This is a genomic window from Ruegeria alba (assembly GCF_022321465.1).
Lineage (GTDB): Bacteria > Pseudomonadota > Alphaproteobacteria > Rhodobacterales > Rhodobacteraceae > Ruegeria_B > Ruegeria_B alba.
Genome location: NZ_JAKOEM010000023.1, coordinates 1 through 54,821, shown reverse-complemented (window position 1 = coordinate 54,821; position 54,821 = coordinate 1). Strand labels below are relative to the sequence as shown.

53 protein-coding genes are annotated in these 54,821 nt (G+C 64.6%); 28 read left to right on the top strand and 25 right to left on the bottom strand.

From position 1 onward, the window contains the following. Positions 1 to 87: 87 nt before the first annotated feature. Complete coding sequence (gene rpoH, locus MB818_RS18910) at positions 88 to 984, top strand: RNA polymerase sigma factor RpoH (protein WP_234137885.1); 897 nt, start codon at positions 88 to 90, stop codon at positions 982 to 984. Positions 985 to 1,116: 132 nt separating this feature from the next. Here the strand turns inward: rpoH and MB818_RS18905 are convergent, their stop codons facing one another. After that, positions 1,117 to 2,295 carry a dipeptidase gene (locus MB818_RS18905; RefSeq protein WP_238906047.1) on the bottom strand — a complete coding sequence of 393 codons (1,179 nt, stop codon included), beginning with the start codon at positions 2,293 to 2,295 and terminating at the stop codon, positions 1,117 to 1,119. 139 nt (positions 2,296 to 2,434) lie between these two features. Here MB818_RS18905 and MB818_RS18900 point away from each other — a divergent pair, with 139 nt between their 5' ends. Beyond that, positions 2,435 to 2,704, top strand: a complete 270-nt coding sequence (locus MB818_RS18900; protein ID WP_234137887.1) for a DksA/TraR family C4-type zinc finger protein — start codon at positions 2,435 to 2,437, stop codon at positions 2,702 to 2,704. A gap of 183 nt (positions 2,705 to 2,887) precedes the next feature. On the opposite strand, the gene MB818_RS18895 is transcribed toward MB818_RS18900, so the two are convergent. The 3 genes from MB818_RS18895 to MB818_RS18885 all read right to left on the bottom strand — a co-directional run bounded on the left by MB818_RS18895 (position 2,888) and on the right by MB818_RS18885 (position 6,096). After that, the gene (locus MB818_RS18895; protein ID WP_238906046.1) at positions 2,888 to 4,708 is read right to left on the bottom strand and encodes a M3 family oligoendopeptidase; all 1,821 of its coding nucleotides are present in this window, start codon (positions 4,706 to 4,708) and stop codon (positions 2,888 to 2,890) included. Between the two features lie 135 nt (positions 4,709 to 4,843). Further along, positions 4,844 to 5,806 (bottom strand): alpha/beta hydrolase, encoded by a 963-nt coding sequence (locus MB818_RS18890; protein ID WP_238906045.1) that lies wholly within the window; start codon positions 5,804 to 5,806, stop codon positions 4,844 to 4,846. After that, on the bottom strand, positions 5,806 to 6,096 hold the full coding sequence (locus tag MB818_RS18885) for an SCP2 sterol-binding domain-containing protein (RefSeq protein WP_234137890.1): 291 nt from the start codon (positions 6,094 to 6,096) through the stop codon (positions 5,806 to 5,808). The genes MB818_RS18890 and MB818_RS18885 overlap by 1 nt, the downstream gene beginning before the upstream one ends. Positions 6,097 to 6,175: 79 nt before the next feature. Here MB818_RS18885 and MB818_RS18880 point away from each other — a divergent pair, with 79 nt between their 5' ends. The 6 genes from MB818_RS18880 to MB818_RS18855 all read left to right on the top strand — a co-directional run bounded on the left by MB818_RS18880 (position 6,176) and on the right by MB818_RS18855 (position 12,094). Next, positions 6,176 to 6,745, top strand: coding sequence for a tetratricopeptide repeat protein (locus tag MB818_RS18880; protein ID WP_234137891.1), 570 nt, complete (start codon positions 6,176 to 6,178; stop codon positions 6,743 to 6,745). 33 nt (positions 6,746 to 6,778) lie between these two features. Next, positions 6,779 to 9,625: a helicase-related protein gene (locus MB818_RS18875; RefSeq protein ID WP_238906043.1), complete on the top strand. Its 2,847-nt coding sequence runs from the start codon at positions 6,779 to 6,781 to the stop codon at positions 9,623 to 9,625. 6 nt (positions 9,626 to 9,631) lie between these two features. Beyond that, complete coding sequence (locus MB818_RS18870) at positions 9,632 to 9,934, top strand: RNA-binding S4 domain-containing protein (RefSeq protein ID WP_439653301.1); 303 nt, start codon at positions 9,632 to 9,634, stop codon at positions 9,932 to 9,934. A 135-nt stretch (positions 9,935 to 10,069) separates the two neighbouring features. After that, complete coding sequence (gene fdxA / locus MB818_RS18865) at positions 10,070 to 10,408, top strand: ferredoxin FdxA (protein ID WP_234137893.1); 339 nt, start codon at positions 10,070 to 10,072, stop codon at positions 10,406 to 10,408. Between the two features lie 288 nt (positions 10,409 to 10,696). Beyond that, positions 10,697 to 11,206 (top strand): CarD family transcriptional regulator, encoded by a 510-nt coding sequence (locus MB818_RS18860; protein ID WP_234137894.1) that lies wholly within the window; start codon positions 10,697 to 10,699, stop codon positions 11,204 to 11,206. 114 nt (positions 11,207 to 11,320) lie between these two features. Next, on the top strand, positions 11,321 to 12,094 hold the full coding sequence (locus tag MB818_RS18855; protein WP_234137895.1) for an ion channel: 774 nt from the start codon (positions 11,321 to 11,323) through the stop codon (positions 12,092 to 12,094). Positions 12,095 to 12,105: 11 nt separating this feature from the next. Here the strand turns inward: MB818_RS18855 and cobS are convergent, their stop codons facing one another. Further along, the gene (cobS, locus tag MB818_RS18850; protein WP_238906042.1) at positions 12,106 to 12,870 is read right to left on the bottom strand and encodes an adenosylcobinamide-GDP ribazoletransferase; all 765 of its coding nucleotides are present in this window, start codon (positions 12,868 to 12,870) and stop codon (positions 12,106 to 12,108) included. A 78-nt stretch (positions 12,871 to 12,948) separates the two neighbouring features. On the opposite strand from cobS, the gene cobT reads away from it, so the two are divergent. Then, positions 12,949 to 13,959 carry a nicotinate-nucleotide--dimethylbenzimidazole phosphoribosyltransferase gene (gene cobT / locus MB818_RS18845; protein WP_234177670.1) on the top strand — a complete coding sequence of 337 codons (1,011 nt, stop codon included), beginning with the start codon at positions 12,949 to 12,951 and terminating at the stop codon, positions 13,957 to 13,959. 27 nt (positions 13,960 to 13,986) lie between these two features. On the opposite strand, the gene MB818_RS18840 is transcribed toward cobT, so the two are convergent. Both MB818_RS18840 and MB818_RS18835 read right to left on the bottom strand, forming a co-directional pair. Beyond that, entirely contained in the window at positions 13,987 to 15,867 is a 1,881-nt protein-coding gene (locus MB818_RS18840; RefSeq protein ID WP_234144910.1) for a monovalent cation:proton antiporter-2 (CPA2) family protein, read from the bottom strand. Positions 15,868 to 15,886: 19 nt separating this feature from the next. Continuing rightward, a complete protein-coding gene (locus MB818_RS18835) occupies positions 15,887 to 16,342 on the bottom strand; it encodes an Lrp/AsnC family transcriptional regulator (protein WP_164129369.1) in 456 nt (151 codons plus the stop codon). A 144-nt stretch (positions 16,343 to 16,486) separates the two neighbouring features. Between MB818_RS18835 and hppD the strand changes: the two genes are divergently transcribed. Continuing rightward, complete coding sequence (hppD, locus tag MB818_RS18830; RefSeq protein WP_234177672.1) at positions 16,487 to 17,587, top strand: 4-hydroxyphenylpyruvate dioxygenase; 1,101 nt, start codon at positions 16,487 to 16,489, stop codon at positions 17,585 to 17,587. 119 nt (positions 17,588 to 17,706) lie between these two features. Here the strand turns inward: hppD and MB818_RS18825 are convergent, their stop codons facing one another. Then, positions 17,707 to 19,953 carry a hypothetical protein gene (locus tag MB818_RS18825; protein ID WP_234216206.1) on the bottom strand — a complete coding sequence of 749 codons (2,247 nt, stop codon included), beginning with the start codon at positions 19,951 to 19,953 and terminating at the stop codon, positions 17,707 to 17,709. A gap of 167 nt (positions 19,954 to 20,120) precedes the next feature. On the opposite strand from MB818_RS18825, the gene MB818_RS18820 reads away from it, so the two are divergent. Together MB818_RS18820 and MB818_RS18815 are read left to right on the top strand one after the other, a co-directional pair. After that, complete coding sequence (locus MB818_RS18820) at positions 20,121 to 20,819, top strand: SIMPL domain-containing protein (RefSeq protein ID WP_234137901.1); 699 nt, start codon at positions 20,121 to 20,123, stop codon at positions 20,817 to 20,819. A gap of 95 nt (positions 20,820 to 20,914) precedes the next feature. Beyond that, positions 20,915 to 22,132, top strand: a complete 1,218-nt coding sequence (locus tag MB818_RS18815; protein ID WP_234216204.1) for an MFS transporter — start codon at positions 20,915 to 20,917, stop codon at positions 22,130 to 22,132. A gap of 34 nt (positions 22,133 to 22,166) precedes the next feature. Here the strand turns inward: MB818_RS18815 and MB818_RS18810 are convergent, their stop codons facing one another. Both MB818_RS18810 and MB818_RS18805 read right to left on the bottom strand, forming a co-directional pair. Further along, the gene (locus MB818_RS18810) at positions 22,167 to 23,459 is read right to left on the bottom strand and encodes an O-acetylhomoserine aminocarboxypropyltransferase/cysteine synthase family protein (protein ID WP_234137903.1); all 1,293 of its coding nucleotides are present in this window, start codon (positions 23,457 to 23,459) and stop codon (positions 22,167 to 22,169) included. A 131-nt stretch (positions 23,460 to 23,590) separates the two neighbouring features. Continuing rightward, complete coding sequence (locus MB818_RS18805) at positions 23,591 to 23,989, bottom strand: rhodanese-like domain-containing protein (protein WP_234137904.1); 399 nt, start codon at positions 23,987 to 23,989, stop codon at positions 23,591 to 23,593. A 114-nt stretch (positions 23,990 to 24,103) separates the two neighbouring features. Here MB818_RS18805 and MB818_RS18800 point away from each other — a divergent pair, with 114 nt between their 5' ends. Next, positions 24,104 to 25,150 (top strand): aldo/keto reductase, encoded by a 1,047-nt coding sequence (locus MB818_RS18800; RefSeq protein WP_238906041.1) that lies wholly within the window; start codon positions 24,104 to 24,106, stop codon positions 25,148 to 25,150. An 82-nt stretch (positions 25,151 to 25,232) separates the two neighbouring features. Here MB818_RS18800 and MB818_RS18795 read toward each other — a convergent pair whose 3' ends face one another. Continuing rightward, entirely contained in the window at positions 25,233 to 26,219 is a 987-nt protein-coding gene (locus MB818_RS18795) for a GlxA family transcriptional regulator (RefSeq protein ID WP_238906040.1), read from the bottom strand. Positions 26,220 to 26,352: 133 nt separating this feature from the next. Here MB818_RS18795 and bcoG point away from each other — a divergent pair, with 133 nt between their 5' ends. The 3 genes from bcoG (at position 26,353) to MB818_RS18780 (ending at position 29,583) form a co-directional block, all read left to right on the top strand. Beyond that, positions 26,353 to 27,270: a 3-dehydrocarnitine:acetyl-CoA trimethylamine transferase BcoG gene (bcoG, locus tag MB818_RS18790; RefSeq protein WP_238906039.1), complete on the top strand. Its 918-nt coding sequence runs from the start codon at positions 26,353 to 26,355 to the stop codon at positions 27,268 to 27,270. Positions 27,271 to 27,361: 91 nt separating this feature from the next. Beyond that, complete coding sequence (locus MB818_RS18785) at positions 27,362 to 28,825, top strand: carnitine 3-dehydrogenase (RefSeq protein ID WP_238906038.1); 1,464 nt, start codon at positions 27,362 to 27,364, stop codon at positions 28,823 to 28,825. Further along, complete coding sequence (locus tag MB818_RS18780; RefSeq protein WP_238906037.1) at positions 28,822 to 29,583, top strand: SDR family oxidoreductase; 762 nt, start codon at positions 28,822 to 28,824, stop codon at positions 29,581 to 29,583. The genes MB818_RS18785 and MB818_RS18780 overlap by 4 nt, the downstream gene beginning before the upstream one ends. A gap of 134 nt (positions 29,584 to 29,717) precedes the next feature. Here MB818_RS18780 and MB818_RS18775 read toward each other — a convergent pair whose 3' ends face one another. From MB818_RS18775 to MB818_RS18765, 3 genes are all read right to left on the bottom strand, one after another. Further along, complete coding sequence (locus MB818_RS18775; protein ID WP_238906036.1) at positions 29,718 to 30,284, bottom strand: hemerythrin domain-containing protein; 567 nt, start codon at positions 30,282 to 30,284, stop codon at positions 29,718 to 29,720. A 72-nt stretch (positions 30,285 to 30,356) separates the two neighbouring features. Beyond that, complete coding sequence (locus tag MB818_RS18770; RefSeq protein ID WP_234144922.1) at positions 30,357 to 30,539, bottom strand: hypothetical protein; 183 nt, start codon at positions 30,537 to 30,539, stop codon at positions 30,357 to 30,359. 85 nt (positions 30,540 to 30,624) lie between these two features. Further along, positions 30,625 to 31,488 (bottom strand): helix-turn-helix domain-containing protein, encoded by an 864-nt coding sequence (locus tag MB818_RS18765; protein WP_238906035.1) that lies wholly within the window; start codon positions 31,486 to 31,488, stop codon positions 30,625 to 30,627. A 104-nt stretch (positions 31,489 to 31,592) separates the two neighbouring features. Here MB818_RS18765 and MB818_RS18760 point away from each other — a divergent pair, with 104 nt between their 5' ends. The 3 genes from MB818_RS18760 to MB818_RS18750 are packed head-to-tail and all read left to right on the top strand — an operon-like array spanning position 31,593 to position 33,614. Next, entirely contained in the window at positions 31,593 to 31,796 is a 204-nt protein-coding gene (locus MB818_RS18760) for a DUF2061 domain-containing protein (RefSeq protein ID WP_234137913.1), read from the top strand. Beyond that, positions 31,789 to 32,691, top strand: a complete 903-nt coding sequence (locus MB818_RS18755) for a fatty acid desaturase (protein WP_238906034.1) — start codon at positions 31,789 to 31,791, stop codon at positions 32,689 to 32,691. Before MB818_RS18760 ends, MB818_RS18755 begins: the two co-directional genes overlap by 8 nt. A gap of 20 nt (positions 32,692 to 32,711) precedes the next feature. Continuing rightward, entirely contained in the window at positions 32,712 to 33,614 is a 903-nt protein-coding gene (locus MB818_RS18750) for an EamA family transporter (RefSeq protein ID WP_234137915.1), read from the top strand. Positions 33,615 to 33,839: 225 nt separating this feature from the next. On the opposite strand, the gene MB818_RS18745 is transcribed toward MB818_RS18750, so the two are convergent. The 10 genes from MB818_RS18745 to MB818_RS18700 form a co-directional block, all read right to left on the bottom strand. Beyond that, entirely contained in the window at positions 33,840 to 35,219 is a 1,380-nt protein-coding gene (locus MB818_RS18745) for a DEAD/DEAH box helicase (RefSeq protein WP_234169784.1), read from the bottom strand. A gap of 190 nt (positions 35,220 to 35,409) precedes the next feature. Beyond that, on the bottom strand, positions 35,410 to 36,342 hold the full coding sequence (locus MB818_RS18740) for a glycosyltransferase family 2 protein (protein WP_234162942.1): 933 nt from the start codon (positions 36,340 to 36,342) through the stop codon (positions 35,410 to 35,412). Between the two features lie 57 nt (positions 36,343 to 36,399). After that, positions 36,400 to 37,122 carry an SDR family NAD(P)-dependent oxidoreductase gene (locus MB818_RS18735; RefSeq protein WP_234183997.1) on the bottom strand — a complete coding sequence of 241 codons (723 nt, stop codon included), beginning with the start codon at positions 37,120 to 37,122 and terminating at the stop codon, positions 36,400 to 36,402. Beyond that, a complete protein-coding gene (locus MB818_RS18730; RefSeq protein WP_238906032.1) occupies positions 37,119 to 37,895 on the bottom strand; it encodes a cyclase family protein in 777 nt (258 codons plus the stop codon). The genes MB818_RS18735 and MB818_RS18730 overlap by 4 nt, the downstream gene beginning before the upstream one ends. After that, the gene (locus MB818_RS18725; protein WP_238906031.1) at positions 37,892 to 39,148 is read right to left on the bottom strand and encodes an SDR family oxidoreductase; all 1,257 of its coding nucleotides are present in this window, start codon (positions 39,146 to 39,148) and stop codon (positions 37,892 to 37,894) included. The genes MB818_RS18730 and MB818_RS18725 overlap by 4 nt, the downstream gene beginning before the upstream one ends. Further along, positions 39,145 to 40,320, bottom strand: coding sequence for a thiolase family protein (locus tag MB818_RS18720; RefSeq protein ID WP_238906030.1), 1,176 nt, complete (start codon positions 40,318 to 40,320; stop codon positions 39,145 to 39,147). The genes MB818_RS18725 and MB818_RS18720 overlap by 4 nt, the downstream gene beginning before the upstream one ends. Further along, positions 40,320 to 41,933: an AMP-binding protein gene (locus MB818_RS18715; RefSeq protein ID WP_238906029.1), complete on the bottom strand. Its 1,614-nt coding sequence runs from the start codon at positions 41,931 to 41,933 to the stop codon at positions 40,320 to 40,322. The genes MB818_RS18720 and MB818_RS18715 overlap by 1 nt, the downstream gene beginning before the upstream one ends. After that, complete coding sequence (locus tag MB818_RS18710) at positions 41,930 to 42,406, bottom strand: aromatic-ring-hydroxylating dioxygenase subunit beta (protein WP_238906028.1); 477 nt, start codon at positions 42,404 to 42,406, stop codon at positions 41,930 to 41,932. The genes MB818_RS18715 and MB818_RS18710 overlap by 4 nt, the downstream gene beginning before the upstream one ends. A 17-nt stretch (positions 42,407 to 42,423) precedes the next feature. Continuing rightward, on the bottom strand, positions 42,424 to 43,749 hold the full coding sequence (locus MB818_RS18705; protein WP_238906027.1) for an aromatic ring-hydroxylating dioxygenase subunit alpha: 1,326 nt from the start codon (positions 43,747 to 43,749) through the stop codon (positions 42,424 to 42,426). An 11-nt stretch (positions 43,750 to 43,760) separates the two neighbouring features. After that, the gene (locus tag MB818_RS18700; protein WP_238906026.1) at positions 43,761 to 44,687 is read right to left on the bottom strand and encodes a PDR/VanB family oxidoreductase; all 927 of its coding nucleotides are present in this window, start codon (positions 44,685 to 44,687) and stop codon (positions 43,761 to 43,763) included. A gap of 67 nt (positions 44,688 to 44,754) precedes the next feature. On the opposite strand from MB818_RS18700, the gene MB818_RS18695 reads away from it, so the two are divergent. The 4 genes from MB818_RS18695 (at position 44,755) to MB818_RS18680 (ending at position 48,204) form a co-directional block, all read left to right on the top strand. Next, complete coding sequence (locus MB818_RS18695; RefSeq protein ID WP_234144934.1) at positions 44,755 to 45,213, top strand: MarR family winged helix-turn-helix transcriptional regulator; 459 nt, start codon at positions 44,755 to 44,757, stop codon at positions 45,211 to 45,213. Between the two features lie 113 nt (positions 45,214 to 45,326). Continuing rightward, complete coding sequence (locus tag MB818_RS18690) at positions 45,327 to 46,343, top strand: TRAP transporter substrate-binding protein (RefSeq protein WP_234137927.1); 1,017 nt, start codon at positions 45,327 to 45,329, stop codon at positions 46,341 to 46,343. 56 nt (positions 46,344 to 46,399) lie between these two features. Beyond that, the gene (locus tag MB818_RS18685; RefSeq protein ID WP_345790443.1) at positions 46,400 to 46,894 is read left to right on the top strand and encodes a TRAP transporter small permease; all 495 of its coding nucleotides are present in this window, start codon (positions 46,400 to 46,402) and stop codon (positions 46,892 to 46,894) included. Continuing rightward, on the top strand, positions 46,891 to 48,204 hold the full coding sequence (locus MB818_RS18680) for a TRAP transporter large permease (protein ID WP_234137929.1): 1,314 nt from the start codon (positions 46,891 to 46,893) through the stop codon (positions 48,202 to 48,204). The genes MB818_RS18685 and MB818_RS18680 overlap by 4 nt, the downstream gene beginning before the upstream one ends. A 2-nt stretch (positions 48,205 to 48,206) precedes the next feature. Here MB818_RS18680 and MB818_RS18675 read toward each other — a convergent pair whose 3' ends face one another. Further along, positions 48,207 to 48,638 carry an acyl-CoA thioesterase gene (locus MB818_RS18675; protein ID WP_238906025.1) on the bottom strand — a complete coding sequence of 144 codons (432 nt, stop codon included), beginning with the start codon at positions 48,636 to 48,638 and terminating at the stop codon, positions 48,207 to 48,209. Between the two features lie 177 nt (positions 48,639 to 48,815). Between MB818_RS18675 and MB818_RS18670 the strand changes: the two genes are divergently transcribed. The 5 genes from MB818_RS18670 to MB818_RS18650 all read left to right on the top strand — a co-directional run bounded on the left by MB818_RS18670 (position 48,816) and on the right by MB818_RS18650 (position 54,667). Further along, positions 48,816 to 49,295, top strand: a complete 480-nt coding sequence (locus MB818_RS18670) for a MarR family winged helix-turn-helix transcriptional regulator (RefSeq protein WP_234137931.1) — start codon at positions 48,816 to 48,818, stop codon at positions 49,293 to 49,295. A 6-nt stretch (positions 49,296 to 49,301) separates the two neighbouring features. Next, positions 49,302 to 51,449 carry a thiamine pyrophosphate-dependent enzyme gene (locus tag MB818_RS18665; RefSeq protein WP_234137932.1) on the top strand — a complete coding sequence of 716 codons (2,148 nt, stop codon included), beginning with the start codon at positions 49,302 to 49,304 and terminating at the stop codon, positions 51,447 to 51,449. After that, positions 51,446 to 52,999, top strand: coding sequence for an indolepyruvate oxidoreductase subunit beta family protein (locus MB818_RS18660; protein WP_238906024.1), 1,554 nt, complete (start codon positions 51,446 to 51,448; stop codon positions 52,997 to 52,999). Before MB818_RS18665 ends, MB818_RS18660 begins: the two co-directional genes overlap by 4 nt. 100 nt (positions 53,000 to 53,099) lie before the next feature. Next, the gene (locus tag MB818_RS18655; protein WP_238906023.1) at positions 53,100 to 53,873 is read left to right on the top strand and encodes an aspartate/glutamate racemase family protein; all 774 of its coding nucleotides are present in this window, start codon (positions 53,100 to 53,102) and stop codon (positions 53,871 to 53,873) included. A gap of 257 nt (positions 53,874 to 54,130) precedes the next feature. Further along, positions 54,131 to 54,667, top strand: coding sequence for a hypothetical protein (locus MB818_RS18650; RefSeq protein WP_234216189.1), 537 nt, complete (start codon positions 54,131 to 54,133; stop codon positions 54,665 to 54,667). Positions 54,668 to 54,821: the final 154 nt, after the last annotated feature.

Sequence of the window (54,821 nt, the reverse complement as noted above, 5' to 3'; positions counted from 1 at the left end):
GTATCGTAGCCCTTGACCCTTGAATGGGCAAAATAGGCGACCCATATCCTATGTTAAGTCCTTAAACATTTGGGAGGGACATTGATCATGGCGAATTACACCACCCTGCCGGCCCCCACGCCCGAAGGCGGCCTGAACCGCTATATGCAGGAAATCCGCAAGTTCCCGCTGCTGGAACCGGAAGAGGAATACATGCTGGCCAAGCGCTGGGTCGAGGAACAGGATGCCGAGTCCGCGCACAAGATGGTCACCAGCCATCTGCGTCTGGCCGCCAAGATCGCCATGGGCTATCGCGGCTATGGCCTGCCCCAGGCCGAGGTGATCTCCGAGGCGAACGTAGGCCTGATGCAGGCGGTGAAACGGTTCGACCCCGAAAAGGGGTTCCGTCTGGCGACCTATGCTATGTGGTGGATCCGTGCCGCGATCCAGGAATACATCCTGCGCTCGTGGTCGCTGGTGAAACTGGGCACCACCAGCGCCCAGAAAAAGCTGTTCTTCAACCTGCGCAAGGCCAAGGCCCGTATCGGCGCGCTGGAAGAGGGCGATCTGCGCCCCGAGAACGTCGCCCGCATCGCCCATGACCTGGGTGTGAGCGAGGATGACGTGATCAGCATGAACCGGCGCATGTCCGGTGGCGATGCCTCGCTGAATGCCACCGTCGGATCCGAAGGCGAGGGCACGATGCAATGGCAGGACTGGCTGGAGGACGAAGACGCCGACCAGGCCGCCGATTACGAGGCGCGCGACGAGCTGGAGGCGCGGCGCGAATTGCTGGCCTCGGCGCTGGATGTGCTGAACGAGCGTGAAAAGGACGTGCTGACCCAGCGTCGGCTGATGGACCAGACCGTGACGCTGGAGGATCTGAGCGCGCAATACAATGTCAGCCGCGAACGTATCCGTCAGATCGAGGTGCGCGCCTTTGAAAAGCTGCAAAAGCGCATGCGCGAGCTGGCCCGCGAAAAAGGCATGCTGATCCCGGCCTGACCGGCCCGCAGGTGAGTATTTATGGCGGAATGAAGAGAGGGGCCCGGCGGGGCCCTTCTTGTTGCGCGCATTTCAAAGAAGGCGCGAGATCGCCAAGCGCTGCGGCGACCGGGCCCGCGCGCCCGTCAGGAATTACCGCAGCCGGGCGCGCAGGACGCGGACCATGTTGTCCCCCATGACCTTGCGGATCTGTTCTTCGCTCACGCCCGCATCCAGCAGCGCCGAGGTAAGTGCGGCCAGTTCGGAGGTGTCAAAGGCGGTTTCCACCGAACCGTCATAATCGGAGCCCAGCGAGACGTGATCGGCGCCCACCGTTTCGATCGCCTTGACGATCATCTTGGCGATACCGGTGGGGGTGATGTCGTCACAGGCGACCTCGGCCCAGTAGCCCATGCCGATCACCCCGCCGGTGGCGGCAATCTCGCGCATCAGCTCGTCGGGATAGTTGCGTTTGACCGGGCAATGGCCGTGCAGCCCGCCATGGCTGACCACCAGCGGCATGTCGGTCATCGCCAGCACGTCGCGCGCCACCTGCTGGCTGGAATGGGCCAGGTCGATCACCACCGGACGGCGGGCCAGTTCGGCCACCACCGCGCGGCCGAATTCGGTCAGGCCGGTATCGGCCTCGCCATGCAGCGAGCCGCCCAGCTCGTTGTCGAAGAAATGTTGCAGCCCATAGACCCGGTGCCCGGCGTCAAAGATCGGGTCGAGATTGGCCAGATCACCCTCGAGCGGATGCGCGCCTTCGATCCCCAGGATGCCGCCCACAACCGCCTCGCCGCGCGCCTTGGCGGCGAGCACTTCTTCCAGATCGGCGGCGGTCTTGATGATCTTGAGGCGGCCACCGGCCTTGGCCTCGACCTTGTGCAGTTTTTCCGCCTGCCAGATCGCCCGTTCGCGCAGGCTGGTCCAGGTGCGCAGCGGCCAGAGCTGGCCCACCGCCAGCAGGGTGATGTTGTCAAACGCCTCGGCCGAGTTGCTGTCATAGTTCTGCCCGGCGGGCGATTTGGTAACTGCGGTAAACACTTGTAGCGCCACGTTGCCCTCGATCAGGCGAGGAACATCGACCTGGCCCCGGCTGCCGCGCTGGCTCAGATCGCGGCTCCAGAGCAGCGGGTCGGCATGCCAGTCGCCCACGATCAGGTCGCTGTGCAGGGCGGCGGCGCGGTCGCTCACCGGATAGGGGGCATGGTCGATCACGTTGTTGGACGTGTCCTCGACATATGCAGGCAGAAAGCCGAAGAACACGACCGCCCCGGCAATCGCCGCCAGCGCCAGCAGTCGCACCGCCCATTTCAGAACCTTCCGCATGATCAACTCTCCCTGATGCGATCTGGCGCCAGCCTAAGCGTCTAATATGTCAGGGCAAAGACTGACCCTGCGTCTAGCCGGGCAGAGTTGCATCGTCACGTGGCCGCGCTAGGATGATGGTCCCAAGGGAGGAGCGATCATGGCCGGAGGCTGGGCCCGCGACGGCGCGGTGAGCGAACAGATCGAGGCGTCGATTTCCGACGAGCTGGCGCGGCTGAAGGCGCGCAAGACGCCGGTGGGCGAAAGCCTGACCCATTGCGCCGAATGCGAGGAGGAAATCCCCGAACCGCGCCGACAGGCGATACCGGGGGTGAAACTGTGCCTGGATTGCCAGCAGGAACGCGACGGCGCCTTCAAGGCGCGCGGGGGCATCAACCGGCGCGGGTCAAAGGACAGCCAGTTGAAGTGAGGACTGGGGGGCGAAAACGGTCGTTTTTGTCACAAGATGACAAGCCACCCAAAATCAAGCTGTTGATAGGAGCAAAAAACCTCGGCAAAACCTTTCGCGGTTTTGGCGGGGTTTTGTCTTGCGGGGCTCAGTCTGTTCTGAGCCGCGCCACAGGCATCTTCTCCCTGTGGCGCGGGCTGGGCATCAGCCCTCCATCGCTTCCAGCTCGTCGATCATGTCCGAGATCATGCTCAGGCCCTTGTCCCAGAATTTTGGGTCGCTGGCATCCAGGCCAAAGGGCGCCAGAAGCTCTTTGTGGTGCTTGGAACCGCCCGCCTTCAGCATGTCGAAATACTTTTCTTCGAACCCTTCGGCGCCCTCGGCGTAGACCGAGTAGAGCGCGTTCACCAGCCCGTCGCCGAATGCATAGGCATAGACGTAAAAAGGCGAGTGCACGAAATGCGGGATATAGGCCCAGAAGCTCTCATAGCCTTCCATGAAGTCGAATGCAGGCCCAAGGCTTTCGCCCTGCACACTCATCCACAACTCGCCGATATCCTCGGGCGTGAGTTCCCCCTGACGGCGGGCGGCGTGCAGCTTGCATTCAAAGTCATAAAACGCGATCTGGCGCACCACCGTGTTGATCATGTCCTCGACCTTGCCGGCCAGCAGTACCTTGCGCTGTTCCTGGGTCTCGGCCTTTTCCAGCATCTTGCGGAAGGTCAGCATCTCGCCGAACACGCTTGCGGTCTCGGCGAGCGTCAGCGGGGTCGAGGACAGCATTTCGCCCTGACCGGCGGCCAGCACCTGATGCACGCCATGACCCAGCTCATGCGCCAGCGTCATCACATCGCGCGGCTTGCCCAGATAGTTGAGCATCACATAGGGGTGCACTTCGGTCACGGTGGGATGGGCAAAGGCGCCCGGCGCCTTGCCGGGTTTCACGCCCGCGTCGATCCAGCCCTTGGAGAAGAAGGGCGCGGCGATCGCGCCCATGCGCGGGTCAAAGGCGTCATAGGCCTCCATCACCATGCGCTCGGCCTGGGCCCAGGGGATGGTGCGGGTGTCTTCCATCGGCAGCGGCGCGTTGCGGTCCCAGACCTGCATCCGGTCCAGCCCCAACCATTTGCGCTTCAACTCGTAATAGCGGTGGCTGAGCTTGGGATAGGCGGCAACTACCGCCTCGCGCAGGGCCTCGACCACTTCGGGTTCCACGTCGTTGCTGAGGTGACGGCCGGTCTGGGCGCTGGGCATCTTGCGCCAGCGGTCGATCACTTCCTTTTCCTTGGCGGCGGTGTTGTGCACGCGGGCGAAGGTCTTGATGTTCTCGCCAAAGACGCGGGCCAGTTCGTGGGCGGCGGCCTCACGCTTGCTCCGGTCCTGCTCGGTCAGCAGGTTCAGCGTGCCCTCGATGTTCAGCTCTTCGCCGTCGATGTCAAAGGTCAGTCCGGCGATGGTCTCGTCGAACAGCCGCTCCCAGGCGTCGCCCACCACGCCCAGATCGTGCAGGAAGCGTTCCAGTTCATCGCTCAGCTGATAGGGTTTCATTGCACGGATGCGGCGGAACACGGGCGCATAGCGGGCCAATTCTTCGTTTTCTGCAAAGCGGGCGGCCAGAGCGTCATCCTCGATCCGGTTCAGTTCCAGGGTAAAGAACACCAGCGGCGTGGTGAAATTGGTGATCTTTTCCTGGCAGTCGGACATGAACTTGGCCCGGCCCGCGTCGATGGTCAGCTGGTAATAGCGCAAACCGGCAAAGGACATGATGCGGCCCGCGATGGCGCTGATCTTCTCGTTGCGCTGCACGCAGGTCAGCAGGGCGCCCGCATCCAGATCGGCCAGCTTGCCCTCGTAATCGGCGGCGAATGCCGCGCATTCGGTTTCCAGCCAGTCGAGGTCACGCTTCAGCTCCGGCGCGTCCTCGCCGGTATAAAGATCGCTCAGGTCCCATTCGGGCAGATTGCCGAGATCCTTGGAACCGGAACCGGCATTGGCGTCGCGAAGGGGAAAGGGCAGGTGAAACATGTGGGCCTCGTCTTTGCTGGTTGCCCCACACTTAAGGAGCGCAGCCGCCCACCGCAACCGGCAAGACCGCGAGTGTGCGCTTGCGGCAGGCGGCGAGAAAATTCGACGAATTTTCTCGGGCGTGCCAGCGCGCGGTCAGGTGCTGCGTTGCAACCGGTCCGGTGCCGAGAACAGGGCGGCCATCCGGTCATAGACCGGGTCGCGCACTTCTGGCGCCTCCATCAGCACCTCGTGTTCACCGTCCGGGATCTCGACCAGTTCGCCACGCGGCCAGCGTGCCATGCGGGCGCGCACCGCCTTGCGGTCGACGATCTGCTCGTGGGTGCCCAGGAAGGTCAGGCAGGGCAGGTCGGGCGAGGGGCGGTTCTCCAGTGCGCGGCATTCCGCCAGCGCCTCGCGCAGCCAGATATTGGTGGGAGCGCCAAGCGCCAGTTCCGGGTGCGCGGCCAGCTGATCGCGCATCATCTCGTACATCGCCGGGTCGCGGGTCAGCGCATTGCCCTCGAAGTCCTGCGCCTGCACATAGGGCTCCAACGTGGTGGTGGCGGGATGCTTGTGCCCCATGCCGATGGCCGGGGCCAGATTGGCGGTTATCCAGCTCAGCGGCTTCATCATCGGGGTGAAGAAAATGCCCCACATCGGCCCAGTAAAGGCGCAGGCTGCGACCGGCAGCCCCTCCATCACCGCGCGCAGCCCGATGGCGCCGCCCATGGAATGGCCGACCATGAACCAGGGCTTCGGCAGTTCGAGTGTGGTGGCCAGTTCCACCGCCGCCGCGACGTCGCGCTGGAAGTCGGTGAAATTCACCACATGCCCCAGGCGGCGGTCCTCCAGCAGCCTGTCGGCCAGACCCTGACCGCGCCAGTCCACCGCCAGCATGGCAAAGCCGCGCGCCACAAAGGCCCGCGCCGCATCGCCGTATTTCTCGATATATTCGGTGCGCCCGGGAAACATCAGCACGGTGCCACGCGCTTCGCCCTCGGGGCGCCAGTGACCGGCGCGGATGCGCAGACCGTCCGAGGTCTGCATCCAATGGGCCGCGCCACCGGCGGGGCCGCCGGCCACATCTTCGAACAAGGGGGCCGGCGTCAGGGTCATCAGGCCAGCACCGAGGCCAGTTTCATCGCGACGCCCATGTCGCCGTCGATGGTCAGCTTGCCGGACATGAACGCGCCGGTGGGATTCAGTTCACCCGACAGGATCTGCTGAAAGGTATCGGCATCCGCCGACAGGGTCACATCGGCCTCTTCGTCGCTGACCCGGGCGCCCGACCCATCCAGCACGATCGCGCCCATATCGGCGATGGCGAATTTGGCGGTGGAATCGAAACCGGCGCCAGACAGCTTTTCGTTCAGCTCGGCGGCGGCCTGTTCAAGAGTGTCGCTCATTGTGTTCCTCGGTCTTTGTTTGGGGCGTGACGCAGCCCTCGTGGACAACGCCGTTTAGCGCGCTAAAGTAAGGACTGTTATGATCGCATTGCCTGTAAAGCTCAAAGATATCGTTGCGGCACTCTGGCTGATATCCGCCATTTCCGGGGGGGTGTCGGCGCAGGAGGTCGAGCCGAATGACGAAGCCGTCCTGCTGGAGGAACTGGTCGGGGCCGATCCCGTGCGCGCGCGCCAGATCGACCGCGAATTGCAGGCGCTTTGGGCACAATCGGGCTCTGCCTCGGCCGATTTCCTGCTCAAGCGTGGACGCGACGCGCTCGAGGCGCAGGATATCCCCGCCGCCATCGAACATCTGACGGCTTTGACCGATCATGCGCCCGATTTCGCCGAGGGGTGGCATGCCCGCGCTTCGGCCTATTTCGCCGCCGACCTCTATGGCGCCGCCGTGGCCGATCTGGAGCGCGCGCTTGCGCTCAACCCGAACCAGTATGATGCGATCTTTGGGCTTGGGTTGATCTTCGAGGCGCTTGAGCGGCCTGAAACGGCCTATGCCGTCTATACCCGGGCGCTGGCTATACATCCGCATCACGAGGAAGTAACCAGTGCCGTGACTCGACTGAAATCCCGGATCGAGGGCCAGGCGCTCTGACGCGCCGCACCGGGCCGGGCAGGGGGCAGACAGGTGAGCGGATCAACGCGGATCGTGGCCGTCCTCGGCCCGACCAACACAGGCAAGACGCATTACGCGATCGAACGGATGCTGGGCCATCGCACGGGGGTGATCGGCCTGCCGCTGCGCCTGCTTGCGCGCGAGGTCTATGACAAGATCGTGGCGCTGCGCGGCCCCTCGGTGGTGGCGCTGGTCACCGGCGAAGAGCGAATCGTGCCGCCGCGCACCCAGTATTGGGTCTGCACGGTCGAGGCGATGCCCGAGGGGCTGGGCGCCGATTGCGTTGCCGTGGATGAAATCCAGCTCTGCGCCGATCCCGAACGCGGCCATGTCTTTACTGACCGCTTGCTCAGGGCGCGCGGGCTGCACGAAACGCTGTTTCTGGGCTCCGACACCATGCGCGGACCCATCGCGGCGCTGGTGCCCGAGGCGCAGTTCGTCCGCCGCGAGCGGATGAGCCAGCTGGTCTTTACCGGCTCGAAAAAGATCACCCGGATGCCACCGCGCAGCGCCATCGTCGGGTTTTCTGTCGAAAATGTCTATGCCATCGCCGAGTTGATCCGCCGCCAAAAAGGGGGTGCTGCGGTGGTGATGGGGGCGCTGTCCCCGCGCACCCGCAACGCGCAGGTGGATCTCTATCAGAATGGTGAGGTCGACTACCTGGTCGCCACCGATGCCATCGGCATGGGGTTGAACCTGGATATCGACCACGTGGCCTTTTCCGCGCTCAGCAAGTTCGACGGCCGCCGCATGCGCCCGCTGGCGCCCAACGAGTTGGGCCAGATCGCGGGCCGGGCCGGGCGTGGCATGGCCAGCGGTACCTTTGGTGTGACCGGCGAGGCGCGGCCGCTTGACGAGGGCATGGCGCAGGCGATCATGGAGCACCGCTTCACCCCGCTCAAGAAACTGAACTGGCGCAACAGCGCGTTGCGCTTCAACTCGGTGGATGCGCTGATTTCCGCACTGGAAGAGGCACCAAGCGGCGAACACCTGCTCAAGGCGCGCGAGGCCGACGACCTGATGGCGCTGAAATCGCTGGCGGGCGAGGCCGAGGTCATTGCCCGCGCCAGCGATGGCGCTTCGGTCCGGCTGCTCTGGGATGTCTGCCGTATTCCGGATTTCCGCGGTATCAGCCATGCGGAACATGCCGGGTTGTTGCAGGTCATCTTTGGTCACCTGCACGAGGGCGGGCATATTCCCGACGATTTCATGGCCCGGCAAATCCGTCGCATCGACCGCACCCATGGGGACATAGATACTCTGTCCAAACGGCTAGCATATATCCGCACGTGGACATATGTCGCGCAGCGGAACGGCTGGGTTCGTGACGAAAGCCATTGGCGCGGCGAAACCCGCGCTGTAGAAGACAGGGTGTCGGACGCCCTCCATGAACGTCTGACACAGAGATTTGTGGACCGGCGCACCAGCGTGCTGCTGCGCCGGCTCAAGCAGAAGGAGGCCCTTTTGGCCGAAGTGAACGACAAGGGTGAAGTGACGGTCGAAGGTGAATTCGTCGGCCGTCTCGAGGGATTCCGCTTCATGCCGGACAAGTCCGCGCAGGGGGCCGAGGCAAAGGCGCTGAAATCGGCGTCGTTGCAGGCGCTGGCGCCGCAGTTCCATCTGCGCGCCGACCGGTTCTATAACGCACCCGATACCGAGATCGACTTTACCGAACAGGGTGGTCTGATGTGGGGCGAATATGCGGTGGGCAAGCTCACCGTCGGCGCCGATCCGCTGAAGCCGCAGGTCGAAGTCTTTGTTGACGAGGCCGCAGGCCCCGATGTCGAACAGAAGGTGCAGCGCCGCCTGCAGCATTTCATCGACCGCAAGGTCGCGGCCCTGTTCGAGCCGCTGCTCGCGCTGTCACGCGACGAGGCGCTGAGCGGGCTGGCGCGTGGCTTTGCCTTCCGCATGGTCGAGAATTTCGGCATCCTGCCGCGCGCCGATGTGGCGCAAGAGGTCAAGGATCTGGATCAGGAAGCGCGTGGCGCCCTGCGCAAGCATGGCATCCGCTTTGGCCAGTTCACCATCTTCATGCCGCTCTTGCTGAAACCGGCGCCGACCCGTTTGCGGCTGGTGCTGTGGTCGCTGGCCCGGGGCCTGTCGGAATTCCCCGAGGCGCCGCCGCCGGGGCTGGTGACGGTGCCTTCGGTCAAGGATGCCGAGCCGGGCGTCGATACGATGTGCGGCTATCGCATCTCGGGCGAGCGGGCGATCCGCATCGACATGCTGGAACGTCTGGCCGACATGCTGCGCGCCAAGGACAGCCGCGCCGGGTTCGAGGCGACGGCGGACATGCTGTCGATCACCGGCATGACGCTGGAGCAGTTTGCCGACCTGATGCAGGGGCTGGGCTACAAGGCCGAGCGCGGCGAACGTGCCAAGGTGAAACCGGCGCCTGTCGAGGCCGCTGCCGAAGGAGCGGCCGCCCCGGCAGAGGGGACCGTAGCCGAGGCCGCCCCGGCACCCGAGGTCGCCGAGGCAGAGGCAGTGCCAGTGGAGCCGGTCGAAGCCCCGGCAGAGACCCCCGCAGAGGCCGCCGACGCGGAGCCCGAGCTTGAGGTCTTTTTCACCTTCACCTGGGCCCGTGCCGCCCGTCAGCAGCAGGGCCGTGGCCCGCGCCGCGAGGGCCGGGGCCAGCCGGGGCAGGGCGAAGGCCGCGCCAAGGACCGCCCGCGCGGTGGCAAGCCGCAAGAGGGCGGACGCCGCCGCGATGGCAAGCCCCAGGGCGGCAAGGGTGGCAAACCCGGCCAGCAAGGCGCCAAGACCTATTCCTCGCGCCCGCCGAAGAAGGAAAAGGCGATCGACCCCGACAACCCCTTTGCCGCCGCGCTGATGGGGCTGAAAGAGGGCAACTGAGCGGTCATGACAGAGGCGCCGACCCGGCTGCGCATCGACAAATGGCTCTGGCACGCGCGTTTCTTCAAGACGCGCGGGCTGGCAGCCGAGGCGGCCGGATCAGGGCGTATCCGTGTCAATGGCAATCGCGTCTCGAAACCGGCGCATGCGGTGGGGCCGGGGGATGTGCTGAGCTTTGGCCAGGGCCGCCAGGTTCGGGTGATCCGGGTCGAGGCGCTCGGGACACGGCGTGGCCCGGCGCCCGAGGCGCAAACGCTGTATACCGATCTGGACGCGGAGCGGAACGATGCTCCTCCCGCCGAAGCCTGACCGGAACGCTGTCGCGCCTCACCCGCCTGCGGCGGGATGCCCGGCCTTTCCGGACACCGCCGAGGGCGATCCTCCCTTGAAGAACACGCCACTCTGATTTAGCTAGTCGGGCAACGAACTAGTGGAATTCAGCTCATGACCTATGTCGTCACCGAAAACTGCATCGCCTGTAAATACACCGACTGTGTCGAGGTATGTCCGGTGGACTGTTTCTACGAGGGCGAGAACACGCTGGTCATCCATCCCGACGAATGCATCGACTGTGGCGTGTGCGAACCCGAATGCCCCGCTGATGCGATCCGCCCCGATACCGAGCCGGGGATGGAGCAATGGGTCGAGTTCAACCGCAAGTATTCCGAAATGTGGCCGGTCATCGTGACCAAGAAGGACCCGCTGCCCGACGCTGAAGAGCGTGACGGCGAGTCCGGCAAGATGGAGAAGTATTTCTCCGAGGCGCCCGGCGAGGGCGGCTGAAACGATATAACGATTCGCGCGCGGACCCGGGTCCTTGGCGGGGCGGATCGGTTCAAGACCCTGATCAGAAAGGGTGAATGGGTCGTTGTGACGTCTCGCCCTTTAAGGGGGCGTAATTTTATGGTATATTCTCTCTACATGATGCCAATGATCGGGATGAGCACCAAAAGCTGGCTCGCTTTTGGGCAACAGCATTTGTGATGAAATTCAACGACTCGCGGGAGCCATCGTTCCCGAGCGTCTAATTTTGTTGCGGCGACCCCGGTCAGCAACCAAGGAAAGACCTGAATGACCAAGTCGAAAAAGCTCGAGTTCCGCCCAAACGATTACGTGGTCTATCCGGCGCATGGCGTCGGACAGATCCTCTCGATCGAAGAGCAGGAAGTCGCCGGGTTCAAGCTCGAGCTGTTCGTGATCTCCTTTGAAAAGGACAAGATGACCCTGCGGGTGCCGACCAACAAGGCCACCGAATCCGGTCTGCGTTCGCTCAGCTCTCCGGATGTGATCAACCAGGCGATGAAGACGCTCAAGGGCAAGGCCAAGGTCAAGCGCGCCATGTGGTCGCGCCGGGCGCAGGAATACGAGCAAAAGATCAACTCGGGCGACCTGATCTCGATCGCCGAGGTGGTCCGTGACCTGCATCGAACCGATGATCAGCGCGAGCAGTCCTATTCCGAACGTCAGCTCTACGAGGCGGCGCTTGAGCGTCTGACGCGTGAAGTTGCTGCCGTGTCGGGCGCCGATGAGATGGCCGCCGCCAAGCAGGTCGACGATGTGCTGACCTCGCGCGCGGCCTGACGCCGGATGCGACATTTTGCGGGCCGTCCCCTTGGGGCGGCCCGTTTTTTTGCGCGGCATTCCCGGGCGTAGGGTACTAGTCTGACAACAGATCGGTCAGGACAGAGAGGGCAGATGCATACTGTCAAGGCAGCAGTCCGCAAACTCTATGTCGGGCGGGAACCGGGGTCGGTTCGGTTTCGCTATGGGCTGATCCTGTTCGACCTGTCGACCATCCTCTTTTTTATCGCGACCGCGCATCTGCCGCATGGCCGGCTGTTGACCGCGCTGAGCGTGGTGATCGGGCTCGTCATCCTGTGCGACTTCAGCGCGCGATTGTGGATTGCCAGGCAACGGCGCGAGTTTCTAACCCGCATCTATACCATTGCCGATATCATCGTGATCCTGTCGCTGCTGCTGGATCCGTTCCTGACCCAGAGCCTCGCCTTTCTGCGCATCCTGCGCGGGCTGCGGCTGATCCACTCCTATCATCTGCTGCACGACCTCAGGCGTGACAGTCAATTCTTCCGCACCCATGAGGATGCCATTGTGGCGGCGGTCAATCTCTTGGTCTTCATCTTTCTGACCACGATGGCGGTGCTGGTTTTCTTCATCCCGCCGGGCAGCCGCGAGACCCCCTATATCGACGCGCTCTATTTCACCATGGCGACGCTGACCACCACCGGGTTCGGCGACATCACCCTGCCGACCCCGGCGGGCAAGCTGTTTTCGGTCTTTGTCATGGTGGTGGGCGTGGCGCTGTTCGTGCGTCTGGCGCAGGCGATCTTTTCCCCGCAGAAGGTGCGCTATCGCTGTCCGGATTGCGGCCTGTTCCGGCATGATCCGGATGCGGTGCATTGCAAGCATTGCGGCGGGTTGCTGAATATCGAGACGGGTGGGGCCGGGTAGGGCGGCGATGTCTAAAGCGCGGCCGACAGCGCCAGCAGGCAGGTGATCTCGGCCAGTTGCTGCGCGGCGCCCAGAATATCGCCGGTCTGGCCGCCGATCTTGGCCCGGGCAAGTACGGCAAGACCCGTCACCGCCAGCGCCGCCAGCAGTGCCGGGATCAGCACCGTCCAGCCGGCCAGCAAGAGCGCCAGCCCCATCGCCAGCCCAAGGCCAAGCACCACCGCCTGCGGGGTCGGGCGCCCCACCGACTGGCTGAGGCCCGCGCCGCGCGCATTGGGCAGGACCCGCATCAGCACCGGCATCAGCGCCCGCGACCAGACTGCCGCCGCCACGGCCGCACCAAACGCACCGCCCGCGACCAGTGCCGCCAGCGCCGCCAGTCGCAACCCCTGTGAAAGGATCAGCGCCAGCACGCCATAAGTGCCGATATGGCTGTCCTTCATGATCTCCAGCCGCCGCTCTGGCGTGAAACCGCCCCAGAGCCCGTCGGCGGTATCGGCCAACCCGTCCTCGTGCATGGCGCCGGTGGTCATCACCAGCACCACCAGCATCAGCCCGGCCACAGCGACCGGCGCCAGCCCGGCGGCAAGTGCCAGCGCGCCGGTGACCCAGGCCAGCCCTCCAACCACCAGCCCCGCCAGCGGAAAGGCCCAGACGGCCGCGGCCTGCCGGGCAAAGGCGGGTTCGGGCAGGGCGGGCAGCGGCAGGCGGGTCAGCAACACCAGCGCCAGCAAAGGATCCCGGGGTGAAATGGCCGCAATGTCGTTTTTGCGCATCTCTCCGCCTTTCAAGGTCTTGTCGTGTCGGGTGCATTGGTTAAACACGGGCGGACCCAAGATGCAAAGAGGCTTTCCATGCTGCCAGCGCTTACCGATCTCGCCCAGTTCCGCGACCTGCTGACCTCGGCGCCCGGTCCCGATACCGCCGCCCGCGCTGGCGCCGAAGAGCGCAACGGTCAATTGACCAAACCGCCCGGTGCGCTGGGGCGGCTCGAGGATCTGGCGATCTGGTATGCGGGCTGGCGCGGCGATGCCCGGCCCCGGATCGAGGCGCCGCAGGTGATCGTCTTTGCCGGCAATCACGGGGTGACGGCACAGGGCGTTTCGGCCTTTCCGGCCGAGGTGACGGTGCAGATGGTGATGAATTTCGAACATGGCGGCGCCGCCATCAACCAGTTGGCGCGTGCCGCCGGGGCGCGCATGGATGTGCACGCGCTGGAACTGGACCGTCCGACACAGGATTTCACCCAAGGCCCGGCAATGACCGGGGACGAATTGCTGACCGCGCTGCAAACCGGCTGGGCCGCCGTCGATCCGGCGGCGGATCTGCTGGTGGTGGGCGAGATGGGCATCGGCAACACCACCCCGGCGGCGGCCATCGCGCACGCGCTGTTCGGGGGCGCGGCGGGCGACTGGACCGGGCGCGGTACCGGGGTCGACGACGCCGGGCTGGCCAACAAGACGCGCGTCGTGGCCGAGGGCGTCGCCCTGCACACCAGCCGCGACGGGCTGGAGGTATTGCGTTGCCTGGGCGGGCGCGAGATCGCCGCCATGGCGGGCGCAATTGCCGCCGCGCGTCAGCTGCGCATCCCGGTGATCCTGGACGGGTTCATCTGCACGGCGGCGGCAGCGACGCTTGCGGCGGTTGCGGCAGACGCGCTGGATCATACCGTTGCCGGTCACCAGAGCGCCGAGGGCGCGCATAAGGCGCTTTTGGAGAAGCTCGGCAAAGAGGCGCTGCTTTCGCTGGGGCTGCGTCTGGGCGAGGGCTCGGGCGGGGCGTTGGCGATCAATATCCTGAAAAGCGCGGTGGCCTGCCATTCCGGCATGGCCACCTTTGCCGAGGCCGGCGTTTCCGACGGCTGAACGCCGCTCTTCCGGCCCTTGCGTGGATCAGGCAGAGCGTCGCTCTGCCAGTTCCTCGCTCAACTCCATCAGCGCTGTCTCAAGGTCCTTTTGCAGCGCCTGCGAGCGCTCCACATAGGCTGTGTTCTCGGCGGTGGGTATGTTCGGGTCCCAGACCTCTGCCAGATCACGCACCGCCTTGCGGTCATGCTGATAAAAGGTCTGCGCTGCCTGTGCCGCCTCGTATTCGCTGAGGCCGACATTCTCCAGCACATAGCGTCCGGCGCGGACCGAGCTGTCGAACATCTCGCGCACGATGTCGTCGGCCCCGGCGCGGTAAAGCTCATAGACATGGTTGCGGTCGCGCGCGCGGGCGATGATATGCAGGTCGGGGCGCTGGCGCCGGGCATAGGCCACCAGTTTCGTCACCTGATTGTCATCATCCAGCGCCGCCACCAGCACTTGCGCCTTGGCCAGTCCCGCCGCCTTGAGCAACTCGGGCCGGGTCGGGTCGCCCAGAAACCCCTTGACGCCAAAGCGCCGCATCAGCTGGATCGTCTCCATGTCGTGGTCCAGCACGATGGTCTTGAACCCGCTGGCGGTGACCAGCCGGTTGACGATCTGGCCGAACCGACCGATGCCCGCGATGATCACCGGCCCCTGTTCGTCGATCGTGTCGGGCGCATGGGTCGGGGCATGCTCGCGCATGTTGCGCGACAACAGGTCGTAAAGGATGAACAGAAGCGGCGTGATCATCATGGTCAGTGCGATGATCATCAGCAGTTTCTGTGACAGATGCGCCGGGATCACGTTCTGCTGGGTGGAAAAGGCCAGCAGAACAAAGCCGAATTCGCCCGCCTGCGCCAGCCCCAGCGTGAACAGCCAGCGGTCGCGGCCCTTGAGCTTGAACGCGCGCCCGACGATATAGAGGATGACCCCCTTGAACAGGATCACCAGCAGCGCCAGCCCGATCAGATCGAGCGGATCGGCAAGGAAGAAGCCGACATCGATCCCGGCGCCCACGGTGATGAAGAACAGGCCCAGCAGCAGGCCCTTGAACGGCTCCAGATCGCTTTCCATCTCGTGCCGGAATTCCGAGTTGGCCAGCACCACGCCGGCCAGAAAGGCACCAAGCGCGGGTGACAGGCCCACCAGCGTCATCAGGAACGAAATACCCACCACGATCATCAGCGCCAGCGCGGTATACATCTCGCGCAGGCGGCTGGCGTGGATGAAGCGGAACAGGGGCCGGGTCAAGTAGATGCCCGCCAGCACCACGAAGGCGACGGCGCCGATGGTGACCAGTGTCACCGCCCAGCCGGGCAGCCCCTCGACCAGCGACAGGCTGGCCTCGTGCCCCGCGCCCGATTGATGCGCGCGGTTGATCGACCCGTCGCCTGCGAAATGCGCCACCGGCGCGCTGGCCAGCAGCGGCAGAAAGGCCAGGATCGGGATCACCGCGATATCCTGCGTCAACAGGACCGAGAAGGTCGCCCGCCCGCCATTGGTCTGCATCAGCCCCTTTTCCGACAGCGTCTGCAACACGATCGCGGTCGAACTGAGCGACAGCGTCAGGCCGACGGCCAGTGCCACGCTCCAGGGTTGGCCCGCCACCATCGCGATCACCATGATCGCCAGCGTCGAGACCCCCACCTGAAGCCCGCCGAGCCCCAGCAGCTTGTCGCGCATGTCCCAGAGCGCGCGCGGCTCCAGCTCCAGCCCGATCAGGAACAGCATCATGACAACGCCGAATTCGGCCACATGTTGCAGATCGGCGGTTTCGGCGCCGACCAGCCCCAGAACCGGCCCGATGATCAGCCCCGCCGCCAGATAGCCCAGAACCGAGCCAAGGCCCAGACGGGCCGCCAACGGCACGGCGATGACGGCCGCCGCCAGGTAGATCGTCGCCTGATACAGAAAGCTTTCCATCTCTCTCCCTTGTGCCGCCTCAGGTCGGCAGCGGTGCGTCGCGCTTCAACTGGTCCATCACGATCTGGCTCTGCACCCGGGCCACCGCCGGATGCGGCAGGATCACCTCGTGCAGCAGCCGATTCAGAGCAGGCAAATCGGCGCAATAGACATGCAGCAGATAATCCGCTTCGCCGGTCATCGTCCATGCGCTTGTGATCTCCGGGCGGGAATTCACCATCCGGGCGAATTTGGCCGATTGTTCCGGTCCATGGGTGCCCAGATGCACCTGGATGAAGCCCTGGACATGCAGACCCAGTTTCAGCGGGTCGAGCTTTGCGGCATAGCCGGTGATGTAGCCCTCGGCCTCCAGCCGCTGGCGCCGGCGGCCCGCCTGGCTGCTGGACAGGTGCAGCATCTCGCCCAGCTGCTGGGCTGTCAGATGCGCGTCCTTTTGCAGGGCATCGAGCAGGCGCAGATCCATCGAATCCAACATGTGCGCGTTTTCCTCGTTTTCTTTGAGTTTAGTGCGAATTTCGCGCGCGTAAACGGTGGAAGGCCAAAAACAATGCGCAGAATCAGCGTGGCTGAAGTCGTATTCTCGACTCAGCAAATGTTTCGCCGCATCAGGAGACGCACCATGGGTCCTTTCCCGCATAACGCCCCGAAATCCGAGATCACCCCCGAAAACCCCGCCGGTACCGACGGGTTCGAATTTGTCGAATTCGCCCATCCCGAGCCGCAGGTGCTGCGCGACCTGTTCGCGCAGATGGGGTTCGACATGGTCGCCCGCCACAAGGACAAGCCCGGCATCGAGCTGTGGCAGCAGGGGGATGTCACCTATATCCTGAATGCCGAAAAGGGCACGTTTGCTGAAAAATTCATCGAATTGCATGGTCCTTGCGCCCCCTCGATGGGCTGGCGAGTGGTGGATGCGCAGGCGGCCTTCGATCATGCGGTCAAGATGGGCGCCGAACCCTATGAGGGCGACGACAAGACCATGAACGTCCCCGCGATCAAGGGCATCGGCGGCTCGCTGCTCTATTTCGTCGACCAGTATTACGACACCTCGCCCTATAATACCGAGTTCGAATGGCTGAAGCAGTCGAAGCCGCGCGGCGACGGGTTCTTCTATCTCGATCACCTGACCCACAATGTCTTCAAGGGCAACATGGACAAGTGGTTCAAGTTCTACGGCGACCTGTTCAACTTCCGCGAAATCCGCTTCTTTGACATCCAGGGCAAGTTCACCGGGCTTTACAGCCGGGCGCTGACCTCGCCCTGTGGCCGCATCCGTATCCCGATCAATGAAGACCGCGGCGAGACCGGCCAGATCGTGAGCTACCTGAAGAAATACAATGGCGAAGGCATCCAGCACATCGCCGTGGGCACCGACGACATCTACAACTCGGTGGATGCCATCGCGGCCAAGGGGCTGAAATTCATGCCCGGCCCGAACGAGGCCTATTACGACATGTCCTATGACCGGGTTGCGGGCCATGACGAGCCCAAGGATCGGATGATGGAACACGGCATCCTGATCGACGGCGAAGGCGTGGTGGATGGCGGCGAAACCAAGATCCTGCTGCAAATCTTCTCGAAGACCGTGATCGGGCCAATCTTTTTCGAATTCATCCAGCGCAAGGGTGACGATGGTTTCGGTGAGGGCAACTTCAAGGCGCTGTTCGAGAGTATCGAGCGCGAACAGATCGAAAGCGGCGAGATCGCAGCCGCCGAGTGAGGCAGCGGGGAGGGGGGCTCTGCCCCCCGATGACAAAATTCGACGAATTTTGTCCTCTCCCCCCGGAGTATTTTGAGCGAAATGAAGGGCGGGGCCGGAAGGCTTCGCCCTTCTTGGTCTCAGCCGCTGGGGATGCGCAGGGTCAGGTTGCGCGAGCCCTTCTGATAGCGCAATTCGCTGTCGCCGATGGCGGTGATGCGGCCACCGTCGATACTGTCGCCGACCTTGACCTTCTTGTAGCGGCCCGAGGGCAGACGGACCAACGCGCGCCGGTTGGCGGGCGTGCCGTAGACGCCGATCAGGTTCAGGTTGCGCAGGTTGATCGCGTTGTCGAGCGTGGCCTGACGGGCGACCGATGTGGGCGAGGGCGCTTTGGGTTTGACCGTCGCGGCGGCGAAACTGCCGCTCTCATCGGCATCGGCGCTGCGGTTCAGCCCGGCGGTCGAGCCGAGATTGCTTTGGCTGGTTGCCGCCGCAGCGGTTGCGGCCGCCGCCAGTTTCTCGGGGCGCATCCGCGGTTTGCGCGCGCTGGCCACCGCCAGAGGGCTGACGGCCTGGGCGGTATCCTCCGCCGATTCTTCCTGCAGAGCGGCCAACTGCTCCTGCGCCGATTCTGGGCGCGCCTTGGGCCGCAGGCCTGCAAGCTCGGTGCGAGATCGGCCTCCGAATTGCGTACGTTCAGACTGCTCAACCAGATCTTCGGGGCGGGGTTTAGGCCGGATGCTAGCCAGTCGCTGTTGCGCAACATCCACCTCCGGTGGGGCCTCGAATCGGAGCGGCGGCGCCGGTGGCACCTTGGTAGGACGTCCGGCATAGACCAGAACACCATCAGGGTTGAGCGTTCCGCTGGGCGTTGCCTCAACCAGACCGCGTGTGTCCAGATCGAAGCTTTGACCCGGAGAGACCGACGGTGCGCTGCCATCTGGGGCGGTATCGGTGTCGAAACCCGTGGCTGGAGGCAGCGCTATCGCGTCCTGGAACAGGTCGGTCCGGTCAATCGAGGCGACGAACAGGTCGTTGAGGCCAATTAACTCGGGTACTTCCGGCGGCGGCGGCGCTTCGGACAGGGCCAGTTCCACGGCTTGGGTTCCACTGGGTTCGGGCTCGTAGTCCAGGTCCTCCACCTGTTGCGGATCGATCCGCAGTGCTTCGAGCACGGCACTGTCGGTTCCACTCAGGCCTGGGAGGCCTGGCGTGTCTTGTGGCGCCACCAGAACCTGTGGGTCCTCGTCGATGGAGGCCGGAGCCTGCGGTGCAGTTTGTTCCGGCGCCGCGTCGGGTGTGGTCGCCGGGGCCTCAATGGCGGAGACAGGCGGTTCGGCCAGAGGATCGGAGTCGCGAAAGAACCCCTTCAGGCCGCTTTGAGTAAACAACGAGGCAAAGGCAGCGACAGCGGCAAGAAACAGCAGTAGTCCTACCGTGAGCATCACACCCAGATAGCGGGGCTTGCCGCCAATGCCACCGGTGCGCGCGCCAAAGATGGTCAGGCGATCCGCCTCTGTTTGGGGCACCTGATCGGGGCGTCCGGCTGCGGCAAAGGTGGTGGTCGGACGCTCGCCGGTAATCGGGAGCGCCACATTCGAGTCGGCCTCTCGTTTCGCTTCGATCCGGGGCTCGGGCAGCGCTCGCTCCGCTGGGGGCTGCGGAGCGGGCAGTGGCACGCCTTGGGCCGCGGTTTCGGGGGTGCTGGGCGCAATGTCTAGGGGCTCGACCTCGGTGGCATCCTGGGCCTGTCGTGATCGGCGGCTGGAGAAACTGATCGCCTTGCCGGCAGTGGCTTCGACAGGTGCGGGCGGAACAGGCGGGTCTGTATCGGGAAAGATCACCGGACCGACCACCACCACAGCGATTCCATCCGGGTCGACGGCCTCGGAACCGGTGTTGTCGGCGGTGGCGCTGCTCGGACCAAAGAAAGGTTCACCCAAAAAGGGATTGTCGCCTGGTGCAGCTACAAAACTGACCGGGTTAAACCCGTGTTCGGTGGCAAAGTCTTCGGCCTCGCGCAAGGTCTCGCGGGCCACGGCGGCTACATGGGTAATTTCTCCGTCGGGAGAGGTGTCGTAAACCAGCTCGTCCAGCGCATAGGGAGTTGCGGCGCCGACCTCCTGCTCGATCAGCGTATGGCGGGCCTCGCCCTTGAACGGGCCGGTTTCGACGGTCAGATAGCGGATCTGTTCGTTGGGGAGGATCAGCTTGCAGTGGAGATCGGGTTCCAGACGCAACGCCTCTTGGCGAAGCTTACGCAAAGCGCCAGCCAGATCGGGTGCGTCGAGCGCCACCGCTCCCACCTGTCGCCAGCCACCGGCGGCACGATGCAAGAGCGTGATCCCCTCGAAGGAAAGCGACAGCGCAAAGGCGGGTTTCATGTGACCAGTCTAACCGTTCCTGAATGGCTTGGGGCACCCACTGGCGAGCGCCACGGCGCGACATTAAAGCAGAGATCTGCCGAGGGAAAGAATTACTCCGGTTTTCCCCTTGCCGCGCGACATGCCGCCACCCCATCTTTGATGGCGAGGATAGCAGGAGAACATAAATGAGAACATTGATTTTTCTGGTGGCGGCCTTGCTTTTTGCGGCGGTCGGGCTGGCCCGCGCCGACGAGCAGCCCGGCCATATCACCGTGACGGGGAGCGGCACCGTCGAAACGGTGCCCGACATGGCGGTGATCACCCTGGGCGTCACCCACGAGGCCAAAGAGGCGCGCGCGGCACTGCTGGCCACGTCGGAAGCGGTGCAGCAGGTCTTTGACCGGTTGGGCGAGATGGGTATCGAGGCGCGCGACATGCAGACCAGCGACCTGTCGCTGTCGCCGGTCTGGTCCAACCGCGCTTCCAGCAGCGAGCCGCCGAAGATCACCGGCTTTCAGGCCTCGAACCGGGTGACGGTGCGGGTGCGTGACCTGGCGGCGCTGGGCGGTATCCTGGACGCGGTGGTCAGCGACGGGGCCAACACGTTCAACGGGCTGGAATTCGGGGTCAAGGAACCCAAACCGCTGCGCGACCAGGCACGCGCCAAGGCGGTGGCGGATGCGCAGGACCGCGCCCGCCAACTGGCCGAGGCGGCGGGGGTCGAGCTGGGCCGGGTGGTGTCGATCTCGGAACAGTCCCATGACCCGCAGCCGCGCCCGATGATGCGTATGGCGGCCATGGCCGAGTCCATGGATGTGCCGGTTGCCGGTGGTGAAATCGGGCTGAGCGGCAGCGTCACCATGGTGTTCGAGATCCGGCAATGAGCCGCTTTGCGGGCGGCCTGCCGCCCGCATCGACCCTGCATTGACCATGGCGCAGGGTCGCGTCACTCTGTCCCGAACCTGACCCGGAGACTGTGATGGCCGCGCCGCTGGTAATCCGAAATCGCAACTTTCGACTGCTCTTCACTGCGGGCGCCCTGACCAATCTGGGTGACGGGGTGCTGGTGCTGGCGCTGCCCTGGCTGGCGGCGCTGATGACCCGCGACGCGGTGGCGATTGCCGCCGTGGCGGCGGCGGCGCGACTGCCCTGGCTGCTCTTTGCCCTGCCTGCGGGCGTGATCATCGACCGCAGCGACCGGCGCAAGCTGATCGCGCGGGCCGATCTGATGCGGGCGGGGATCGTGCTGGCCATCCTGCTCTTGGCCTTGGGTGATCCGGCGCCGGGCGCGATCTGGGCGCTGGCGGGGCTGGCCTTTCTTTTGGGGTCGGCCGAGGTGCTGCGCGACAATGCCGCCCAGACCATCCTGCCAGCGCTGGTCGAGCCACAGGATCTGGAGGCCGCCAATGGCCAGCTCTGGAGCACCGAGCAGCTGACCGGCCAGTTCATCGGCCCGCCGCTGGCTGGCGTGCTGATCTCGACCGGTATCGCGGTGCCCTTTGGCCTCGACGTGGCGGTGCTGGTGCTGGCCGCCGGTCTGGTCTGGCTGATCTCGCTGCCGCCGCAGGTGCCCAGCCGGGCGCGGTTCCGTCAGGCATTGGCCGAGGGTATCGCCTTCATGCGCGGCGACGCGCTGTTGTTGCGGCTGGCGGTGGTGCTGGGACTGGCCAATTTCATCGCCATGGCCACGATCACGGTGCAGGTCCTCTTTGCGCAAGAGGTGCTGGGCCTCGGGCCCTCGCAGTACGGGCTGGTGCTGTCGGCGGGCGCGGTGGGCGCGATCTGCGGCAGCCTGCTGGCGCCGCGCGCGATGCGGTTGATCGGCACGCAGGCTTGCCTGTTCCTGTCGATCGCGGTCTGGGGAACGGGCTATGCCACCATCGGCCTGTCAAGCAACGGTTGGATCATGGGGCTGGCGCTGACCGCGATCATGGCGGCGGCGATGTTGTGGAACGTGATCACCGTATCCTGGCGGCAACGGCGCATCCCGCCCGCCATGCTGGGCCGCGTGAACAGCATCTATCGCTTCTTCGGTTGGGGCTCGATGCCGCTGGGGGCGCTGGCAGGCGGCGCGGTGGTGGCGCTGGCCGAACAGCAGATGAGCCGCGAACTGGCGCTGCGCGCGCCCTTCCTGTTGGCGGGCCTGTGCTGCCTGGCGTTGCTGGCCTATGCTCTGGCGCGACTGCGGCTGGAATGAAAAGGGCGGCCGCTGAGGGCCGCCCCGCTTCCGGTCAGGCGGTGGCCTTGGCCAGCGCCTGATCCAGATCGGCGATCAGGTCATCGGCATCCTCGATCCCGATCGAGACGCGCACCACGTTCGGCCCGGCGCCCGCCGCTTCCTGCTGCTCGGGTGTCAGCTGGCGGTGGGTGGTCGAGGCCGAATGGATGATCAGCGAGCGCGCGTCGCCCAAGTTGGCCACATGGCTGAAGATCTCGAGCGCATTGACCAGCTTGACGCAGGCCTCGTACCCGCCCTTGACCGCAAAGGTGAACAGCCCGCCAGCGCCCTTGGGATAGCAGCGCTCTGCCCGCTCGGCATAGGGCGAGGAGGGCAGGCCGGCATAGGTGACATAATCGACGCGCGGATCGGCCTCGAGCCAGGCGGCGACCTTCTTGGCGTTCTCGACATGGCGCTGCATCCGCAGGCTCAGCGTCTCGATCCCCATCAGCGTGTAATGGGCGGCCTGCGGGTTCATGGTCATGCCGAGGTCGCGCAGCCCGATAGCAATGCCATGGAACGTATAGGCGAGCGGGCCAAAGGTCTCGTGGAACTTGAGCCCGTGATAGGCCGGTTCCGGCGCGCTGAGCGAGGGGAACTTGTCACTGGCCGACCAGTCGAAGCGACCGGAATCGACAACGCAGCCGCCGGTGACGGTGCCGTTGCCGGTCAGGTATTTGGTGGTGGAATGCACCACCAGCGAGGCACCATGTTCGAACGGGCGGCACAGATAGGGGGTGGCGCTGGTATTGTCGATGATCAGAGGCACGCCGGCGGCATCGGCCACATCGGCCACCGCGCGGATATCGGTGACATAGCCGCCCGGATTGGCGATGGATTCGCCGAACACCGCGCGGGTATTGTCGTCGATGGCATCGCGCAGCGCGTCGAGATCGTCGAAATCGACGAACTTGGCCGACCAGCCGAACCGTTTGATGGTCTGGCTGAACTGGGTGACGGTGCCGCCATAAAGCCGGGTCGAGGCCACCACGTTGCAGCCCGGCTGCATCAGCGGGAACAGCGCCATGATCTGTGCCGCGTGGCCCGAGGAACAGCAGACCGCACCGACACCGCCCTCGAGCGTTGCGATACGCTCCTGAAGCACGGCCACGGTGGGGTTGGTCAGGCGGGAATAGATGTAACCTACCTCTTGCAGGTTAAAGAGGGCTGCGGCGTGATCGGCATCGCGGAACACATAGGCCGTGGTCTGATAAATCGGCGTCTGCCGCGCGCCGGTGGCCGGGTCGGGCCTGCTGCCGGCGTGGATCTGCAAGGTGTCGAAGCCGTAGCTGGGGGTATCGGACATGGGTGATCTCTCCCTTTGAAACTCACTTGCACCGATCTCTAGGCGATAGATGAACGCCAGACAACATTAGCGCGCATGCGTCAGGCGCTTGGTCAAAGTGTCTTTCGACACTTTGGATCGTTGCCGTGCGCTCAGGTCTTTTCGGCGACGGGGCCATCCTGTTTCACCCATTCGGTGAAACCGCCTTCGAGATGCATGACCGGGGCAAGGCCCATCTCCTGCGCGGCCTGGGCCGCCAGCGCCGAACGCCAGGCGCTCGCGCAGTAGAACACGTAAGTCTTGTCCTGGTTGAAGACGGGTTTGTGATAGGGGCTGTCGGGGTCGATCCAGAATTCCAGCATGCCACGCGGGCAGGAAAAGGCACCCGGGATCATGCCGCTGCGCTGCACTTCGCGAATATCGCGCAGATCGATGAACACATGATCCGGATCGTCATAGAGCGCCTTGGCCTCGGCCACCGGCAGGGTTGCGACCCGCGCATTTGCCTCTGCCAGCAAGGTCTTGATTCCCTTTGTGATCTTCTGTGCCATTATCTGCCCCTCCGGTTGTCGCTCAGGCTGGCGCAAATGGTGACAAAGCTCAAGAGGGGTTGCCGCCGTGTGTCCCTCCGCTAGGGTCTGGCGCGGACAAGAGGGAGCCGAGACATGAAAACGAGACCGCTGGGCCGCACCGGCATCGAGGTAAGTACGCTGTGCCTGGGCACCATGACCTTTGGCAGCCAGACAAGCGAGGCCGACAGCCATGCCCAGATCGAGCGCGCCCTGGCCGCCGGGATCACCTTTGTCGACACCGCCGAGATGTATCCGGTGAACCCGGTCCGCAAGGAGACGGTGGGCCGCAGCGAAGAGATCATCGGCAGCTGGAACCGCGCCAACCCGGCCCGGCGCGGCGACTATGTACTTGCGACCAAGCATTCCGGCGCGGGTATGGCACATTGCCGCGATGGCGCGCCGATCTCGGGTCAGACCATTGCCGGGGCGGTCGAGGGCTCGTTGAAACGGTTGGGGACCGATCATATCGACCTTTATCAATTCCACTGGCCCAATCGCGGCAGCTACATGTTTCGGCAGAACTGGCGCTATGACCCGTCGGGGCAGGATGCGGGTTCGGTGCTGGAGAACATGACCGATTGCCTTGAGGCGCTGCAACGCGAGGTCGATCGCGGCACCATCCGCGCCTTTGGTCTGTCGAACGAAAGCGCCTGGGGGACCGCGCAATGGCTGCGGTTGGCCGAGGCCGGGCAAGGGCCCCGGGTGGCGTCGGTGCAGAACGAGTACTCGCTGCTTTGCCGCCTTTACGACACCGACATGGCAGAGCTGAGCGTGAACGAGGATGTGGGGCTGATGGCCTTTTCACCGCTTGCGGCGGGGTTCCTGACCGGCAAGTATCAGCGCGGTGCGGTGCCCGAGGGCTCGCGCATGTCGCTGGTGCCCGAGATGGGCGGACGCAAATCCGAGCGGGTGTTCGATGCGGTTGACGCCTATCTGGACATTGCCCGCCGGCACGGGTTGAACCCGGTACATATGGCGCTGGCCTGGTGCCAGACCCGGCCCTTCATGATGTCGGCGATCTTTGGAGCCACCACGCTGGGGCAGCTCGATCACGTGTTGGCCGGTGCCGATCTGACCCTGTCGGATGAGGTGCTGGACGAGATCGCGCGCGCCCACAAGGCGCATCCGATGCCCTATTGAGCGGGGCGGGGGCGCTGCCCCCGGCCTACAAAATTCGTCGAATTTTGTAGGCTCCCCCGGAGTATTTTTTGCGAAATGAAGATCAGGGTGCGGCGGGTTGGGTTCGGGCCTGCCGCAGGTCGCGGGCGGATTGGCCGTTCTGGGTGCGAAAGGCACGGGCAAAGCTCGATTGCGAGGTAAAGCCGGTGGCCTGTGCCACTTCCATCAGCGGCATGTCGGTGTCGGTCACCAGCCGTCGTGCCTCGGCCAGGCGCAGTTGCAGGTAATGGTCCTGCGGCGTGGTCCCCAACCTCAGGCGGAACTGTTGTTGCAGGGTGCGCGGGCTGGTGCCCAGCGTCTCGGCGATTTCGGCCAGCGACAGCGGCTCGTCCAGTGCCGCCTCCATCAGCGCATTGGCCCGCGCGGTCAGCTTGTTGTGGCGGTGCGGGGCGCCGGTGCGGCGCTGCGGGGTGCCGGGTTGGGGGGCGCCCTCGTAAAGGAACAGCCCGGCCACCCGCGCGGCAAAGCCCGCACCGTGGCGCGCGGCGATGATATGCAGCATCATCTCGATCGCGGGCATCGCTCCGCCCGAGGTGAGCCGGTTGCCCGAGACGGCAAAGCGGTCGTGGCGCACGTCGATGGCCGGAAAGCGGCTGGCGAAATTGTCCAGATCCTCCCAATGGGTGGTGGCGGCGTGACCGTCGAGCAGGCCTGCCTCGGCCAAGAGCCACGGGCCGCCGTCGATCCCGGCCAGCGTGGCGCCGCTCGCCGCGATCCGGCGCAGCCCGGCGAGCAGGCTGGGCGTGGCGTGGCGTGCCAGCTGGAACCCTGCCACCACGATCAGCAGATCGCAGGTTTCGAGCCGCGCCAGCGGCAGGCCCGGCACCATCAGACCGCAGGTGAGTCGCGCAGGCGCGTCGGTGGCGGTGACATAATCCCAGTCGAAGGCATGGCGGTCGGCCAGCCGGTTGGCGGCGCGCATCGGGTCCACCGCGGCGGCAAAGCTGAGCGTGTTGCAATCGTCCAGCACCAGAAGCGCGCATTTTAGCGCGCGGTGTTCCGGCTGGAGAATGTTTTTTGCGGATTTCATCAAGTTCGATTCGCATTCTGGCAAGTGGTCGCCGCAAGGCTGCGCCAGAGTCGAACACAACGCAAATCGGAATCCGGGGACAAATCTGGGGACAACCCCGGGGAGAAACCGGTAAAAACAAGGGAAAACCGACATGCCTCTGGAAATGAACCGCGAGGTCTTTATCACCTGCGCCGTCACTGGTTCGGGCGGCACCCAGGATCGCAGCCCGCATGTGCCGCGCAGCCCCAAGCAGATCGCCGGGAGCGCGATTGCGGCGGCCAAGGCGGGGGCGGCGGTGGTGCATTGCCATGTGCGCGACCCCGAGACGGGGGCGCCCTCGCGCCGGCTGGACCTGTATCGCGAGGTGACCGACCGCATCCGCGACGCCGAGGTCGATGTGGTACTGAACCTGACCGCCGGCATGGGCGGTGACATGATATTCGGCGATGTCGAAAACCCGCTGCCGCTGCGTGAAAACGGCACCGACATGGTCGGCGCCACCGAGCGCGTGGCGCATGTGGCCGAATGCCTGCCCGAGATCTGCACGCTCGACTGCGGCACCATGAACTTTGCCGAGGCCGATTACGTGATGACCAACACGCCCGGCATGCTGACCGCCATGGGCCGGATGATGACCGAACTGGGCGTCAAGCCCGAGATCGAGGCGTTTGACACCGGCCACCTGTGGTATGCCAAGCAACTGGTCAAGGATGGCGTGCTGGACGGGCCGGCTCTGGTGCAGCTCTGCATGGGGGTGCCATGGGGCGCGCCCGATGACCTCAATACCTTCATGGCGATGGTCAACAACGTGCCCGACGACTGGACCTTCAGCGCCTTCTCTTTGGGGCGCAACCAGATGGCCTATGCCGCGGCGTCGGTGCTGGCGGGGGGCAACGTGCGCGTCGGGCTCGAGGATAACCTCTGGCTCGACAAGGGCGTGCTGGCCGAGAACTGGCAACTGGTTGAACGGGCGGCAGGCATCGTGTCGAACATGGGCGCTCGGGTGATCGGGCCGCAGGAGGTGCGCGAAAAGCTGGGCCTGGTGAAACGCGCGCCAGTGGCGAAGTAAGTCTTTTTCGGAGAGGCGGGGGCGCTGCCCCCAGACCCCCGGAGTATTTCCGGCGAAATGAAGAGCCGGGTAGCGACAAGGAAAATCGGGAATGACAACGGCTGCAATCATCGGTGGCGGCGTGATCGGCGGCGGCTGGGCCGCGCGCTTTCTGCTCAACGGCTGGGATGTTCGGGTGTTCGACCCCGACCCGCAAGCCGAACGCAAGATCGGCGAGGTGCTGGCCAATGCCCGCCGTTCGCTGCCCGGTCTCAGCGACATGCCGCTGCCGCCCGAGGGCAAGCTCAGCTTTCACACCGATCTGGCTGAGGCGGTGGCAGGGGCCGCGTGGATCCAGGAGAGCGTGCCCGAGCGGCTGGACCTCAAGCTCAAGGTCTATCGTTCGATCCAGGAGGCCTGCGATCCGGATGCGATCCTTGGCTCCTCGACCTCTGGCTTCAAGCCTAGCGAATTGCAGGAGGGCGCGCTGCGCCCCGGTCAGATCGTGGTGACGCACCCGTTCAACCCGGTCTACCTGCTGCCGCTGATCGAACTGGTGACGACGCCGGAAAACAGCCCCGAGATGATCGAGCGCGCCAAGGAGATCATGCGCGGACTGGGTCAGTTCCCGCTGCATGTGCGCAAGGAGATCGACGCCCATATCGCCGACCGCTTTCTGGAGGCCGTCTGGCGCGAGGCGCTGTGGCTGGTCAAGGACGGCATCGCCACCACCGAAGAGATCGACGAGGCGATCCGCATGGGCTTTGGTATCCGCTGGGCGCAGATGGGCCTCTTTGAGACCTATCGCGTCGCGGGCGGCGAGGCAGGCATGAAGCATTTCATGGCGCAGTTCGGCCCCTGCCTCAGCTGGCCTTGGACCAAGCTGATGGATGTGCCCGAATTCACCGATGAGCTGGTCGACCTGATCGCGGGCCAGTCGGATGCCCAATCGGGGCACCATACGATCCGCGAACTGGAACGCATCCGCGACAACAACCTCGTCGGCATGATGCGGGCGCTCAAGGCGCAGAACTGGGGTGCGGGTGCGGTGCTGAACACGCATGACGCGGCGTTGAAGCCCAAGGCGCTGCCCGATCTGGAGACCGCCGACCTGAGCCAGCCGATCCTGACCTTGTCGCGTGCGGTGCCGCTCGACTGGACCGATTACAACGGCCACATGACCGAGTCGAAATACCTGGAGGCCTTTGCCAATTCCACCGACCGGTTCATGGAGATCATTGGCTGCGATGCCGACTATATCGCCAATGGCGGCAGCTATTTCACCGCAGAAACCCATATCCGCCATCTGGACGAGACTCACGCAGGCGCGCGGATTCGGGTCGAGACCCAGATGCTGCTGGGACAAGGCAAGAAGCTGCATCTGTTCCATCGCATGTACGAGGGCGACAAGCTCTTGGCCACCGGCGAAAGCTTCCTGCTGCATGTGAGCCTGGAAACCCGCAAACCCTGCGCCCCTTCGTCCGAGATCGAGGCCGCCATGGCCCGCATCGCAGAGGCGCAGGCGGGCCTGCCTTACCCCGAAGGCGCGGGCAGCGCGATCCGGAAACCGGCATGAGCGCGCGCGTTCTGATCACCGCTGGTGCCGGCGGCATCGGCCACGCCATGGCCGAGGCCTTTGACGCGGCGGGGGCGCGGGTCTGGATCGCGGATGTGGACAAGGCGGCGCTGGCCGCCTGTCCCGCCCACTGGCGGCAGAGTGTGGTCGATGTGGCGGATGAGGCCTCGGTTGCGGCGCTCTTTGCCGACATCGAGGCCGACTGGGGCGGGCTTGATACGCTCTGTTCCAATGCGGGCATCGCCGGGCCGACCGCGCTGGTCGAGGATATGCCGCTCGACGGCTGGCGCGCCTGCATCGCGGTCAATCTCGACGGTGCGTTTCTCTGTGCCAAATACGCCGCCCCGCTGCTGAAACGGCAGGGCGCGGGCAGTATCGTCATCACGTCGTCCACCGCCGGGCAATACGGTTTTCCCTATCGCGGGCCCTATGCGGCGGCGAAATGGGGGGTGATTGGGCTGGCCAAGACGCTGGCGATGGAGCTGGGACCGCACGGGATCCGCTGCAACGTGATCTGTCCCGGTTCGGTCGAAGGACCGCGGATGGAGGGTGTGCTGGCGCGCGAAGCAGCGGCCAAGGGCATGACCCGCGATCAGGTCTATGCCGGTTACGCCTCGGGCACCTCGATGGGCCGGTTCGTCGAAGCGGCGGACATCGCCAACATGGCGGTGTTTCTGGGGTCTGAGGCGGCGCGGCTGGTGTCGGGGCAGGTGATTGCGGTCGATGGCCATACGGTGAACCCCGACCCCAAGGTCTGACCGGGGCGCACCGGCACAACCGCGCGGGGACAAGGTTTGGTACAAACCTTGTGGACACGATTTCTTTGAAATCGTGCGACCGTCGCGCCTTGCGGACAGGCCATCGGGTACAAGGACCACTGTTGTTCCCATGGCTATCCCAGAGGGTCGGCGCCGTGCTTCAGGATGATCGGTACGATCAGGTCCTCTTCATCCTCAAGATGGCGGCCGATCATCCGCTCCAGATCGCCTAACCCAGTCAGCAGCGCCCCGGCGCTGGTGCGGGCGTCTGGGCCATTGGCCGCCTGGATCGCCCCATTGGCCTGTTCGACAAACCGGTTCAGCAGCCCGTCCAGCGCATGGTGGTCCGCGTCCAACAGGTCGAACCCCGTCTCGATACGGCGGTCCTTGGTCCTGAGCAGGGGAAAATAGTGCTGGTCCTCGATCTGGTGATGCCCATGCAACTGGTTCACGAACATGCCGCCATAACGCGCGATGCCCTGCGCGAACCGTGCCGCGTCCCGCTCGGCATCCAGGAAGGCGCGCGTCTCGGCCTGCATATGCGCCATGATCTGGCGGAACATCATGTGGCGCTCCAGCCAGAAACTGACCAGACCGTGAAAGTTGGGATCGGCCTGCCAACTCTCGCGCGGATGCGCCTCAAGCAGCACCCGCAGCGCCTCGGGGAGGCCTGTCCTGTTATCGAAATGAAAACTGTTCATGTCGGCCGATATAGACCATCTGCCGAAAGCCGGTAGCCTTTCGACGGATTCGCGACCGAGAAATAATCAGGTCTAGCTCTGGTTGGCGCCGCGCATCTGGCGGATCGCACGGCGTACCGCCTGCCAGCTCTGCGCCTCGTCCTGATTGCCCAGGGCCTTGCAGTGCTGCTCTTTCTGTGCTGCTTCGGCCTCGGCCTTGTCACCATGCGCGGCATAGAGCGCACGGGCATATTCTGCGGTCTGGATGGTGTCCATTCGGGGCTCCTCCATAAGCGGTTACGATTACCTCGGACGATCAGTATAGCACAAAACCCGGTCCTGCGCAGGACACGCCTGCGGTTCAGCCCGGAATCGCCGCCCTGAGCCGACGCAGATGGGCTGGCAGGTCGCGCGCGGTCAGATCCGCCTCGCGCACCAGCGTGTCGAACTGGCGGGTAAAGACCTCGATCCGGTCGCGGTCGCGAAAGGCCATGTAGTGGCTGCCCGCGTAGAACACGCAGAGCAGAGGGCCGAATATGGTCATCGGCGCAGAATAAAGCCGCTTGGCGTCGTAGAGATAGATGCGCAGCCGGGGATAGAGCTGTTCGCAAAGCGCCAGCAGATGGTCGATCTGTTCTCGCCGCACCGCCGGGTCGAGGCCTCGGTAATAGCCCGCGCCCTGGGCAAAGCTCTCCAGCTCGAACAGGGGCATGGCGATCTCGTAATCCGACTGGGCGCTGCGCATCCAGGCCAGCCGGTCCTCTGACGCGCCGATGGCCTGATCGGCCGTCCGGCCCAGATGCGGCGCATATTCCCATTCCAGCACCGCGCGGGTCTTGAGCATGTCGGGCAGGGCGGCGGGCACATAACGGATCTTGTAGCCTGCCGCCTCGCGGTGCCATTCATAGATGCGCTCGTCAACCAGCGCGCGCGGCGCCTCGGTCATGGTCAGCGAACTGGCCAGCAGTTCCGCCGCGCTTTCCGGTCGGTCCGACAAACCCAGCAGCCAATCCGTAGATACCCCAAGCGCCGAGGCACAGGCGCCCACCACATGGCCATTGGGCAGCCGCGCGCCGCTATCGGTCAGCAGTTGCGAAATCGTGGACCGGTCCACCCCCACATCGCGAGCCAATGCGCTTTGCGTGATCTGGCGCAGTTCCATCGCGCGGATCAGGCGCTGGCGGAACTGGGCGGCGCGATCTCGTTTGTCCATACTATCCAACATGTGTTTATAAATATCACATTCGATGAATTTTGTTAATCATATTCAGAATTCTCACGCTGCGCGCCACCGGATAACAAATTCGTGAACGTGACAATGGAGGACATATGGACACGCGGCAGAGATCGGTGGTCAAGGCAGTGGTCTGGAACCTGCTGGGGCTGGTCACCATGACGCTGGTGGGGTTGGTGGCGACCGGATCGGTGGCGTTGGGCGGTACGCTGGCACTGGTGAACACGGCACTGGGTTTCACCCTCTACCTGGTCTACGAGCGTGTCTGGGCCGGCATCCGCTGGGGCCGCCATGTCTGAGCCGCGCCTGCCCGACCGCGCCGAATGGGGCACTTTCGCGCTGATCCTCGCCTGCTATGCGGCCTGGCTGCTGGTGATCTTTGGTTTGGCAGGTCTGTCGCTCTGGCTCGCCATCCCCGCGATGGGGCTGGTCGCGGCGCTGCATTCCTCGCTGACGCATGAGGCGCTGCATGGCCACCCGTTCCGCTATCGCTGGCTGAACGAGGCGCTGATGGCGCTGCCGCTGACGCTGTGCATCCCCTATAACCGGTTCCGCGACCTGCATCTGGCCCATCACCTGGACGCGAACCTGACCGACCCCTATGACGACCCTGAGAGCAACTATCTCGACCCCGCAATCTGGTCGCGCCTGCCGGGCTGGCAGCAGCGCCTCTATGCGCTCAACAACACGCTGGCGGGGCGCATGGTGCTGGGTCCGCTGATCGGCACCGCCTGTTTCCTGCGTGACGAGGCGCGCGGCGCGCTGCGCGGCGACCGCGCGATCCTCTTGGCCTGGGCGCTGCACCTGCCCGGCATGGCTGTGGTGCTCTGGGTCGTTTCCCTGTCGCTGATGCCGGTCTGGGCCTTTGCGCTGTCGGCCTATATCGGTCTGGGCCTGCTCAAGATCCGCACCTTTCTGGAACATCGCGCGCATGAGAAATCGCGCGCCCGCACCGTGGTGATCGAGGATCGGGGGCTGTTGGCGTTCCTTTTCCTCAACAACAATTACCACGTGGTGCATCACATGAACCCGGGCGCCCCCTGGTATGCGCTGCCCGCGCTCTATCGGGCGGGCAAGGAGCGGTATCTCAGTTGCAACGAGGGCTACAGCTACGCCTCTTATGCCGAGGTGTTCCGCCGCTATTTCTGGCGCGCCAAGGATCCGGTGCCGCATCCGCTCTGGCCAAAGCCCTGATTTGAGGCCACAAGAGGCGCATGAGCCTCTGGATCCCCGTCACCCTCGCCGCCGCGCTGTTTCAGACCGTGCGGTTCATGCTGCAGAAATCGCTGGCGACGGTGAAACTGTCGGCCTCCGGCGCCACCTTTGCCCGCTTCCTTTATTCCGCACCGCTGGCACTGGCGGGGCTCTTGATTGCCACCACCGCCGGTGGTTTTGATCTGCCGGAGCTGGGACCACGGTTCTGGCTGTTTGTCGCCATTGGCGGCACCGCCCAGATCCTTGCCACCATCTGCGTGGTGGCGCTGTTCAAGCAACGCAACTTTGCCGTGGGCATCACCTTCAAGAAGACCGAGGTGATCCAGACCGCGATCGTCGGTTTTGTCATTCTGGGAGAGGGCGTCTCCTTTGGCGCGCTGGGCGCGATCCTGCTGGGGCTGGCGGCGGTGCTGCTCTTGTCGAAAACACCCGGAGGATCCGGCGCCTGGTGGCGCCACCTGACCAACCGCGCCTCGCAACTGGGGCTGGGCTCGGGCGTTCTGTTTGCCTTTTCGGCAGTCAGCTACCGGGCCGCCTCGCTGGAACTGGGCGATCTCACGCCCTGGTTCCGGGCGCTGGTGACGCTGGCTGCGGTGGTGTCGTTCCAGCTGGTGTCGATGGCGCTCTGGCTCTGGTGGCGCGACCGGGCGCAGCTGGCGGCGGTCTGGGCCACGCGGAACACCGGCGCCTTTGTCGGGCTGACCAGCCTGGGCGGGTCGTTCTGCTGGTTTCTCGCCTTCACGCTTCAGAACGCGGCCTATGTCAAGGCGCTGGGGCAGGTGGAGCTGATCTTCAGCCTGATGGCCTCGACCCTGTTTTTCCGGGAAAAGATCACTGGGCGCGAGATTGCGGGCATCGCGCTGCTCGGCCTGTCGATCCTGGCATTGGTGCTGGCGATCTGACCCGAGAGCGGGGCGCTCCCGCCCCCGGCCTGGTGCTCTCTGCGAGAGCCCGGTCCGGCGTTGGGCCGGGCCGCGCGTGCCGCGCGGCGGTTTCTTGCGAGGCGCTGCCTCGCGCTCCGGAGTATTTCAGACCAGAAAGAAGCCCGATCTGTCCAAGCCTCTTCATTTCGCCAAAAATACTCCGGGGGAGTCCGAAGGACGGGGGCAGCGCCCCCTTGTGCCCGCTCAGCTGGCGCGCCGCTCCTCGAAACTGAGCGCGATGAAGCTGGGCAGGTGATCTCCCATCCCAACCACCTTGGCGCCGCGGTCATCCTTGCGGTCGCGGCGGTCGTCGCCCTTGCGGCTGCGCGGCTCACGCTTGTCGGCTTCGGGCTTGTCGGCCTCGCTGCGCCTGGGCTTGTCGGCCTTCGCGGGTTTTTCCTCGCGGCGGGGTTTGGCTTCGGGCTTTTCCGCCGTTTTGGCCGGGTTCTCGAGACGCGGGATTTCCTTCTGGATCAGCTTCTCGATGGCATCGAGCGCCTTTTCGTCACGCGGGATGCAGAGCGTGATCGCCTTGCCGTCGCGACCCGCCCGGCCGGTGCGGCCGATCCGGTGCACGTAATCCTCGGGGTGGCCGGGGACGTCGAAGTTGAACACATGGCTCACCGAGGGCACATCCAGCCCGCGTGCGGCCACGTCCGAGGCCACCAGCAGGCGCAGTTTGCCTTCGCGGAACCCGTCCAGCGTCCGGGTGCGCTGGCTCTGATCCAGGTCGCCGTGGATCGGCGCCGCATCATAGCCGTATTTCTGCAGCGATTTCGCGACGATATCCACATCCGTCTTGCGGTTGCAGAAGATGATCGCGTTGGTGCATTTCTCGCCCTCGGCGTCGATCAGCGCCCGCAGAACGGCGCGTTTTTCGCTCGCTTCGCGGTCGCGGCGCGAGCCCTTGAACAGCACCACGCCCTGTTCGATGGTTTCGGATGCCGTGGCCTGGCGGGCGACCTCGATCCGTGCGGGGGCGCTGAGGAACGTGTTGGTGATCCGCTCGATCTCGGGCGCCATGGTGGCCGAGAAGAACAGCGTCTGACGGGTAAAGGGGGTCAGGCTGAAGATACGCTCGATATCGGGGATGAATCCCATGTCGAGCATCCGGTCGGCCTCGTCCACCACCATGATCTGCACGCCGGTCAAGAGCAGTTTGCCGCGTTCGAAATGATCGAGCAGCCGGCCCGGCGTGGCGATCAGCACGTCGACACCCCGGTCGATCAGCGCATCCTGCTCCTTGAAGCTGACACCGCCAATGAGCAGCGCCTTGGTCAGTTTCAGGTGCTTGGTATAGGTATCGAAATTCTCGGCCACCTGGGCGGCCAGTTCCCGTGTCGGACACAGCACCAGGCTGCGCGGCATCCGCGCCCGGGCGCGGCCACGGGCCAGAAGGGTGATCATCGGCAGGGTGAAACTGGCGGTCTTGCCGGTGCCTGTCTGGGCGATGCCCAGCACGTCGCGGCCTTCGAGCGCGGGCGGGATAGCGCCTGCCTGGATCGGAGTCGGCGTTTCATAGCCGGCCTCTTCAATGGCCTTAAGAACTTTGGGATTGAGGTTCAGTTCAGAAAATTTTGTCATGAGTGTCCGATGTTTGCGGACACTATTCGGGCCCGCACGTCTGTCGTATCGCCGGGTCCGTGCGACCTGATTGCGCGTTTTTCGCGTAACGGCTAGGCGGGGCATAGCAAAAAGCCCAGTCAGCGTCAAATGGTGCGCGCGCAGCAGCGGATTTGGCGGTATTTGTTTCTTTTTTGGAAACTATGGGGTGTTAGTTGGGAAACTGTTTGCGTATCGCCCCGTCGAGGTCGAGCGGGCGGTGCTTCAGCATCCCCGCGGCCCGCAACCGCGCCCGGCTTTCGGGGGTGGTTGCGTTCAACTCGTCGAAGAAGGCGCGCAAACCGGCTTCGCCTTCCTCTTCCTCGATACCGCTCAGCAGTTCGTGCATGCTCAGTCCGCCCGCCTCGTGCGGGACATTGGGGGCCAGGTCGGGGCGATAGGACCCTTTGGCGATGCGATAGCGATAGGCGGCGATCCAGTGAACCCAATCGGCGCCGTGCCGGTGGCACAGGTCGACCGTGTCCAACTCCACCTGGTGCGGGTTCATTTCCTTGTTGCGAAAGATGTTGTGGATGCGGAAGTCGACCTTTTCCATGCCGGTACGGGCAAAGACCTTGCCGGCCACATGGCTCATGAAGCCGCCTTTTACAAAGGCGCCGAAGGTGGGGTAGAGGCGGCGCACGATTCCGTCTCGGGCCGGACCGCCGGGGATGAACGCCTTGTAGAGCGCATCCTCGCCCGCAAGAGCCTCGATCGGGCGCATCCGGGCGCAAAGCGTGTCGTCGGGCAAGGTGGACAGGATCGTCGCAATCGGCGTTTCGGACCAGATGAATTCATCCACATCAATATGGGCCAGCCAGTCCACATCGGCGCGGTTATAGGCATGGCGGGCATTCATCGTCTGGCGGGCCTGGTGCTTGACAGGGCGGGTCAGTTTGCGCCGCTGCCAGTAACTCTCGTCGCAGGCAAAGACCCGGATGCGCGGGTGTGACTTGAGCCGCGAGAATACCGCCGGGTCGGGATCGTCAAGATAGAGGAACAGCCGATGTGCCCCCTGTTCCAGATGCCAGGCGGCAAAGCGCAGGATCTCGTGTTCGGGTGCCTTGACGGTGGCCACCACGCCCCAGGTCGGTGATGTGTTCATTCGGTCATTGGTGACCGCTGCGCCGGGCCTTGGCAAGGTTGGAATTTCGGGACCGTATCAAATCTGAAGCGACCCGACACTGGCCCCGCCGCAGACATAGAGCGTCTGCCCGGTGACAAAGCTGTTTTCGGGATCGCAAAAGAACAGAAAGGCGCGGGTGACGTCATCGACGCGGCCCAGGCGGCCCATGGGAATGCGCTTGGCCAGCGCCTCTTGCTGGGGGCTGTCCTTTTCCACGATGCCCCAGAAATTGTCAGTCAGGATCGGGCCGGGCGCCACCACGTTGACGGTGATGCCATGGGGGGCCAGCTCCAGCGCCCAGGTGCGCGCCATGCCGATCATGCCGGCCTTGGTGGCGCCATAGGCGGTGCGTGTGGGTGCGCCAAGGGCGGCGCGTGAGCCGTTGAACATCACCCGCCCGAACTGGCGCGTCTTCATCGCGGGCAGAAACGCCTTGAGCAGGGTCAGGGCGGACCCCAGATGCAGTTGCGCCAGCCCGGTGATGTCCGAGGGCTCGGCCTCTTCGATCAGGTTGGGCCAGATCAGGCCCGCATTGTGGATCAGGTGGGTAACCTCGTGGTTGGTCGCGACTTCAGCGGCGGCTTCGGCCACCGCCTGCGGGTCCAGGAGATCGGCCTCGACCGAGTGGAGGCGCGGGTGGGTGACCTCGGGCGCGTGGCGCGAGATCGACACGACCGTGTAGTCGCGCGCCAGGAGCGCCTGCGCCAGATCGGCGCCGATGCCCTTGTTGCCCCCGGTGATAACGGCGGTATGGGTCATGTCTCCTCCACCAGCGCCAGTACCCTGAGCGGGCTGCCGGTGCCGTTCTTGATCTTGAGGGGGGCGGCGATCAGCACCGCGCCGGTGGGCGGCAGCTGGTCGAGGTCCGACAGGCATTGCAGCCCGAACCGCCCCGCGCCGTGCAAGTAGTAATGCGCCGGATAGGGCGGGGTATAGTGGCTGCCCTGACCGGCATCGGTGCCCACGGTTTCGACGCCGAACCCGCGAATGTCGCGCTGGTCGATCAGGAAGCTGATCGCTTCTGGCGTCGGTCCGGGCGAATGCGGTCCGTCCTCGCGCATGTTGAGGTATGCGGCACCACGCCGTTTCGACCAGTCGGTACGCATCAGAACCCAGGCCCCGGCGGGGATGCGGCCATGGGCGGCCTCCCAGCCTTCGATCAGGGGTACGGTCAGTTCGAAATCTTCGTCCTGCGCGGCACCTTGAGAACAGTCGATGACACAGACCGGGCCGATGAAATCGGCCGGGTCGATCTCGTCCACCGCCGCGCGCGGCAGGTCACGGCCCGAGATCCAGTGCGCGGGCGCGTCGAAATGGGTGCCGGTGTGTTCGGACATCGAGATATTGTGCCATTTCCATGCCGGGCCGCGATGGTCATAGGCGCTGATCTCTTCCATCCGAAAGCGGGCGCATTGGCCGAATTCGGGCGGCAGGATGATGACCGGGAAATCGGGGTCGAGCGTGTGGGTCAGGTCGACAACCCGGATCTCTCCGCTGGCGATGCGGGTGGCAAGATTGGCCAGAGTGCTCATGCGCCTTCTCCTCCCAGCGTCATTTCGCGTTCCAGCACCTTGGGGTCGCGGCGGAAGCGGTCGCGCAGGTCCTGGGCGATGTCGCCGCACCAGACGTCTTCCAATCCCCGTTGCAGCCCGTCGACGACCGAGCGGGCCAAGGCGGAGGCTGTCACGCGCGGCGGTGGCAGCGGCTGATACCAGTCGTCCTCTTCGGTGGGGCCAAAGAACACGTTCATCACCCTGAGCCCCGAGGGCCGGAATTCGGCGCGCAGCGATTGGCTGAGGGAATAGGCCCCCGCCTGGCTGGCGGAATAGGCGCCGAAAGGGCGCGCATTACTCAGCGCGCCGACGCTGAGCAGGTTGACCCAGGCGGCGGCGGCATTCACGCCGTCCGAGGCACGCGCGCACATGCCGGGGCCGAATGCCTGCGCCAGCCGCATCAGGCCAAGGTAATTCACCTCCAGCTCGTCGCGGGCAAAGCCGGTATCGCCCCGGTCCAGCACCCCGCCGGGGCGCAGGAACCGGGCGGTGTTGATCAGGATGTCGGTCTTGCCGCCGATCTCGCCCGCCAGTTTCTGCACCGATGCGGTGTCGGTCACATCCATCGGCAGGATCTGGACCCCCAAAGCCTCCAGTTCGGCGCGTTGCGGATAAGGTCGCCAGCTTTCCGGCTCGCCTGCGAAGATGATCGTCGCACCCGCCTTTTGAAGGGCGCGGGCCAGCGCAGAGGCCTGGGTACTGCGGGCATCGGTGATCAGCACACGGCGGTGTTTGGGATCGGCAGAGAGGGCACGCATCAGCGGATCGTCCTCCATGTTCGGGGTATCGGTTTCGGGCAGGCCGACCAGCACGCCCTGGCCTGCCTGATCAAGTCGGACGGTGACACGCACGCGGGCGTGGCGTTTTACGTCGCCATGGATATGGGCCAGCACAGTGGGACCGGCATCGAGCTGCACGGTGCCCGCGCGCCATGGCATCCGCTCGCGAAAGTACAGGCGCGGCGAGGTCTGGACCGTGGTTTCGGCGATCAGTGTGCCGCCCGGCGCCATGTCCTGCCATGGCAGGTCTGTGCTCAGGCAGGCCGAACAGGCATCGCGCGGCGGGTATTGCACCTTGCCGCAGTCGGCGCAGCGTTGCAGGGCAAACCGCCCCTCGGCGGCGGCGGCGGTCAGGTGGAGCGCCGCGCGCGAACGCACTTCGGGCGGGCGCGTCGGCGAGACCGAGCGTTTCTGCGGGTTTTTCTTGGGCGGCGGGGACAGGGGATGGGTCATGCGCGCGCTCCGGTCGTGAGGACCGCGGCGCTGGAACACAGGCCACGGTCGAAGTTGATCATGCCAAAGCCCGACACCAGCGCTTGTTCCGCATCCGGCACCTGCGTGCCGCCCGCCTGTCCGGTGACCTGGCGGATCGCCTCGACCATGCCGATGAAGCCGCCCGCTGCCCCGGCCTGACCGCCGGAAAGCTGCCCGCCCGAAGTATTGTGCGGGAAATCGCCCGCAACGGTCAGATCCTTGTCGCGCAGAAACGCAGGGGCCTCGCCCTTGGCGCAGAAGCCCAGATCCTCGATCTGCATCATCGAAATCACCGGATAGTCGTCATAGGTCTGCACCAGATCCATCTCCTGCGGTGCCATTCCGGCCTGATCCCAGAGCACATCCACATCCATCGTCCAGCCGCCGCGCAGCTGGATCGGGTCGTCGGCATGGGCATTGTGCCGCTCGATCGCGGCCGCCAGCCGGGCATAGGGCAGGTTCAGCGCCCGCGCCCGGTCCTCGGACATGACCAGAAACGCCTCGGCCCCGGCGCAGGGCATCACGCAGTCAAAGAGCGCAATCGGGTCGGCGATGGGGCGGGCACCCAGGTATTGCTCCATCGTCAGCGGTTTCTTCATCACCGCGTTCGGGTTTTTCAGCGCATTGGTACGCTGGGCCACGCAGAGGTGCCCGAAATCCTCGCGAGTGGCGCCGTATTCCGTCATGTAGCGGTCGGTCAGCAGGGCAAAGCTCGCATTCGGGCCGCCATAGCCATAGGGATAGCTGGCATCCATGGCAAAGCGTGAAAAACTCGACAGCAGTTGCCGGAAACTGTCGATATGGTTGGTGTCGCCCGCGACGCAGGCGATGATTTCGGCGTCACCCGCCTGTATCGCGCGCGCCGCGCGGCGCAGCGCCACCCCGGCCGAGGCGCCGCCCATCGGGATATGGTCGAGCCAGCGCGGGCAGAGGCCCAGATGCTGGGTCAGCCCCACGGCGGTATCGGGGAAGAGCGTGAAGGACGCGACCTGGAAGCCATCGAGATCGCCGGGCTTCAGCCCCGCCGCCCGCAAGGAGCCGCGCAGGGCGGTGGCGATCCAGTGATGCGCGGTGTCGATGGAATAGCGCTGATAGGGCGTCGAGAAGGGCGCCACCAGCGCCACGCCCGCATAGCTGGCAGGCCGCGCCATCACGCCACCTGCCGTTTCTTGAGATGGGTCAGCGTCACCGTGGCCGGATCCGAGAGCAGCGCCTCGGCCATCTCCTTCAGCGCCTTGCGCTGGATCTTCTGGGTCGGGGTCATCGGCAGGTTGTCCACAAAGGCAATATATCCGGGAACCTTGTAATAGGCCATCTGGGTCAGCGCCCATTGGGCAATCTGATGGGCTAGATCGGGCGAGGGGGCATCGACGGAGAGGCAGGCAAACACCTCGTCCCCGCGTATCGGGTCGGGCACGGCGGCCACGCCCGCCGCGCGGATGGACGGGTGGCGCATCAGTACGCTTTCCACCTCGACCGCGGCGATATTCTCGCCCGAGCGGCGGATCACGTTCTTCTTGCGGTCGACGAAGAAGAACCGGCCCTGCGCGTCGCGGCGCACGATGTCGCCGGTGTGGAACCAGCCGCCTTCCCAGGCCTCGGCGGTGGCCTCGGGGTTCTTGTCGTAATGCGAGAAGAAGCCGTAGCGCGGGTCGGGTCCGGCATTGCGGACGAGGAGTTCGCCGGGCTCGTCCGGGGCGGCGTCCTGGCCGGTATCGGTGACCACGCGGGCCGCGACCCAGCCTTCGGCCCGGCCCAGACAGGATTGGCCGATCAACCGGTCATGCGTATGGGCGGCGATCACCGCGCCCGCGCCTGTTTCGGTCATCGCCCAAGCCTCGATCAGGGGAAAGCCGAACCGCGCCTCGAACCCGGCCTGCAATTTCGGGTCGATGCCCGCGCCAAAGCCGAAGCGCACCTGATGGGCGCGGTCCTGCGGTCCCTCGGGCAGGGACATCAGGATCGAGGGCATGACGCCGAGGTAATGCAGGCAGGTGGCGCGCGCCTCGGCCACATCAGCCCACCAGCTGGACGGGTGGAACCGGTCGAGCGCGATCAGGCAGCCGCCCACGGTAACCATCGCCATGAAGGAATAGGCCATGGCATTCATGTGAAAGATCGGCAGGGGCGTGATCATCCGCTCGCCCGTTTCGGTAAGGGACGCGACCCCGCCCAGATCGGCATACCAGCGCCCGGCCAGCAGGAAATAGGCATTGGGCAGCACGCAGCCCTTGGGGTTGCCGGTGGTGCCCGAGGTATAGAGCAGTGCCGCCTCGCGCGCCTCGCCCATGCGTGGCTCGGTCACGGTGGCATTTGCGCGGGGTGGAGGTGGCGTGTCTTCGGCCCCGATGACCGGGGCTGTGACACCCGCCGCTGTGGCCGCCGCGCGCAACTCGTCCGCACGGGCGGGCAGGGCGACGATCAGCGCCGGTTGCGCATGGCCGATCAGGTATTCCAGTTCGGCGGCGCGCAGGTCGGGGTTGATCGGCACGATCGAGGCGCCGATGCGGTTGAGCGCGGCAAAGAGTTCAAAGAACACGGGCCGGTTTTCGAGCAACACCGCCACCCGCATTCCCGCGCCATACCCCGCCTGTTTCAGCGCCTCGGCCCGCGCATCGACGTGCGCAAGGAAGGCGCCATAGCTGACCGGCCCGGCCGCGATGTCATAGGCCGCCGCCGTGCCGGGTAGCATGTCAAGCAGCGGGCGGTCCGGCCAGCGCGCCGCCGTGGCCGCGATGGCGGCGTAAACCGTCTCGGCGCTCACGGCAGCAGCTGGATATTGCCAAAGGCGGCGTCGCAATTGAGCAACTCGACCTTCTTGCCCGCGATGCGGAATGCGCCGTCCACCAGTGCCAGGTCATGGGTCACGGTGAGGGCCAAAAGCTGCTGTTCGTCCAGCCGCGTCTCGACATAATGCATGTTGGTCACGGTCTGGAACTTGCCCGCCTCGGGGTCGAACACATCGACAAAGGGCCGCTGGATCACGTGGTTGCAGCGCGATTTGGGTTTCTGCGAAAAGGTCCGCTCGCCGTTCAGCCGCTCGACCCTGAGGCGCAGCATGAAATTGTCCTCGTAAAGGAACGAGGTGGCGTTGACCGGATCGGCCTGCTTGTAGTCGAGCGGCATCCAGTAGACCGCATCAGGCAGCCAGAGGTCGAGCCATTCGGAGTAGCGGCCTTCGTCCAGCATCCGGGTTTCGGCATAGATGAAGTCGATCACGTCGTCGCGGGTGATCATTGCTGCATTCCCCTCGATCATTGGGCGGCGACGCCAGCGGCGTCCTCCATGGACATGGTCATGAACTTGGCCCAGGCGTGGAACTGGTTGCGCATCTGCCGTTCGGTGGTGCCGTTTTCGACCGCTTCGGTCTCGAAATCCTCAGGCCCGGTGTGCAACCGCCGGATATCGACCCATTGCATGCCCTCGGCATGCAGCCCCTCCTGCGCGCGCTCGTACATTTCCAGATCGTCATGGCCCACGATCGAAGTGGGGGCGTTGATCATCCGGTTATACATGGCAGACATGGCGGTCAGCTGCTCGGGCGCGCCGACCAGCCGGTAGACATAGCTTTCCACCAGCGTCCGGTCCGCCCCCAGCGGAATGAAGTTGCGCAGCTGCGTCAGCGGCGCCTTGACCATGACATTGGGGAAATAGACGGTATTGTGCCGGTTCTCATCCAGTATCGCCTTGGCACGTTCCTCGCCGTAACTCTCGACCATGGCCTCGAAATAGCCGGGGATGGCGTCATAGTTCGAATGGATCGACATGTTGACGCCGGTATGGCCGTGGCCATTGGGCCAGGTGCGGATGCCCATATCCTCGAAGAACTCATAAGGGCTCATGAACGGCGCGATGATCTGCATCGCGGGGGGGCGCGGTTCGGGGTTGCCCATCTGTTCATAGATCTTCACCGCCGTCCCGGCCGAGCTTTCATGCGCCACCATCGGATGACAGGTGTCGGTCTGGTTCTCGACCAGCATCTTCCAGTTGCACTTGTGCATGTAGCGCAGCGGCGGGCCGGAAATTTCCACGCGGCCTTCAGGCGCGCGGTCGACCATATTGTCGATGGAACTGAGAGAACCGCCAAAGAAGTCGTCGAACCCGATGCCTTCCTCGGCCAGCCGGGCAAAGACAAAGCCGCGATAGTTGTGCACCGCGCCCACCGCCTGCATCCCCTTGCCGTTCTGCGACTCGGACAGGCCGGTGCCCTCGTATCCCTTCTTCAGCGGGATGGCGAGCAGGCAGCCGTCGGTCTTGAAGCTCCAGGCGTGATAGGGGCAGCGAAAGAACTTGCCCGTGTTGCCGGCCCGGTCGATGGCGATCTTGGTGCCCTTGTGCGGGCAGCGGTTGTAAAGAACCTTCACCTCGCCATCGCTGTGGCGCACCATGATCACCGGCTGGTCACCGACCTGGGTGGTGATGTAATCGCCCTTGTTCGGGGTCTGGCTGTCATGGCCGACAAAGACCCAGGCATTGGTGAACAGGTGGCGCATTTCCAGCTGATAGACCGCATCGCTGATATAGACATCGCGATGGACCTGGCCGGGCTGGATCATCGCCCTGATATCGTCCGCGTTCATGCCTTCCTCCCTTACAGATCCAGCACGAGGCGCGCGCTGAGCGCCCGGCTGACACAGATTTGCATGACCTTGCCGCTGTCGCGTTCGGCCTGGCTGAGCACCACGTCGCGGTGATCGGGGGTGCCCGCGATCACGTCGGTCTGGCAGATGCCGCAATCGCCGCGTTGACAATCATAAAGCGGGTCGAGGCCCGCGGCCTCGAGCGCCTCGATGATGGTCTGGTCGGGTGCGACGGTGATGACCTGGCCCGACGAGGCGATCTCGATCTCGAAGGCGCTGTCGCCCGCGCTGGGCGCGGCATTGGTGAACAGCTCCACATGGATCTCGGCGATACCCGCCGCCTCGGCGGCGGCGCGGGCGGCGTCGATCATGCCCTTGGGTCCGCAGATGTAGAGGGCGTGATCGGTCAGATCCGCCATCAGCGTGTTCAGGTCCAAGGGCGCGGTATCGTCGTAATGGGGATGGTAGCGGTCGCCAAAAGCAGCGGCCAGGCGGTCGACATAGGCAATGTCGCCTGCGCTGCGGCCCGCATGATGAAAGGTGAACACGCGCTCTGAGGCGGCCAGTTCCGTCGCCATCGAGATCAGCGGCGTCACCCCGATCCCGCCTGCCAGCAGGGTGACAGGCTTGTCTCCGGGATGCAGTTCGAAATCGTTTTTGGGGGCGGTCGCCGTGATCGTGTCGCCCTCGGAAAGGGCATGCATGGCACGGCTGCCGCCATCGCCCTCGTCCTCGCGCTGAACCGCGATCTGCCAGGCGCCGGGCTGTCGCTCGGGCCAGTCGATCAGCGAATAGGCGCGCGGCCCGGCTGCTGTCTGCACCTCGATATGGGCGCCGGCACGATGGTCGGGCAGGGGGTCACCTTCGGCCGCGACCAGGGTAAAGGCCGAAATCCGCTTGGTCACGGCCTGTTTCTGCGCAATTCTCAGCGTGAGCATGTTTCGGCGCCTCCCTGTCAGAAATATGAAAAATCATATAAATCGAGTCAAGACAAATTCAGGACCCATGACCGAAACGCGCGACGACACCTTTGTTTCCGGCTATCTGCTGTACCTTCTGGCTGCCTCCAGCGAGGAGGCCAGCGCCCAGTTTCACGACCATATCCGCGCGCAGGGGCTGCGGGTACCCGAATGGCGGGTGCTGGCCTGTTTGGTGGACAATGACGCGATGATGATCACCCGGCTGGCCAAACTGTCGCTGATGGAACAGTCGAGGATGACCCGGATCGTTGATCAGATGGACGCGCGCGGTCTGGTGACACGGGTGGCCGATGCCAAGGACAAGCGCCGCGTGCGGGTGCGGCTGACCGATGCAGGCCGGGCTTTGGCCGAGAGCCTTGTCACCGATGCACGCACGCACGAGGCGCGGCTGCTCTCGGCGCTGGCCGATACCGATGCCGCCCGGATCAAGGGGGTTTTGCGCACCTTGCTGGATGTGCTGGACCGCCCGGCCGAGGGGGCATGATCCGGGATACATGCAATTTCATATTTCTTGACAAGAGGTAAAGCAGGGTGTGATGCTGGCCGGTGAACGGGTGCCCGGATGCTCTGGCGCACCGATTCACGAGGGAGGAAGACATGAAGCATTTTGCACGGCTGGCCGCCGCCGCGATCCTGGCCGCCAGCACCGGCGCCGCCGCCTGGGCCGCCGATACCACCTTGCGCATTTCCACCTGGCTGCCGCCCACCCATGGGATCAATACCGAGATTTTCGCGGGGCTGATCGGGATGATGGAAGAGGCCACCGACGGGCAGGTCAGCGGCGAGCTGGTCTTTGGCCTGGCGCCGCCGCCGGCGCAGATGGACCTGATCCAGGACGGCGCTGCCGACATGGCGATCATCTTTCATGGCTACCAGCCGGGCCGGTTCATCGGCACCAAGCTGATCGAATTGCCGGGATACGAGGGCAATGCCGAGGCCGCCTCGGTCGCCTATTGGCGGGTGCATACCCAGCATCTGGGCAAGCTGGGCGAACATCGCGGCGTCAAGCTGGTGGCGCTCAACACCCATGGTCCGGGCCAGATCCACACCAGCAAGGACGTGGCCACGCTGGCCGACCTGAACGGGCTGAAAACCCGGATCGGCGGCGGTGTCGCCGGCGATGTCGGCGCGGCGCTGGGCCTTGTGGGCATCAACGTGCCCGCGCCCAAGGTCTATGAGACGCTGGAATCGGGTGCTGCCGACGCGGTGGCGATGAACGTGGGCGAGCGGGTGGGCTTCAAGCTCAACGAAGTGGCCAAGAACCTCTATGACATGCCCGGCGGGCTTTATCGCGGCTCATTCGCCATCATCATGAGCCAGGAGACCTTTGACAGCCTACCCGCCGACGTGCAGGCGGCGCTGGATGAAAAGGTGTTCGGCGAACCGGCCAGCCGCATGGCGGGCGCTGCTTGGGACAAGTCCGACATGATCGCCTATGAGGCGACGCGCGGTACCGAGGGCGCCAAGATCGTCGAGGCCTCGGCCGAGGATCAGGCGGCATTCGCCGCCATCGCCGCCGAGGTGACCGCCAAGGTGCTGGCCGAGCTTGATGCCGCTGGCGTCGATGCCCAGGCCGCCTATGACATGGTCAAGGCCGAAATGGCCGCCAACTGAGCGGCAGGACCGGCGCCGCGCGGGTGCGGCGCCGGGTCTGATAATATGACATCATGATGAAACGCGTTCTTTCTCTTTCGGTCTGGCTGCCGGGGCTGCTGGCCTCGGCGGCGCTGTTCGTGCTGATGGTGATGACCTTTGCCGATGTGCTGCTGCGCTCGATCTTCAACGCGCCCATCGAGGTGGCCGCCGATCTGACGCGGCTGTTGATGGCGGTCATGGTGTTTTCGGTGATGCCGGTGCTGTCGGGCCGGAACGCCCATGTCAGCGTCGATCTGCTGGACGGCCCGTTCCACCGCCTGCGCCTGTCGCGCTGGCGCGACGCGGCGGTCTGCCTGTTCTGCGGCATCATCCTGTTCTGGCCCGCCAGCCGGGTCTATGACCTGGCCGAACGGTCGCGATCCTATGGGGATGTGATGGAATATCTGCGCTTGCCGCTGCATTATGTCGGCTGGTTCATTGCCTTGCTGACCCTGGTCACGGCGGTGGTGCTGGTGGTGCGGGGCGTGCTGCTGCTGGTGGCGCCACGCCTTGCGGGAAGCGCCTCATGACCGCATCCCTGATCGGCTTTGGCGCGGTTCTGGCGCTGATCTTGCTGCGTGTTCCGATCGCCTTTGCCATGGGCTTTGTCGGCATGGTCGGCTTCATGACCGAGACCAGCTTTCGCGCCTCGATCTCGATGGTGGCGCGGCTGATCATCGACACCAGTCAGGACTATGGCCTGTCGGTGGTGCCGCTGTTCATCCTGATGGGCCTGTTCGTGAACAAGGGCGGCATCAGCCGCGAGCTATACGCCGCTTCGAACGCCTTTCTGGGCCATCTGCGCGGCGGTCTGGCGATGGCGACCATCGTGGCCTGTGGCGGCTTTGCCGCCATTTCCGGCTCGTCGCTGGCGACGGCGGCCACCATGGCCAAGGTGGCCATGCCCGAAATGCGCCGGTTCGGCTATTCCGACTCGCTGTCGACCGCCTCGATCGCGGCGGGGGGGACGCTGGGCATCCTGATCCCGCCCTCGGTCATTCTGGTGATCTACGGGCTGTTGACCGAGACCTCGATCGGCAAGCTGTTTGTCGCCGGTATCGTGCCGGGGATGCTGGGCATCCTGCTGTACCTCTGCGCGGTGCGCTGGACGGTCTGGCGCAATCCGGCGGCGGGCCCCGCGGGCGAGCGGGTGCCGCTGCGCGGGCGGTTGGCCGCCCTGCGCGAGGTCTGGGCGGTCATGCTGTTGTTCTTCCTGGTGATCGGCGGGCTTTACGGCCTGTTCGACGTCCCGCCGCTCAACATCAACTTTTCCCCGACCGAGGCGGCAGGGATGGGGGCGATGGGTGCCTTCCTGATCGCGCTGGCGCGGCGCCGGCTCACCCTCAAGGATACGCTTGAGGTGCTGCTGGAAACCTCGATCACGGCGGCCAGCCTGTTCGCGGTGCTGATCGGCGCCTGGATATTCTCCAACTTCGTCAATATCGCCGGGCTTCCAACGGCGCTGAGCGATCTCATCACCACCTATGAGTTGCGCCCCTGGCAGGTGATGGCGGTGATTCTGGCGATCTATATTGCGCTGGGTTGCGTGTTTGAATCGCTGTCGATGCTGCTGCTCACCGTGCCGATCTTCTTTCCGCTGGTGACCGGGCTGGGCTATGACCCGATCTGGTTCGGCATCGTCGTGGTGGTGGTGACCGAGATCAGCCTGATCACCCCGCCCGTGGGGCTGAATGTCTTTGTCCTCAAGGGCGTGGTCGGCGACGTGACCACCGGCACCATCTTTCGCGGGGTGACCCCGTTCTGGATGGTCGACATCATCCGCCTGGCGCTGTTGCTGGCGGTGCCGGCGCTGGCGCTCTACCTGCCCGGGCAGATGTAGGATCAGAACCCGAGTTCATCGGCAGACGTAAGCCGCGCCTCCAGCGCCGCGCGCATCGCGTCGGGCCATGGGATCGAGGTGTGCTTGTCCAGATCACTGGCGGCCAGCACCTGGGTCGAGGACCAGCGGACCTCGTCACCACAGCTGATCCGGTGCCGGACGGTGACAGACGAACGACCCACTTTGACCACTCCCAGTTCGAACCGCAGCATTTCGCCAAAGAATGAGGGTTTCGAGAAATCGCAGCTCAGATGCACGGTGGGCGTGCCCCAGCGTTCGTTCCAGATGATGTCGTGCCAGGCAAAGCCGAGGCTCGCCCAGAATTCCTCGTTCACGCCGTTCAGGATATCCAGATAGGACGGGAAATAGGCGGTCCCTGAAATGTCGCAGTCGCCAAAACGAAGCTCGCGTTCGGTGATGAAGGTCTTGTCCATATCGTGGGTCTGTCCTCTCTCTGGTCGTGTTGTTGCCTGCCCGTGATTGCCGGGTCGGGGGGATTTGACAAGCCCGAAGCTCCAAAACCGGCGGGTTGCGCCGCCGAGGGATCGAGTTTACTTGCATTTGCATATAATTTCGGGAACTCTGAAGGCAGCAACGACCGAAAGACCCAGATGGCCGAATCGACCGATCAAACCGAACAACTCAGGGAATTGGCCGAAATCGGCCTTGAAGGCTATGCGCCATACCTGATGAACCGGATCATGGGGCGCTACAACGCCAACCTGCGCAAGGAGATGACCGCGCTGGGGCTGAGCACCGCCAAGATGCGGGCGCTGGCGATCCTGTCGGCCAAGGATGGTTTGCCCATCGGAACGCTTGGCATCTACGCTGTGGTCGAGCAATCAACCTTGTCACGGGCGCTCGATGGTTTGCAGGCCGATGGGCTGGTGCGTCGCGAGGTGGATAGCGACGATCAGAGGTCCAGCCGCGTCTACCTGACACCTGAAGGGCGGGCGGTCTATGACCGTCTCTGGCCGCATATGCGAGCCAGCCATGACCGGATGTTCAAGGGCATCTCCTCGGCTGAGAGGCATGCCTTGCTGGCGACATTGAACAAGATGCTCACCAATATCCGCATCCACGAGATCTGACGTACGATGGCGGAACGATCCTTCAAACGAGAGGTTCAAGACCTCAAGCTCGGTGCCGGCGAGACCTTCACCGGCGAAGGCATCCTGGCCATCACAAAGGCGTTGCTGGAATCCGGCGTCGGCTATGTGGGGGGCTATCAGGGCGCGCCGATCAGCCACCTGATGGATGTGCTGGCCGATGCGCAGGACCTGCTGGGCGAGCTGGGTGTGCGGTACGAGGCGAATGCGTCCGAGGCCGCGGCAGCGGCCATGCTGGCGGCTTCGGTCCATTACCCGATCCGGGGCGCGGTCACCTTCAAGGGCGCGGTCGGGGTCAACGTGGCCTCGGACGCGCTGGCCAATCTGGCCTCGTCGGGGGTGACCGGCGGCGCGCTGGTTATCGTGGGCGAGGATTATGGCGAGGGCTCCTCGATCATGCAGGAACGCAGCCATGCCTTTGCGATGAAATCGCAATTCTGGCTGCTCGACCCGCGCCCGAACCTGCCTTCGATCGTGCAGGCGGTGAAACAAGGGTTTGAACTGTCCGAGGCGTCGAACACGCCGGTCATGTTGATGGTGCGGATCCGGTCCTGCCACGTCACGGGGCAGTTCGCATGTGCCGACAATCAGCGCCCGCCACTCAGCGTGCGCGACGCGCTGTCAGAGCCGCGCCGCGATTTCGCCCGCGTGGTGCTGCCGCCGATGTCCTATCAGCATGAGCGCGACAAGGTGGAAAACCGCTGGCCTGCGGCCGAGCGGTTCATCACCGAACAGGGGCTGAACGAGATGTTCGGCCCCGACACTGCGCCCGTGGGGTTGGTGGTGCAGGGCGGCATGTATAACGGCGTGATCCGTGCACTCCAGCGTCTGGGTCTTGCCGATATCGAGGGGCGTTCGGCCATCCCGCTCTATGTGTTGAACGTGACCTATCCGCTGGTGAAGGATGAGTTTCTGGCGTTTGCCAAGGGCAAGGGGGAGCTGCTGGTCGTTGAAGAGGGGCAGCCCGAGTTCATCGAACAGGGGCTGGCCGCGATGCTGCACCGGGCCGGGTCGCCGGTGCGCCTTCATGGCAAGGGCCTTTTCCCCATGGCGGGCGAATATACCGGCCAGATCATGCTCGACGGGATCGCGGGTTTCCTCAAGGACACCGCGCCGCAGCTGTTGCCGGGGCAGGTGATTGCCCCCAATGCGCCGCCGCCCGAGATGCCCGACCTGTCGCAGACCGTACCGATCCGGCCGCCGGGCTTCTGCACCGGCTGCCCGGAACGGCCCATCTTTGCCGCGATGAAGCTGGTCGAGCAGGAGCTGGGCAAGCACCAGATCACCGGCGATATCGGCTGTCACCTCTTTGCCGCCCTGCCGCCCTTCGAGATCGGCGGCTCGACCATGGGATACGGGCTTGGCCCGGCCTCGAACGCGGCGTTTGACGGCGGCGGCGCGCGGCGGGCGGTCTCGTTCATCGGCGATGGCGGGTTCTGGCATAACGGGCTCAGCTCCTCGATAGGCAACATGGTGTTCAACCGCTCGGACAGCGTGGCCATCGTGGTGGACAATTACTATTCGGCGGCCACCGGCGGGCAGGATGTGCTGTCCTCGCGGGCCAAGAACCCCTCTAAGGCGACCGGCAACCCGATTTCCAAGGCGCTGGAAGGGGTGGGGGTGAAATGGGTGCGCCAGATCGACCGCACCTATGACGTGGGCCATATGCGCGACACCATTCGCGAGGCGCTGACCACCGATTATGACGGGCCGAAACTGATCGTGGCCTCGTCGGAATGCATGCTGAACCGGCAGCGGCGCGAGAAACCGTTACGGGCACAGGCGATCCGCGAGGGGCGCCGGGTCGAGGCGCCGCGCTTTGGCGTGGATGCCGACATCTGCACCGGCGATCACGCCTGTATTCGCCTTTCGGGCTGTCCCTCGCTGTCGCTCAAGGTGCTGGACGACCCGCTGCGTGACGATCCGGTGGCCAGTATCGACCAGACCTGCGTCGGTTGCGGCAATTGTGGCGAGGTGGCGGATGCCGCCGTTCTGTGCCCTTCGTTCTATCGCGCGGACCTGGTGCACAATCCGCGACCTTGGGAGCGGCTGTTGGCAGGCTGGCGCAGTCGCATCATCACATGGCTGCAAGCGCGCCGTGCCCGGCGGGTGCTTGATTTCGGAGAGGTGTCATGACCCGGATGGACAGCGTGATGGTACCGCAGGGCGCCGACAGCGCCCGTGCGATCACCAAGCTGGTGGTCATGGCTGTGGGCGGGCAGGGCGGCGGCGTGCTGACCGGCTGGATCGAGGCGGTGGCCCGCGCCGCTGGCCGGGCGGTACAGGCGACCTCGGTCGCGGGCGTGGCCCAGCGCACCGGCGCCACCATCTATTACATCGAAATCGCGCCAGAGGGTGTGGCGGCGCCGGTCTTTTCCCTGGCCCCCGCCGCCGGAGATGTCGACATCCTGATCGCCGCCGAGATGATGGAGGCGGGCCGGGCGATCCAGCGCGGCTTTGTCACCCCGGATCGTACCGTGCTGATCGCCTCGGAACACCGGGCGCTGGCGGTGTCGGAAAAGATGGTGCCGGGCAACGGGATCGCGCAGGCCGACGAGGTGATGGCCGCCGCAGAGATCGCCGCGCAGCGGTTTCTGAGTGCCGATATGGAGCGGCTGGCGGTCGCCAAGGGGTCGGTCATCTCGGCCAGCCTGTTTGGCGCGCTGGCGGGATCGGGCGCCCTGCCTTTTCCACGCGAGGCGTTTGAGGCCGCGATCCGCAATTCGGGCAAGGGGGTCGAGGCCAGCCTTGCCGCCTTTGCCGCCGGGTTCGAAGCGGTCTCGGCCGGTCCCACCCAGCCAGAGATGTCAGTCGCGGTGGAAACGCATGCAGAGCCTGCCGTCCAAGGGCCAGCGGCACAGCTGACGGCTTGGACGGCCTTGACCGTGCGGATCGAGGACCTGCCTGCCGCCGTACGCGAGATGGCCCGTGCCGGGCTGCGCAAGGTCGTCGACTTTCAGGATTGCGCCTATGGCGATGAATATCTCGACCGGCTGTTTGCACTGGTCCGGATGGACGATCCCGCGCGGGGTCATGAACTGACCCGCGAGGCGGCCAAATACATCGCCAATGCGATGGCCTATGACGATGTGATCCGGGTGGCAGGTCGCAAGACGCGTGCTGCCCGGCGCAATCGCATCGATGCTGAAATGGGTCGGGGGCCCCGGCAGGGGATGCAGGTGACCGAGTTCCTGCACCCGCGCGCCGAGGAGATATCCTCGATGCTGCCGGCAGGTCTGGGTGCTCGGGTGGCGGCTTCTCCGCGCTGGATGGCGCGGCTGGACCGCTGGTTCGGCCATGGCCGCCGTATCCGCAGCGACCGGGTGAGTGGTTTTCTTCAGCTTTACGTGCTGGCCGGGCTGCGCGGCTATCGCCGCCGCACCCTACGCCACGCACAGGAGCAGGCGCATCTGGAGGCATGGCTAGACCGCGTGGCCATGGCGCGGCGGACCGATTATGATCTGGCGGTGGAACTGTTGCGATGCCGCAGGCTGATCAAGGGGTATTCGGACACCCATGCGCGCGGCCTGTCCAAATTCGATCATGTGCTCGCAGGGGCCGAACTGGTTGCCGGGCGGGCCGATGCCGCCGACTGGGTGCGCCGCCTGCGCGAGGCGGCTTTGCAGGATGAAGAGGGCAGGGCGCTGGACGGGGCGCTTCAGACGATCTGGTCCTTTGCGGGGTGATGTCTTGCGAGGCTCCGCCTCGCGCTCCGGAGTATTTTGAACCAGAAAGAAGCAGGTGCACACGCAAAGCTTGCACCGATGCGGGTCAGGGAGGAAGGCGATGAAACTCTGGTATCAGAGCTATGTGGATTACGAGAACGGGGCGGAATACTGGGACATGCTGGGGCCGCATCTGGAAGCGGTGTCGGCGCCGGGCACGCAGGTCGACATCCGGGGGATCACGCCGTTTGACAGCTATGCCCATCCGTTGGTGGAGTTCCGCTGCGCACGCGAGATGATCTGTAACGCGATCCGGGCCGAGCGCGAGGGCTATGACGCCTTCATTGTCGGCCATTTCCAGGATGCGGGCCTCTATGAGGCGCGCTCGGTTGTGGATATCCCGGTGATTGGCCTCGGCGAGGCGACCATGCTGTGGTGCTGCCAGATGGGCCAGCGGCTGGGGATCGTCACCATCAACCCGCGCTTCATCCCGTGGTTCCATCACCAGATCGGTAAATACGGGCTGCGCGAGCGGGTCTCTGGCGTTCATGCGATGACCTTCGAGCCGGGGCAGATCCTCGGCGCCTATGGCAATGCGGACAAGGCCGCCGAAGTCAAGCGCCTGTTCGAGGAACAGGGCTGGCCGCTGGTGGCGGCGGGCACCGATGTGCTGATCCCCGGCGGCGGCATCCCGATGCTGCTGTTCTCGCAGTTCCACGACCATCAGATCGACGGGGCACCGGTGGTCAATGGCATCCCGATCGCGGTGAAGATGGCCGAGATGGCCGTGAACCTGAAACGGCTGACCGGTCAGGGGGTGAGCCGGGTGGGCGACTATACCAAGGCGCCGGATCACATCATCGAAGAGTTCCTGACCCATCCCAAGGGGCTGTGAGGCTGCGGGGGGCTTGCGGAAAGCAAATGTCTATAGGGCCGCCTCCGCAATAGTTCCCCGGCCCTTTGTGTTTCTTGACCTCTGGCGCGATTAAGGTCGGCGTCGAGCCAATTCTGTTGAAAAACTCCGGCTTGATCGAGGCGTCGGTCGCTGATTCAATGCCTCGGAAGGGTGGGAGGAGAGGCAATGATGGGACCGAGACAAGAAGCGCAGGCGGCAGCCTTATGCGATGCTTTGTTTGATTGAAGGAGAGTCGCATGAATTGGTTCACCAACAAGCTCTTTGGTGTAAAGAAATCCCGCAACGAAGAACTTGCAGAGAACATGTATTCGGCGCTTGTTTTGGATGGAGGTCCGTCTTCTGGTTCACCAAATCGGATAGATGCAACGGAGCTAGAGATACCGATCGGAAAACTGGAACGTTTCGCCCACAAACGGCTTATTTCGCTAGAAGCAATGTTGTTTGTAGCATCTCAGATTGAGACAGCGGAGCGAAGTCAGAAGTTACAACGAGTGTTTGGTGATGGGCAGCTTCATCCGTTTGCAATGGAGATGGGGCGGCTCATAGCTGCCAAGTGGAATCAGCGAGGCATTGATATGGAAAAATTTGACGTCGGCGAACGCTGCTTTGATGAAATAGAAGATTTCTTAGAGAAGCCTTTCAGATGGGCACGGGCTTGGCTTGATGAGTTTTATGATGATTCAGAGAAGTCAGGCGAGCATTACATCATGTGGACAGAGCAGTGGTTAAAGGAGTTTGAGGTAATGAGAAACATGGTAAAAGAATATGCCTAGACTGAGCTCATGCAGTCAACATGTTGGTCGCCCGTAGCGACCGTTCGATTTAGGAGTGTCAACGGTAGCTCTGTCCGGATGCTGTTGAAAAAGTCGATGTGTAAGCGCGGCGAAAATAGCGGCTGAAGTCTTCCTGCTCGGCTCTTCACGCCGA

What these genes read in the sequence shown, in the direction of transcription:
- rpoH (WP_234137885.1), top strand. Translation starts at nt 88, where the DNA reads ATGGCGAATTACACCACCCTGCCGGCCCCCACGCCCGAAGGCGGCCTG.
- MB818_RS18905 (WP_238906047.1), bottom strand. Translation starts at nt 2,295, where the DNA reads ATGCGGAAGGTTCTGAAATGGGCGGTGCGACTGCTGGCGCTGGCGGCG.
- MB818_RS18900 (WP_234137887.1), top strand. Translation starts at nt 2,435, where the DNA reads ATGGCCGGAGGCTGGGCCCGCGACGGCGCGGTGAGCGAACAGATCGAG.
- MB818_RS18895 (WP_238906046.1), bottom strand. Translation starts at nt 4,708, where the DNA reads ATGTTTCACCTGCCCTTTCCCCTTCGCGACGCCAATGCCGGTTCCGGT.
- MB818_RS18890 (WP_238906045.1), bottom strand. Translation starts at nt 5,806, where the DNA reads ATGACCCTGACGCCGGCCCCCTTGTTCGAAGATGTGGCCGGCGGCCCC.
- MB818_RS18885 (WP_234137890.1), bottom strand. Translation starts at nt 6,096, where the DNA reads ATGAGCGACACTCTTGAACAGGCCGCCGCCGAGCTGAACGAAAAGCTG.
- MB818_RS18880 (WP_234137891.1), top strand. Translation starts at nt 6,176, where the DNA reads ATGATCGCATTGCCTGTAAAGCTCAAAGATATCGTTGCGGCACTCTGG.
- MB818_RS18870 (WP_439653301.1), top strand. Translation starts at nt 9,632, where the DNA reads ATGACAGAGGCGCCGACCCGGCTGCGCATCGACAAATGGCTCTGGCAC.
- fdxA (WP_234137893.1), top strand. Translation starts at nt 10,070, where the DNA reads ATGACCTATGTCGTCACCGAAAACTGCATCGCCTGTAAATACACCGAC.
- MB818_RS18860 (WP_234137894.1), top strand. Translation starts at nt 10,697, where the DNA reads ATGACCAAGTCGAAAAAGCTCGAGTTCCGCCCAAACGATTACGTGGTC.
- MB818_RS18855 (WP_234137895.1), top strand. Translation starts at nt 11,321, where the DNA reads ATGCATACTGTCAAGGCAGCAGTCCGCAAACTCTATGTCGGGCGGGAA.
- cobS (WP_238906042.1), bottom strand. Translation starts at nt 12,870, where the DNA reads ATGCGCAAAAACGACATTGCGGCCATTTCACCCCGGGATCCTTTGCTG.
- cobT (WP_234177670.1), top strand. Translation starts at nt 12,949, where the DNA reads ATGCTGCCAGCGCTTACCGATCTCGCCCAGTTCCGCGACCTGCTGACC.
- MB818_RS18840 (WP_234144910.1), bottom strand. Translation starts at nt 15,867, where the DNA reads ATGGAAAGCTTTCTGTATCAGGCGACGATCTACCTGGCGGCGGCCGTC.
- MB818_RS18835 (WP_164129369.1), bottom strand. Translation starts at nt 16,342, where the DNA reads ATGTTGGATTCGATGGATCTGCGCCTGCTCGATGCCCTGCAAAAGGAC.
- hppD (WP_234177672.1), top strand. Translation starts at nt 16,487, where the DNA reads ATGGGTCCTTTCCCGCATAACGCCCCGAAATCCGAGATCACCCCCGAA.
- MB818_RS18825 (WP_234216206.1), bottom strand. Translation starts at nt 19,953, where the DNA reads ATGAAACCCGCCTTTGCGCTGTCGCTTTCCTTCGAGGGGATCACGCTC.
- MB818_RS18820 (WP_234137901.1), top strand. Translation starts at nt 20,121, where the DNA reads ATGAGAACATTGATTTTTCTGGTGGCGGCCTTGCTTTTTGCGGCGGTC.
- MB818_RS18815 (WP_234216204.1), top strand. Translation starts at nt 20,915, where the DNA reads ATGGCCGCGCCGCTGGTAATCCGAAATCGCAACTTTCGACTGCTCTTC.
- MB818_RS18810 (WP_234137903.1), bottom strand. Translation starts at nt 23,459, where the DNA reads ATGTCCGATACCCCCAGCTACGGCTTCGACACCTTGCAGATCCACGCC.
- MB818_RS18805 (WP_234137904.1), bottom strand. Translation starts at nt 23,989, where the DNA reads ATGGCACAGAAGATCACAAAGGGAATCAAGACCTTGCTGGCAGAGGCA.
- MB818_RS18800 (WP_238906041.1), top strand. Translation starts at nt 24,104, where the DNA reads ATGAAAACGAGACCGCTGGGCCGCACCGGCATCGAGGTAAGTACGCTG.
- MB818_RS18795 (WP_238906040.1), bottom strand. Translation starts at nt 26,219, where the DNA reads ATGAAATCCGCAAAAAACATTCTCCAGCCGGAACACCGCGCGCTAAAA.
- bcoG (WP_238906039.1), top strand. Translation starts at nt 26,353, where the DNA reads ATGCCTCTGGAAATGAACCGCGAGGTCTTTATCACCTGCGCCGTCACT.
- MB818_RS18785 (WP_238906038.1), top strand. Translation starts at nt 27,362, where the DNA reads ATGACAACGGCTGCAATCATCGGTGGCGGCGTGATCGGCGGCGGCTGG.
- MB818_RS18780 (WP_238906037.1), top strand. Translation starts at nt 28,822, where the DNA reads ATGAGCGCGCGCGTTCTGATCACCGCTGGTGCCGGCGGCATCGGCCAC.
- MB818_RS18775 (WP_238906036.1), bottom strand. Translation starts at nt 30,284, where the DNA reads ATGAACAGTTTTCATTTCGATAACAGGACAGGCCTCCCCGAGGCGCTG.
- MB818_RS18770 (WP_234144922.1), bottom strand. Translation starts at nt 30,539, where the DNA reads ATGGACACCATCCAGACCGCAGAATATGCCCGTGCGCTCTATGCCGCG.
- MB818_RS18765 (WP_238906035.1), bottom strand. Translation starts at nt 31,488, where the DNA reads ATGTTGGATAGTATGGACAAACGAGATCGCGCCGCCCAGTTCCGCCAG.
- MB818_RS18760 (WP_234137913.1), top strand. Translation starts at nt 31,593, where the DNA reads ATGGACACGCGGCAGAGATCGGTGGTCAAGGCAGTGGTCTGGAACCTG.
- MB818_RS18755 (WP_238906034.1), top strand. Translation starts at nt 31,789, where the DNA reads ATGTCTGAGCCGCGCCTGCCCGACCGCGCCGAATGGGGCACTTTCGCG.
- MB818_RS18750 (WP_234137915.1), top strand. Translation starts at nt 32,712, where the DNA reads ATGAGCCTCTGGATCCCCGTCACCCTCGCCGCCGCGCTGTTTCAGACC.
- MB818_RS18745 (WP_234169784.1), bottom strand. Translation starts at nt 35,219, where the DNA reads ATGACAAAATTTTCTGAACTGAACCTCAATCCCAAAGTTCTTAAGGCC.
- MB818_RS18740 (WP_234162942.1), bottom strand. Translation starts at nt 36,342, where the DNA reads ATGAACACATCACCGACCTGGGGCGTGGTGGCCACCGTCAAGGCACCC.
- MB818_RS18735 (WP_234183997.1), bottom strand. Translation starts at nt 37,122, where the DNA reads ATGACCCATACCGCCGTTATCACCGGGGGCAACAAGGGCATCGGCGCC.
- MB818_RS18730 (WP_238906032.1), bottom strand. Translation starts at nt 37,895, where the DNA reads ATGAGCACTCTGGCCAATCTTGCCACCCGCATCGCCAGCGGAGAGATC.
- MB818_RS18725 (WP_238906031.1), bottom strand. Translation starts at nt 39,148, where the DNA reads ATGACCCATCCCCTGTCCCCGCCGCCCAAGAAAAACCCGCAGAAACGC.
- MB818_RS18720 (WP_238906030.1), bottom strand. Translation starts at nt 40,320, where the DNA reads ATGGCGCGGCCTGCCAGCTATGCGGGCGTGGCGCTGGTGGCGCCCTTC.
- MB818_RS18710 (WP_238906028.1), bottom strand. Translation starts at nt 42,406, where the DNA reads ATGATCACCCGCGACGACGTGATCGACTTCATCTATGCCGAAACCCGG.
- MB818_RS18705 (WP_238906027.1), bottom strand. Translation starts at nt 43,749, where the DNA reads ATGAACGCGGACGATATCAGGGCGATGATCCAGCCCGGCCAGGTCCAT.
- MB818_RS18700 (WP_238906026.1), bottom strand. Translation starts at nt 44,687, where the DNA reads ATGCTCACGCTGAGAATTGCGCAGAAACAGGCCGTGACCAAGCGGATT.
- MB818_RS18695 (WP_234144934.1), top strand. Translation starts at nt 44,755, where the DNA reads ATGACCGAAACGCGCGACGACACCTTTGTTTCCGGCTATCTGCTGTAC.
- MB818_RS18690 (WP_234137927.1), top strand. Translation starts at nt 45,327, where the DNA reads ATGAAGCATTTTGCACGGCTGGCCGCCGCCGCGATCCTGGCCGCCAGC.
- MB818_RS18685 (WP_345790443.1), top strand. Translation starts at nt 46,400, where the DNA reads ATGAAACGCGTTCTTTCTCTTTCGGTCTGGCTGCCGGGGCTGCTGGCC.
- MB818_RS18680 (WP_234137929.1), top strand. Translation starts at nt 46,891, where the DNA reads ATGACCGCATCCCTGATCGGCTTTGGCGCGGTTCTGGCGCTGATCTTG.
- MB818_RS18675 (WP_238906025.1), bottom strand. Translation starts at nt 48,638, where the DNA reads ATGGACAAGACCTTCATCACCGAACGCGAGCTTCGTTTTGGCGACTGC.
- MB818_RS18670 (WP_234137931.1), top strand. Translation starts at nt 48,816, where the DNA reads ATGGCCGAATCGACCGATCAAACCGAACAACTCAGGGAATTGGCCGAA.
- MB818_RS18665 (WP_234137932.1), top strand. Translation starts at nt 49,302, where the DNA reads ATGGCGGAACGATCCTTCAAACGAGAGGTTCAAGACCTCAAGCTCGGT.
- MB818_RS18660 (WP_238906024.1), top strand. Translation starts at nt 51,446, where the DNA reads ATGACCCGGATGGACAGCGTGATGGTACCGCAGGGCGCCGACAGCGCC.
- MB818_RS18655 (WP_238906023.1), top strand. Translation starts at nt 53,100, where the DNA reads ATGAAACTCTGGTATCAGAGCTATGTGGATTACGAGAACGGGGCGGAA.
- MB818_RS18650 (WP_234216189.1), top strand. Translation starts at nt 54,131, where the DNA reads ATGAATTGGTTCACCAACAAGCTCTTTGGTGTAAAGAAATCCCGCAAC.